Source organism: Flaviramulus multivorans (genome assembly GCF_021728415.1).
Taxonomy (GTDB): Bacteria; Bacteroidota; Bacteroidia; order Flavobacteriales; family Flavobacteriaceae; genus Sabulilitoribacter; species Sabulilitoribacter multivorans.
Genome location: NZ_JAKKDV010000002.1, coordinates 461,370 through 519,040 on the forward strand (window position 1 = coordinate 461,370; position 57,671 = coordinate 519,040).

The following is a 57,671-nucleotide window of genomic DNA, read 5'->3' on the forward strand; positions in this document are numbered from 1 at the left end:
GAAGATTACAAAGATTTTTATCGTGAGTTGTACCCCATGCAGTTTGAAGAGCCGTTATTCAACATTCATTTAAATGTTGATTACCCGTTCAACCTAACAGGAATTTTATACTTCCCGAAGCTGTCTAACGACATGCAAATTCAAAAAGATAGAATTCAATTATATCAAAATCAGGTTTTTGTAACTGATAATGTAGAAGGAATCGTGCCAGAATTTTTAACCATGCTTCGCGGTGTTATTGATTCTCCAGACATCCCTCTTAACGTATCGCGCAGTTACTTACAAGCTGATGGAGCCGTTAAAAAGATTTCATCTTACATAACGCGTAAAGTTGCCGATAAATTAAAATCGTTGTTCAACAATAATCGTGAAGATTTTGAAGCAAAATGGAACGATATCAAAATCGTGATTGAGTACGGAATGCTTTCTGAAGAAAAATTCTTCGAAAAAGCCGATGCTTTTGCACTTTACCCAACCGTTGATGGCACATATTATACATACGAAGAGTTGTATAACAAAATCAAGGCAAACCAAACGGATAAGGATGACAAATTAGTGATTCTGTATGCTTCAGACAAAGATGCACAACACAGCTATATTGAAGCTGCCAAAGCAAAAGGTTATGAGGTATTATTGTTAGACTCACCTATTGTTTCACATTTAATTCAGAAGTTAGAAACTACTAAAGAAAAAGTGTCTTTTGCACGTGTAGATGGCGATCATATTGACAATTTAATTAAGAAAGACGACACAGTAATTTCTAAATTGGATGACGACCAAAAGAAAACTTTAGAAGAGGTTTTAAAAGATGTTATTCCATCTGAAAAATTTATGGTTCAATTGGAAGCTATGGATAGCAATGCCAACCCATTTATTATCACCCAACCAGAATTTATGCGTCGTATGAAAGAGATGCAGCAAACTGGTGGTGGCGGTATGTTTGGTATGGGTAATATGCCAGAAATGTACAACTTGGTTGTAAACACCAACCACGAATTGGTAAGCGAAATTTTAAACACGAAAACTAAAAAGAAACAAGAGCGTTTAATAACCCAAAGTTTAGATTTAGCACGTTTATCTCAAGGGCTACTTAAAGGTGAAGAATTAACAAACTTTATCAAACGTAGTTATGAAATGATAAAATAACAACTTTGTCATTGCGAGGAGTCCCGGTAGCTATCGGGACGACGCGGCAATCTCTTTTTTGCAAACAGAAGACTTCAGAAAGTTGGCAGTCAATTCCTTGTGAAATGTAATAGATTAAATAAAAATTGATATAATTATGTCTTTGCAAGGCATTGTTCTTGTTTATTAGTTCAAAAAATAAATTTACTCAACCTTTGCTTCGTTTTTTAATCCTACAATTAGTCACTTGAATTAATTACTAATGTCCGAAAAAAATGATATATTCGTTGCTAATCTACTGACAAACAGAAAGATTAATACGCACTAAATAAAAACGATTTAATATTATTTTTAATAATGGACAAATCTACCAAATACTCCAGAAATGAGTCAAATGATAAAACCCTTCATAGGCAAAAAAACAGAAGACATTATACTGATATTAACCCCTATATTAGTGAATACTTAAGAAGTAATATGATCCAAGGAAATCTACTTGACTTGGGCTGTGGCATGGGTTACATGTCGAACGCTTTTGACAAAATTGGGTTTTGCGTCACTGGTTTAGATGGTGATAATCAACGTGTTTTAAAAGCAAAACTAAAATATCCCAGTATTAACTTTATTTGTTATAAAATCACAAGTTATCTTCCTTTTGAAGATAATTCTTTTGATGTTATTTTTTCTCGCAGTGTTTTTCAGTACATAGATCATGAACACATTATTAGAGAATGTAAAAGGGTTCTTAAAAAAGATGGCCACATTATAATGCTTGAAAATTTAAAAAACAACCCAATAACTAGATTTGGTAGAGCAACTCTTAAGCTTACAAATTATGATTTCCAATCATACCCTTGGAATCATTTTACTGTGTCAGAAATATTTGATATAAAAAATCAGTTTCAAAATCCATCTTTGCATTTTTTTCATTTTTTATCTCCATTGTGTTACTTGAAGGTTTTTAATAAGCTTTATCCTTTATTTTTTCGATTAGATCAAAAATTATTAGCCATAAAATTTATGAGGAATTTTGCATGGTTAGTTCTACTTATGGGAAAAAACAATCAATGACAATATCAGAAATATTTGGAAAAAAAATAACAGTTCAGAAGGCTCTTCAATTCATTTCTGATATATATTATTCCGGTAAATTAGTAGAACTTTCTTCATTTATTGTTTGGGAAATCAAATACCTTTTATTTTTTTATAGAAACAGTCAAATACTAAAGTTTAACGGTGCAAATCCATTAAGATTTTTTACACGCAAAGATAAGTTGCTCGAGATTAAATCCGAAAGCTTTGAAATTTCTAAGAGTGATATAGATTGGGTTTTGGTTTTTATTGATGATTCACAAAATCTATGGGGAAATATTATCAATAATGAATCTACACTATTTCAATTTTCGCCCGAAGGTATCTTAATAAATTCTTTTGAACTCAAAGATAAAATATCGGGTATATACATAAATAAAAAAAATAGTGTTTTTTGCTGCGCTGCTGGCATACTTTATAAGCTTTCTGAAAATAAAAAATTGCTAAGGGAAGTATTAAAACTTTCTACCTGTGATAGTTACTTTCTTCAGGACGCATTTACTGAAACTCCCAAGGGGGAGTTATTCATTGGTGAATATGCTAATATTTTTGAAAATAAGAAATGGAAATTTGTTGGCTATATTTATCACTCTATTGACAATGGAGACACATGGAATAAAATAGATTTTTTCAAAAAGACAGGAGTAAATAAGCACATTCATATACTAAAATGGAGCAATGTAGTTAATGGCCTTATAATGACAGATGGTGATAATCAAAAAAACATTTGGCTTAATAAATCCAATAAATATTTTAATCGGTTATCTTCAACACCAGAGTTAGGTTGGAAAAAACTAAATAAATATCACATCCAAAAAGGTGGTTATACGGGAATTGCCGAATTAAATAATAAAATATTATTTGGTACGGACTACAATGGAGGTACTAATTTTTTGATTTCAACAAAAGATATGATTTGTTTTGATAAAAAAGTGATACCAAACCCATATAGAAGATCGACTTTCAATAGGATTGCTATTAGGAGAAACAAACTAAATAAATTGGAAATTTGGTCAAATATAAGATTTAAACATAACAAAAAAATTAAAAGTTTGGTTATGTTATCGATTGACGATGGAGAAACTTGGAAAAAAATAATTGAGTATGATGGAACTCAATTTGAAATAGATATAATTAGTAATTCAAGAAAGGTTATAACAGAAATTTATTTATTAATAAAGGACAAAAAGGAAGAGTCATTTACAACATTGCTTATAAATTCATGACCCGAACCAACATGTTTTATTGTACACAGTGCAGTTAATCAGTCTTAAGGAATAGTTTCCAGTGATACAAAGTAGTATGCCCATCAAATTTTCTAAGGAGAATCCATTGCATGAGGCGGATAATGGTTATCGCACTTCCGTACAACTTGACGCTTCATTATCTTCCACTTTTTGCTATCTTAGTACTATGGCACTTACCATTTACAAACACATTAACAAACCATGAAAATCATCTCCACAAACATCGCAAAACCCGTTACTTTTATTTGGAATGGTAAAGAAGAAACCACAGGTATTTATAAAAAGCCTACCAACCAACCTATTTATCTCACTAAAAATGACATAAAAGGTGATGAAGTGACCGATAGAGTGCATCATGGTGGCGAGTTTAAAGCCTGCTATATGTTTTCAGCAGAAGAGTACCCATATTGGAAAAACCTTTACCCACATTTAGAGTGGACTTGGGGTATGTTTGGTGAAAACCTTACCGTTTCTGATTTTGATGAAACCAAAGTGTTTTTAGGCGACATCTATAAAGTTGGTGATGCTTTAGTAAGGATTTCGCAATACCGCGAACCTTGTTATAAACTTGGTCATAAATTTGGAACACAACACGTTATTAGGCAGTTTATTCAACATGGTTTTGGTGGCACCTATTTAACTATTTTAGAAGAAGGTAATGTTGCTGTTAACGATGCATTTAAATTGGTTGAAAGACCCGAAAGCAGTTTAACTGTTGCACAATTATTTCAATTAGTGCACGCCAAAGAAAAAGACCAAACTTTACTTAAAATAGCAGCAAAGAGTCTTGCCATTCCTCCTAAAAAAAGAGTTTTATTAAGTGGTTATATAAAAAATTAAGGTTGTGTAGGTTTGTTATATCTTTGCCTTAAAATTTACACATGTCGTTTAAAGACTTACAACTAAATAAACCTATTTTAAGAGCTGTTGCCGAAGCTGGATATGACAACCCAACTTTAGTACAAGAAAAAACAATTCCTTTTGTCCTAAATAAAAAGGATGTTATTGTTTCTGCTCAAACAGGAACTGGTAAAACAGCTGCTTTTGCCTTACCAATTTTACAATTGTTGTTTGATAATCAAGACGCACCCAAAAAAGGTAAAAAAATTAAAGCCTTAATTATAAGCCCAACCCGAGAACTTGCTGTTCAAATAGAAGAAAATTTTAAAACCTACAGTACTTATACAAACCTTCGCACTTCGGTTATTTACGGAGGCACCTCTATTGAACCGCAAAAAGATATTTTAAAAAAAGGCATTGATATTTTAATTGCAACTCCAGGGCGTTTGCTCGATTTACATAAACAAGACTTTGTTAATTTAGATTATGTAGAAACCTTGGTTTTAGATGAAGCCGATTTAATGCTCGATATGGGTTTTATTGATGACGTTAAAAAAATTGAGCGTTTATGTACTAAAGAAAAACAAGTGTTATTGTTTTCGGCTACTATACCTTATAAGGTTGAACAACTGGCCAACACTATTTTAACTAACCCAGAGCGTATTGAAGTTGCACCAAATTCTTCAACATCAAAAAATGTAAACCAAGTACTTTATTATGTTCCAAAACGTAATAAAATAGAACTGTGTTTACACTTATTAAGAAACACTATTAAGGGCAGTATCTTAATTTTTAGACGCACCAAATTTGGCGTTGATAAACTAGAACAAACACTTTTAAAAAATGGCTATAAAGTAGAAAGTATTCATGGTGATAAATCTCAAAATTTGCGTCAGGAAGCCTTAAATAAGTTTAAAAATGGCTACGTAAATATTTTAATTGCCACTGATGTTGCGGCGCGCGGTATTGATATAGATGAATTAGATGCTGTGATTAATTTTGATTTACCAAACGTTCCTGAAACCTATGTACACCGAATTGGTAGAACTGCTAGAGCTGGAAAAACAGGAATCTCCTATTCGTTTTGTTCTGCTGATGAAAAATCATATATAAAAACCATTCAGCAACTTATTCAATTACAAATTGATGTTATAGAAGACCATCCTTATCCTTTAGATCCTAAAGCTAAACCCATTGTTCATAAATCTAAAAAAACAGGTAGTAAGCACAAAAAAGGAAGAAAAAGTGAGGCTTCCAAAAAGAAAAAGAAACGTTGGTATTAAGCATGTTTTTATAGCTCAAAGCGTTTATCAAAATGGTTTTTAAGCAGTGGTACTTGAATACATATCATTAAACCAAATAAAACCACAGCATACATCAATGTTTTTGAAAGTTTAAAATCCGGTATAGTGTTCGAAATTTTATTATCAGAGAGTAAACTAAAGTCTAATTGACTTAACCAACTTGAACCCTCTGTAGGATTGCTAAAAAACAACACATATATTATTATTGCCAAAACTCCTATGGATATTAAAACCCATGTTGTTCTTGAAATTAATGGTTTATAAGCGATTGTTTGCTTTTTATTTAATATTTCAATTTGAGACATAACCAAATTAGTAAAATTAAAAGAGGGACTTTCAATATCACTGCCTTTAATCACTTTTTTTGATAAATCATCTAAATATTTATTGACGTTCTCGCTCATAATATTCAATTATTTCGGGTTCTAATCGCTGTTTTAAAATAGTGGCTAATTTTTTTCTACTTCTAAACAGTTTTACTTTTACATTATTGGGTGTTAAACCAATAGCTTCTGATATTTCTTCTAATGACAAGTCTTCAAAGTAATATAAAGTTAACAAAAAGCTATCATCGCTTGGTAATAAAGCAATACAATCTTGAATAGCTTGCTCTCGCTCGTTATTCTCTAACTTTTCTAAGGCATTATCCATGGTTTTTACTTGGTGTTCAGTAAATTCATTAATTGCCACATCATTAATATATTTTTTATTTTTTTTTATTCTATCTAAACTCGTGTTGTAAGCAATTTTATAAATCCACGTTGAAAATTTAGAATCACCTTTAAATCTACTTAACGATTTGTATGCTTTTATAAAAGTGTCTTGAGCCACTTCTTCAGCTTCTTCCCTATTTTTCAGCATTCTTAACGTTAAAGTATATACCAAATCCTTATAGCGATTCACCAATACAGAAAATGCATTCGTGTCTCCTTTAATTATAAGGTTGATATAGTGTTGATCGTTAGTGGTCATTTTAAAGGTAAGACGACACTTTTATATTTTAGGTTACAAGTTCATTAAAAATATTTTTTTGTAATAAAGTGTAACCAAAATGAATAGCATATCGTCATAAGCTATGAACACATTAAAAATAATCAATTAAAATCAAAGAATTATGGAAATTTTAATCCCAATAAGTATGTTTCTAGCTGTTTTTGGAATAGTCTATTTATACTTATCAACTAGAAACAAAGAGCGTTTAGCGCTAATAGAAAAAGGTGCTGATGCCAGTATTTTTATGAAAGGTAAAAGCCATACCGCTCCTATTTGGAAAGTACTCATTTTAAACCTTGCATTGTTACTAATGGGCATTGGTATTGGTGTATTTATTGCGATGCTTTTAACGGAGTACACAACTCTAGATGAAGATGCTGTTTATCCTGCAATTATCTTCTTTATGGCTGGTGCAAGTTTATTTCTTGGATTTAAAATGACAAAAGAATTAGATAAAGAATAATACAACCTATTCATCAATCAAAAACACTAAAACCTGTTTTCATACTTGAAGATAGGTTTTTTTTATTTAATAGGAAAATTAAAATAGGTATCAGGAAATGGCTCTCCTCTTAATGTGAAATGCCACCATTCTTTTGGGTAGTTTCTAAACCCGTATTTCATCATAACAGCTTGTAATAAATGCCTGTTGACCTTTTGCTTATCTGTAATGTGTTCATAATCAACCCAAGATTGTTCTCCAAAAAAATCGTAGATACTTCCCATATCTAAAGGCTTTCCGGTATTACCATCAATAATGGTTAAATCTACCGTACTGCCACGGCTATGTCCAGATTTTGATGCTATATAACCTTCCTTGAACAAGTCCCTTTTTTTAACTTTAGGATAAAAAATATGTTTATTAATGGTATCATTTAAATCACGTGCCCACTTTACAAAATGATTAACCGCTTGTTGCGGCCTGTAGCCATCATACACCTTTAAACATAAGTTTTGTTGCTGTAAATCTTGATGAACTAATTTTAGAGCTTTAGCCGTTTCAACAGTTAGAATAAGCCTCTTAGAATGATAGCCCGTAATAGGTTTTCCCACAAAATTGTTAGATGTATTATAACGTAATTCAACTTCTAAATCTGGAATAATATCCTTCACATACACAAAGCCTTCTGGCAGTTGTGCAAACGTGTTTAAATAAAGACACCCAAATAAAACTAAAGCTAAATATTTTATATTTATCATGATTGTGCTAATTTAGAAAATAAAAGAACATGCTATTAGGACGTGCTATAAATTTAGACATGATTGATGCGGATGTAATTTACTATCCAAATTTTTTTAGTACAAAAGATGCTGATACCTATTTTAATAGTTTACTTAAAAACCTACATTGGCAACAGGACAGTATTATTATTTACGGCAAAACACATTTGCAACCTCGTTTAACAGCTTTTTATGCTAGTAATAAAAATAGATACAAATACAGCAATATTGTAATGACACCAAACCCTTTTACAGGTGATTTACTAAAGATTAAAGATACTATAGAAAGTGAACTGAAAATAAATTTCACTAGTTGTTTGGCAAATTTATATCGTGATGGAAAAGATAGCAACGGTTGGCATGCGGATAATGAAAAAGAGTTAGGTGAAAACCCAGTAATTGCTTCAGTTTCTTTGGGAGCAGAACGCGTATTCCATTTTAAGCATAAGTTTAATAAAGAACAAAAGCGATCATTAACATTGCAACATGGTAGTTTATTATTGATGAAAGGTAAAACGCAAGCATACTGGTTGCATCAAATACCCAAAACAAAAAAAGACATTGAAAAACGGATAAATTTAACGTTTAGAATTATTGCATAAAAAAACCGAGTTCCCTCAAACTCGGTTTTTTCTCAATTTGCTTTTTTATATTATGAGGTTAGATTTGGGGAAACCATATCAACAACATAATGCAAATATTAATTAATTAATCCATTGAACTAAAAAGTATGTTATTTAGTACACTCCAAATATATAATTAATAAATATTGTTTAACGATAAAATACATTATAAATCGATGAAATACATATAATTTTAACATTTAGTCTCGATAAAGTGCAAATAATCGATGAAATGCATATTATATAGCTTAATTGTGAGTTGATTTTGCTGTTGAAAAATAAAAAAAGCACCTCTTTTAGAGATGCTTTTTTACTAACTAACTAACCAAAATATGAATTACAATCTTAAGTTTAAAGTAACCACTCAATAAACTTATTTTCTATGAATGTAACAAACATATAAAAGCAATACTCGTGCCAAAAATAATTTCATTTCGGCATTTTGTGATTTATTTAACAAAAGATACGTCAAAAAAATGAAAATCAAAAATTTTGAAACCCATTAGTATTTAAAAATTAATTATAAGATATTTGCTCATCAAAAAACCTAGATAACTTATGAAAAAAATATCATTTTTAATTTTCACACTTCTTATTGTAGCATGTGGTAAAAAAGAAAAAGATTTAATTGTAAAAGCTAACATTGAAGGATTAAAAAAAGGAGTCGTTTATCTTAAAAAGGTTGAAGATACTCTATTAGTAACGGTTGACTCATTAGTTATTAACGGTAACAACGCGAATATAGAACTCTACAGTGATATTGATTCACCAGAGGTGTTTTATTTGTATTTAGATAAAAACAGTAGTGAAGAAGATAGAATTACCTTTTTTGCTGATAAGGGTATTACCGAAATAAATACATCTCTTAAAAATTTTGCTTTTGACGCAAAAATAAAAGGTTCAGAGCAACAGAAAATTTTTGAATCATATAAAGAAATGATATCTAAAATGAATAATAGAAATCTTGATTTATTGAAAGAACAATTTGAAGCTCAAAAAAATGGAGATACCACTAAGTTAGATTCTCTTATAAAAGAATCAAATAATACGCTTAAGCGCAAATATTTATACACGGTTAATTTTGCATTAAATAACAAAGATAGTGAGGTAGCTCCTTATTTAGCGCTTACAGAAATATACAATGCGCAAGTAAAATTTTTAGATACTATTAATAACTCTTTAACTCCGAAAGTAAAAGCATCTAAATATGGTAAGAAGCTAGAAGAGTTTATTGAGAACATAAAGGAAACAGAATAAATCTTTATGTTTAGAAGTTAAAAAAATAAAAAAGCCCTTTCATATACTGAAAGGGCTTTTAATTTTAGAGCCGATGGAGGGACTCGAACCCACGACCTGCTGATTACAAATCAGCTGCTCTAGCCAGCTGAGCTACATCGGCGTCATTAACGGATGCAAATATAATTGCAAAAATTAAATTTGCAATATACCCGTTAAAATTTTATCCTAATTTATTAATCTTGTCAATTAATGCTTTTCCTTTAGTTTCTAACTCTTTATTTATTGCTTTAAAATGTGCTTTAGGATTTTCAACATTTTTAGCATTCACTTTAGCTATTAATTCGTCAAAAGTTGCAATTGCTTCATCAATGATTGCCTCACTTTTCTTAGTGTCTTTGTCTGTGTTTGAATATTCCCAAACATAAACTGCTTCTATAATATCGCCTAAAACATAATTAATATCTTTTTTTAGGTCTCTAACATTTGCCATAATACTTAAATTTAATTTGCCGCTAAATTAAACATTAACTCTTAATGTTTGCTGATTTATTAGGAATTTAATTTTAACTGAAATGTCTATTCTCCAGCATATGTTACAAAGTTTCTAGGAGTTTCATACAGTGTTATTTCCAGCTCTAAGTTGGAAATCAATTTAAGTTTTAATTTATTGTAAATAACTACTGCTATATTTTCAGCTGTTGGGTTTAAATCTTTAAATTCTGCAACTTCAAGGTTTAAGTTTTTATGATCAAAGGCATCTTCAACTTCTGTTTTAATCAGCTCTTTTAAAACCTTCATATCTATTACATACCCTGTTTCCTTATCAATATCTCCAGTAACACTTACAATTAATTCATAGTTGTGGCCATGGAAGTTTGGGTTATTACACTTACCAAAAACTTCGTCGTTTTTTTCATGACTCCAATCTTTTCTGTAAAGTCTATGTGCTGCATTAAAATGAGCTTTTCTACTTACTGTTACCTTCATGATTTTACATTTATGTGTTCATAGAATTTATCAAAAATCACTTTAAACCAAGCTGTATAGAGTTCAGGATGCAAAGAAATATCAACTTTAACCTCTTCAAGAGGCATCCATTTCCAACTTGCAACTTCATCCGTATTTATAACTGGTTCGGAAGTATAGTGTCCTAATAATACATGATCATACTCATGTTCGGTTAATCCGTTATCAAAAGGTGCCTTGTAAATAAAAGAAATAGACTCTTTTAAGTCAACAACAAAACCCATTTCTTCTTGTAAACGCCTTTTACCTGCTTCAATGTTAGATTCGCCTTCTCTTTGATGACTACAACAGGTATTAGTCCAAAGTCCTGGAGAATGGTATTTATCTAGAGCCCGTTGTTGAAGCATTAATTCATTTTTATCATTAAAAATAAATACTGAAAATGCCCTGTGAAGTAAGGCCTTTTCATGCGCTTCTAATTTTGGCATAAGCCCTATTTGCTCATCCTTTTCATTAACGAGAATTACTTTTTCTTCTTTCATATTAAAACAAAAATACCAAGTATATTTTTAAAAAACATGAATCTAATTAGAAAAATGAAAAGGGCCGCAATCTTCTATTATTATTGATATTATAAATATTATATTTGCAACCCATTTGCAAAACATTTATGAGTTTTTTAAAAGAAATACAACGCAGACGAACTTTTGGTATTATTTCACATCCAGATGCAGGTAAAACTACATTAACAGAAAAACTGTTACTATTTGGTGGTGCTATTCAAGAAGCTGGTGCCGTAAAAAGTAATAAAATAAAAAAAGGGGCTACGAGCGACTTTATGGAGATTGAGCGTCAGCGTGGTATTTCGGTAGCTACTTCTGTTTTGGCTTTTGAATATAATGGGATAAAAATTAATATTCTAGATACTCCTGGGCATAAAGATTTTGCAGAAGACACGTTTAGAACTCTAACAGCCGTTGATAGTGTTATTGTTGTAATTGATGTTGCAAAAGGTGTTGAGGAACAAACCGAAAAGCTGGTTGAAGTTTGTAGAATGCGTAACATTCCAATGATAGTTTTCATCAATAAAATGGATAGAGAAGGAAAAGACGCATTCGATTTATTAGATGAAATAGAACAAAAGCTCAGATTAAAAGTAGTACCCCTAAGTTTCCCAATTGGAATGGGTTACGATTTTAAAGGAATTTATAACATTTGGGAAAAAAACATCAACTTATTTAGTGGTGACAGCAGAAAAAATATTGAAGAAACTATAAAAATTTCTGATTTATCTTCGTCCAAACTTGATGAATTGGTTGGAGAAAAATCAGCTAATACGTTGCGTGAAGAAATTGAATTGGTTGAAGGTATTTATCCTAAATTTAATAAAGATGAGTATTTAAATAGCCAAATACAACCAGTGTTTTTTGGTTCGGCTTTGAATAATTTTGGAGTTAGAGAGTTACTTGATTGTTTTATTGAAATAGCCCCTAAACCTAGACCCAAACAAAGCGAAGAGCGTTTAATTGAACCTAGTGAAAATAAATTTACTGGCTTTGTATTTAAAATTCATGCCAATATGGATCCTAATCATCGCGACCGTTTGGCATTTGTAAAAATTGTATCAGGAAAATTTGAAAGAAACAAACCTTACTTACATGTAAGAAATAATAAAAAGATGAAATTTTCTAGTCCAAATGCCTTTTTTGCGGAGAAGAAAGAGATTGTAGATGTTTCTTATGCTGGTGATATTGTTGGTTTGCATGATACAGGGAATTTTAAAATAGGAGACACACTAACTGAAGGCGAAAACATAAATTATAAAGGTGTACCAAGTTTTTCTCCGGAGCATTTTAGATATATTAATAATGCCGACCCTTTAAAATCCAAACAACTATTTAAAGGTATTGACCAATTAATGGATGAAGGCGTTGCTCAATTATTTACCTTAGAACTTAACGGTAGAAAAGTGATTGGAACTGTTGGTGCTTTACAATATGAAGTTATACAATATAGATTGGAGCATGAATACGGTGCTAAATGTACTTATGAAAATTTAAATGTTTTTAAAGCTTGCTGGGTGGATCCTAAAAATTCCAAAACAGATGAATACAAAGAGTTCGTAAGAGTAAAGCAACGTTTTTTGGCGAAAGACAAACAAAATCAACTAGTATTTTTAGCAGATTCTGCGTTTTCTTTGCAGATGACTCAGCAAAAATATCCAAATATAAAGCTTCATTTCACTTCAGAGTTTGATTAATTCATACAAACTTTATTATGTAGTTCGTCGATAATTTTCAAAAAAATTAGTATTTCATCGATTTTATTGCGTTTTTTATCAAGTAATTTACAACTACAACGTTGTAGTTAGTTACATTTATTTCAGATTATAACCCCAAATAATGATCTACTTATGGAAACAACTGCTAACATTTTCAGTAATTCCGACATTACTGTAACCTACCAACCGTGTATTTGTATAAACGCCGAGCGTTGTGCAAGAGAGCTTTCAAACGTTTTTAGAAATTCTGTTATCCCTTGGATTGACCTTGATGGTGCTCCAGCTAAAAAAATAATTAAACAAATTAAAAAGTGCCCATCAGGTGCTTTACAATTTCATTTCAATAGAGAAGTTGCTTAAAATTAAAAGCCTTTGATTAAGTTCAAAGGCTTTTTTATATCAACGAAAAATTGTAATTTTCAATAAAATTGCAATGAAAACAAAACTATTTTTATTTTCACTCTTCGTCTATTTATCAAATATTAACTTAACAACTGCTCAAGAAACTATAGGATTATTAGGATATAATCAAAATACAGTTTCTGATGGGTACACTTTATTTTCTCCACTAACAAATTCTTTTGTCTATTTAATTGACAATTGTGGAAACCTTATTAACGAATGGACTTTTAATGGAACACCACGATCTGTTCCTTATTTACTTGAGAATGGTACCGTACTTAGATCAGGATCGCAAGGGCTTGAGATTAGAGATTGGGATAATACACTTCTATGGAGCTATAATTTAACTACAGAACTTGGTTTAAGGCAACATCATGATATTGAACCCATGCCCAACGGAAATATTTTAGCCATTATAAGAGAATTTATATCTGAAACAGATCAAATTAATGCAGGGAAAAATCCGTCACTTATAGATGATGAATTGAAATCAGAAAAAATTATCGAATTCCAGCCCATCGGCACTAATGATATTCAAATAATATGGGAATGGCGATTTTTTGATCATATAATTCAAGATTATGATTCATCGAAAGAAAATTATGGCGTAGTAATCGATCATCCTGAACTTGTTGACTTTAATTATTCAGACTACAATATGTTACATTCTGATTGGATACATATGAATAGTGTTGATTATAGCCCTGATTTAGACCAAATAATAATGTCATCTAAAAGCTTAGGAGAAATTTACATCATTGATCACAGTACTACTACAGCTGAAGCAGCAACACATTCGGGTGGCAATTATAACATGGGAGGAGATTTTTTGTGGCGTTGGGGAAATCCAGAAGTATATAGACAAGGTACGGTGTCCGATCGAAAATTATTCGAACAACATGATCCTAAATGGATTGCTAGCAGTTATACCAATGCTGGAAAAATATCTGTATTCAACAATGATGTTGGTTCAACCCAAACTCATAGTTCGATTAATATAATAGACATAGAACCAACTGTCTCCGGTTATGAAATATTAAACAACAAATTTAAGCCAGAAGATTTCTTTTGGAGTTGGGATGGTGACGTTTTAGACGAAACCGTTTATCAGCCCACTAGAAGTGGTGTTATAGCTTTACCAAATGGTAATATGTTATTTTGTGAAAGTTCGATAGGAAGGCTTACAGAAATAAATGCTGATGGAGAAATTGCATGGATTTATAGAAATCCATCAGGTCAAACTATTTTCAATCAATTTGCAACTGATGAAGAAACCACTTCAAACTCCTTGTTTAGAGCAGAAAAATATCCTACGGACTACCCTGGCCTGATTGGAAAGGATTTAACTCCTGGATTAATAATAGAAAACATTAATTCAAACTCGGATTCCTGTAATGAGAGTTTATCTATTTTAGAAAACAAAGAAAATAACAAGCTGAAAATTGTAAGTAACCCAGTAAAAAACCAAACTATTGCTTTTTCAAATAGCTTAGAGTTTTATTCAATTGATATTTATGATATATCTGGAAAAACCATAATTAAAGATATAACTACTAAAAGTAATAGTATAAGTTTACCTTCAATGAATACAGGTTTGTATTTTTTAAAGTTAACTAGTAATTTAAAAAAGAAAAGTCAGGTGTTAAAATTTCTTATTTTATAAGTAAGTACAGTTTCTAAATTAATTTTTTAAGCTTGTCCAGTCGGACCAAAATTCAGCGGTATTGGAGGTTGCTCATAATCTTTAATTTCTCCATGAGCGTTTTCAAATCTAGCCACATTATCTCCTAATGCTTTCAACAACCTTTTTGCATGTTGTGGAGTTAAAATAATTCTTGATTTAACTTTACTCTTTGGAATCCCTGGCATAATACTTACAAAATCAACAACAAACTCTGAAACTGAGTGATTAATAATAGCTAGGTTTGAATAGATTCCATCGGCTATCTTTTCATCTAATTCAATATTAATTTGACCTGGTTTAGGATTATCTTTCTCGTTAGCCATAATAAATACTTTATAAAAAAGCATTCCCGCTTTCGCGGGAATGACAATCAATTAGTTATAATTTAATTCTTGCTTTACTTGCATCATTTGGTCAAACTCTTCTTTAGAGCCTACAATAATATCATTGTAATGTCTCATTCCTGTACCTGCAGGAATTCTGTGACCAACAATAACATTTTCTTTCAGGCCTTCTAAAGTATCAACTTTACCAGCTACAGCAGCTTCATTAAGAACTTTTGTAGTTTCTTGGAAGGATGCTGCCGAAATAAATGACTTCGTTTGTAACGATGCTCTAGTAATACCTTGAAGTATTGGCGTTGCGGTTGCTGGTTTAGCATCTCTAGCCACTACAAGGTTCTTATCTTCTCTCCTTAAGATCGAATTCTCATCTCGTAACTGACGTGGAGAAATGATTTGTCCTGGTTTCATATTTGCAGAATCTCCAGCATCTTCAATAACCTTCATTCCAAAAATATCATCGTTTTCTTTAATGAAATCCGCTTTATGTACTAATTGGTCTTCTAAGAAAAGAGTGTCTCCTGAATCAATAATTTGTACTTTACGCATCATTTGTCTAACAACAACTTCGAAATGCTTATCATTAATTTTCACACCTTGTAAACGATATACTTCTTGTACTTCGTTAACTAGATATTGTTGAACTGCTGAAGGTCCTTTGATATTTAAAATATCATCAGGAGTTACAGATCCATCTGATAAAGGCATACCTGCTTTTACATAATCATTTTCTTGAACAAGAATTTGATTAGATAATTTTACCAAATATTTCTTTACTTCACCTAGTTTTGATTCTACAATAATTTCACGGTTACCACGCTTGATTTTACCAAAAGAAACCACACCATCTATTTCACTTACTACTGCAGGGTTAGAAGGGTTACGTGCTTCAAACAATTCTGTTACACGCGGTAAACCTCCTGTAATATCACCCGCTTTTGCAGATTTACGAGGTATTTTAACTAATATTTTACCAACATTAATTTTTTCTCCATCATCAATCATTAAATGAGCTCCAACTGGTAAGTTATAAGATCTGATTGTTTCACCTTTTCCATCTTCAATATGAAGGGTTGGTATAAGCTTTTTATTTCTAGATTCAGAAATCACTTTTTCCTGGAAACCAGTTTGCTCATCAATTTCAACTTGGTATGTAATACCCTGCTCGATGTTTTCATATTTTACTTTACCAGCAAATTCTGAAATAATAACACCGTTATATGGATCCCAAATACAAACTACATCTCCTTTACTTAATTGATCTCCACTCTTAATATTAATGGTTGAACCATAAGGAATATTATTTGTACTTAAAACGATTCCTGTTTTCTTATCTACCAATTTAAGTTCAGATGTTCTTGAAATAACAATATCAACATCATTACCTTCTCCATCTTTACCTTTAACAGTTTTTAAGTCTTCTATTTCAGCAATACCATCGAACTTAACAGCTAATTTGTTTTCTTCCGAAATGTTACCAGCAATACCTCCTACGTGGAACGTACGAAGTGTTAACTGCGTTCCTGGTTCTCCAATAGACTGAGCAGCTACAACACCTACAGCTTCACCACGTTGTACCATTTTACCAGTAGCTAAATTACGTCCGTAACATTTTGCACAAATACCTTGTAAGGCTTCACAAGTTAATGCTGAACGTACTTCTAAGCTTTCAATTGGAGATTCTTCTATAGTTTTTGCTATATCATCTTCAATTAATTGTCCTGAAGCTACTAATAATTCATCCGTTAAAGGATTGTATACATCATTTAATGAAACACGTCCAACGATTCTTTCTTCTAAAGTTTCAACAACTTCATCGTTTTTCTTTAATGGTTCAACTTCAACACCTCTTAACGTACCACAATCCTCTGTATTAATGATTACGTCTTGAGAAACATCAACTAAACGACGCGTTAAGTAACCTGCATCGGCCGTTTTTAATGCTGTATCCGCAAGACCCTTACGAGCACCGTGTGTTGATATAAAGTACTCAAGAATTGAAAGACCTTCCTTAAAGTTAGAAAGAATCGGGTTTTCAATAATCTCACCACCACCTGCATTAGATTTTTTAGGTTTTGCCATTAATCCACGCATTCCAGTTAACTGACGAATCTGTTCTTTAGATCCACGCGCTCCAGAATCAAGCATCATATATACCGAGTTAAACCCTTGTTGATCTTCACGAATACGTTTCATAGACAATTCTGTCAATTCAGCATTCGTTGAAGTCCAGATATCAATTACTTGGTTATAACGCTCATTGTTGGTAATAAGTCCCATATTATAGTTACCCATAATACCATCAACCAAAGAATTCGCTTTATCAATCATTCCTTGTTTTTCTGGTGGAATAATAATATCACCTAAACTAAATGATAATCCACCTTGGAATGCAAACTTAAATCCTAAATCTCTAATAGCATCTAGGAAATCAGCAGTTTCAGGAACTGACGTTACTTTAAGTATGTTTCCAATAATATCTCTTAAAGATTTTTTAGTAAGTACTTGATTGATATATCCAGCTGCTTGAGGTACGTGCTGATTAAATAATACACGACCTACAGTAGTTTCAACAATCATAGGTTGAAGCTTACCATCTTTATTAATATCAATAGTTCTTACTTTTATAACAGCATTTAAATCTACTTTCTTCTCATTAAAAGCAATTTCTACTTCTTCTGGAGAATAAAATACTAAGCCCTCACCTTTCACTTTTACCTCAGGAGTCGATTTACGCTCTTTAGTCATATAATAAAGACCTAAAACCATGTCTTGAGAAGGTACAGTAACTGGCGAACCATTTGCTGGATTTAAGATATTATGAGAAGCCAACATTAATAATTGACATTCTAAAATAGCTTCTGGACCAAGAGGTAAATGTACCGCCATCTGGTCACCATCAAAATCCGCATTAAATGCAGTACACACTAATGGATGCAATTGGATTGCTTTTCCTTCAATTAATTTTGGTTGAAAAGCTTGTATTCCTAATCTGTGTAATGTTGGAGCACGGTTTAGTAATACTGGATGTCCTTTTAGAACATTCTCCAAGATATCCCAAACCACTGGCTCTCTTTTATCTATAATTTTCTTTGCAGATTTTACAGTTTTAACAATACCTCTTTCTATTAATTTTCTAATAACAAAAGGTTTGTATAATTCTGCTGCCATATTTTTTGGCAATCCACATTCAAATAATTTTAATTCAGGTCCAACAACAATTACCGAACGAGCAGAATAATCTACACGTTTTCCTAAAAGGTTTTGACGAAAACGCCCTTGTTTACCTTTTAATGAATCTGATAATGATTTTAACGGACGATTAGAATCTGTTTTTACAGCTGATGCTTTACGTGTGTTATCAAATAATGAATCTACAGATTCTTGTAACATACGTTTTTCGTTACGCAAAATAACCTCAGGAGCTTTTATCTCAACCAATCTTTTAAGACGGTTGTTACGGATAATTACTCTTCTGTATAAATCATTCAAATCCGATGTAGCAAAACGACCACCATCTAACGGCACTAACGGACGTAATTCTGGCGGAATGATAGGAATAACCTTCATAATCATCCACTCTGGTCTGTTTTCTCTATTTTGATTTGATTCACGTAAAGATTCTACAACTTGTAAACGTTTTAAGGCTTCTGTTTTACGTTGTTTAGACGTTTCAGTATTAGCTTTATGACGTAATTCATAAGACAATGCTTCTAAATCAATTCTTGCCAATAATTCAATTAAACATTCAGCACCCATTTTAGCTAAAAACTTATTTGGGTCGTTGTCATCAAGATATTGGTTTTCTTGAGGAAGTGAATCCAAAATATTTAAATACTCTTCTTCTGTAAGGAAATCCATTTTTTGTAATGGCTCGCCTTCTTCATTTTTGGCATTACCTGGTTGAATTACTACATATCGTTCGTAGTAAATAATCATATCTAACTTCTTAGATGGTAACCCTAATAAATAACCAATTTTGTTTGGCAACGAACGGAAGTACCAAATATGAGCTACTGGAACCACCAAATTGATGTGTCCTACTCTATCACGACGTACTTTCTTTTCAGTTACTTCTACTCCACAACGGTCACATACAATACCTTTATAGCGAATTCTTTTATATTTACCACAAGCACACTCATAATCCTTTACAGGACCAAAAATACGCTCACAAAACAAACCATCACGTTCTGGTTTGTGTGTTCGATAATTGATAGTTTCTGGCTTTAAAACCTCACCTCTAGATTCTGCTAAAATAGACTCTGGCGATGCTAAACCAATTGAGATTTTATTAAACCTCTTTACTGTATTTTTATCTTGTTTTCTTGCCATAATATATGGTTGAAATGATTTTTTTAGTTATTACTCCTCTAATCTGATATCTAAACCTAAACCTTTCAGCTCGTGCATTAGTACGTTGAATGATTCTGGTAACCCTGGATCTGGCATTGGCTCACCTTTTACAATACTTTCGTATGTTTTAGCTCTACCAATAACATCATCAGATTTTACAGTTAATATCTCTCGTAAGGTACTTGATGCTCCATAAGCTTCAAGTGCCCAAACTTCCATCTCACCAAAACGCTGACCACCAAACTGTGCTTTACCACCAAGAGGTTGTTGTGTAATTAATGAGTAAGGTCCAATAGAACGTGCGTGCATTTTATCATCAACCATGTGTCCTAATTTTAACATGTAGATAACACCTACAGTTGCTGGTTGATCAAATCTTTCACCTGTTCCACCATCGTATAAATACGTATGTCCATATCTAGGTATTCCTGCTTCGTCAGTTAATTCATTAATCTGATCGATTGTAGCACCGTCGAAAATTGGAGTAGCAAATGTGCGTTCCAATTTTTGTCCAGCCCATCCTAGTACCGTTTCATAAATCTGTCCGATGTTCATACGAGATGGTACACCAAGTGGATTTAATACGATATCAACAGGTGTTCCGTCTTCCAAGAAAGGCATATCTTCAGCTCTAACTATACGAGCTACGATACCTTTATTACCATGACGACCCGCCATTTTATCTCCTACTTTAAGCTTACGCTTTTTAGCGATGTAAACTTTAGCTAGTTTAATAATACCAGCAGGTAATTCATCACCTACAGAAATAGTGAACTTTTCACGACGTAAAGAACCTTGTAAATCGTTTTCTTTAATCTTATAGTTATGAATTAAATCGGCTACAAGTTGATTAGTATGGTCATCAGTCGTCCATTTACCAGTTACCAAATGCGCATAATCATCAACAGCATTTAACATTTTTAAAGTGAATTTTTTACCTTTTGGTAAAACTTCTTCACCTAAATCGTTAAAAATACCTTGAGCTGTTTTACCATTAACGATATTGAATAATTTTTCGATTAAAATGCTTTTTAATTCGTCAAATTTTCTATCGTATTGAGCTTCTAATTCAATAATATCATCTTTATCTTGGGCTCTTTTACGCTTATCTTTAACAGCTCTTGAAAATAATTTCTTTTCAATTACAACACCGTTTAAAGATGGTGACGCTTTTAAAGATGCATCTTTTACATCACCTGCTTTATCACCAAAAATAGCACGAAGTAATTTTTCCTCAGGAGTTGGATCACTTTCTCCTTTAGGGGTAATTTTTCCAATTAAAATATCACCAGGTTTTACTTCTGCACCAATACGAATCATTCCGTGCTCATCTAAATCTTTAGTAGCTTCTTCTGAAACGTTTGGAATATCATTAGTTAATTCTTCGTTACCTAATTTGGTATCACGAACTTCCAATGAATATTCATCAATATGAATAGATGTGAAAATATCTTCGCGAACCACTTTTTCAGAAATTACAATCGCATCCTCAAAGTTATACCCTTTCCAAGGCATAAAGGCTACTTTCATGTTTCTACCTAAAGCTAATTCTCCTTTTTGCGTTGCGTATCCTTCACATAAAACTTGACCTTTGGTTACTTTATCTCCTTTAACCACAATTGGTTTTAAGTTGATAGATGTCCCTTGGTTTGTTTTTCTGAATTTTACTAACTCATAGGTTTTAATGTCGTTATCAAAACTTACTTTAGCTTCATCTTCAGTGCGTTCGTATTTTATTTGAATTTCATTCGCATCTACGTAAAGTACTTCTCCGTTCCCTTCTGCATTAATCAATACACGAGAATCAGAAGCTACTTGACGCTCTAATCCAGTACCTACTATTGGTGCTTGTGGCAACAATAAAGGAACTGCTTGACGCATCATGTTAGATCCCATTAACGCACGGTTAGCATCATCATGCTCCAAGAAAGGAATTAAAGATGCCGATATAGATGAAATTTGATTTGGTGCCACATCCGTGTAATGAAGTCCGTTAGGATCAATTACAGGGAAGTCACCTTCCATTCTTGCAATTACTTTGTCATGTAATATTTTACCCTTGTCATCAACTTTAACCGTTGCTTGAGCAATCAATTTTTCTTCTTCTTCCTCTGCACTCAAATAAACTGGTGCTCCTTTTATATCAACCACTCCATTCTCAACAGAACGGTATGGTGTTTCAATGAATCCCATAGAATTCACTTTAGCAAATACTGATAATGAAGAAATTAATCCAATATTTGGTCCCTCAGGAGTTTCAATCGGACATAAACGACCATAGTGGGTATAATGAACATCACGAACCTCGAACCCAGCTCTTTCACGAGAAAGACCTCCTGGTCCAAGTGCCGAAAGACGACGCTTATGAGTAATTTCAGCTAATGGATTGGTTTGATCCATAAACTGAGACAACTGGTTTGTACCAAAGAACGAGTTAATTACAGATGATAATGTTTTCGCATTAATCAAATCAATCGGTGTAAATACCTCGTTATCACGAACGTTCATACGCTCACGAATAGTACGAGCCATACGTGCTAAACCAACTCCAAATTGTTGAGATAATTGCTCACCAACAGTACGTACACGACGGTTTGATAAGTGATCAATATCATCAATCTCTGCTTTAGAATTGATAAGCTCAATTAAATATTTTATAATAGTAATGATATCTTCTTTAGTAAGCACTTGCTTATCCATTCCAATATCAAGACCTAACTTTTTGTTCATTCTGTAACGCCCAACTTCTCCTAAAGAGTAACGTTGGTCTGAAAAGAATAATTTATCAATTATTCCACGAGCAGTTTCTTCATCAGGCGGTTCTGCATTACGCAATTGTCTATAAATATGCTCAACAGCCTCTTTTTCAGAGTTTGTTGGATCTTTTTGAAGCGTATTATGAATGATAGCATAGTCACCTAATTCTGTGCCTTCTTTATGTAAAAGAACGGTTTTAACATCTGCTTCAAGAATTTCTTCAATATTGTCTTTATCTAAAACAGTATCACGATCAAGAATAATCTCGTTACGCTCGATTGATACCACCTCTCCTGTATCTTCATCAACAAAATCCTCATGCCAAGTGTTAAGTACACGAGCTGCTAATTTTCTTCCTGTATATTTTTTTAATCCAGTTTTAGATACTTTTATTTCTTCAGCTAGATCAAAAATTTCTAAGATATCTTTATCACGCTCAAAACCAATGGCTCTGAATAAAGTTGTTACAGGTAATTTTTTCTTTCTATCAATGTATGCATACATTACCTGATTGATATCTGTAGCAAATTCAATCCAAGATCCTTTAAATGGAATTACTCTTGCAGAATATAATTTAGTTCCATTTGCATGGTGAGATTGTCCGAAAAACACTCCAGGAGAACGGTGTAATTGAGATACAACTACACGCTCTGCACCATTAATAACAAATGTACCACTAGGAGTCATGTAAGGAATAGTTCCTAAGTAAACATCTTGAACAATGGTCTCGAAATCCTCATGTTCAGGATCTGTACAATATAACTTTAACCTAGCTTTTAGCGGAACGCTGTAAGTTAATCCTCTTTCAATACACTCTTCAATGGTATATCTTGGTGGATCTACAAAGTAATCTAAAAATTCTAAAACGAATTGATTACGAGAATCTGTGATTGGAAAATTTTCCATGAAGGTATTGTATAACCCTTCATCACCTCTTTCTTCAGATTTTGTTTCTAATTGGAAAAAATCCTGGAAGGATTTAATCTGAATATCTAGAAAATCTGGATATTCTGTTCTATTTACAATAGAGGAGAAATTTAATCTTTCAGCTTGTGTTGACAACATCAATAGACGGAATTTTGATTAAAAAAAAATTTAAATTGGTATATAATGATTATATACACAAAATGGTTTAGGTCTTAAAAGCAATGCTTCAGACCTAAACCTTTATGTTTTTGAGATACTAAGCTTACTTAAGCTCAACCTCAGCCCCAGCTTCTTCTAAAGATGCTTTTAAGCCTTCAGCTTCATCTTTAGAAACACCTTCTTTAATTGGGCTTGGTGCACCATCAACTAATTCTTTAGCTTCTTTTAAGCCAAGACCAGTTAATTCTTTAACTAATTTTACAACTGCTAATTTAGAACCACCTGCAGCTTTTAGTATAACATCAAATTCAGTTTGAGCTTCAGCGGCATCATCACCACCAGCAGCAGGACCAGCAGCAACAGCTACAGCTGCAGCAGCAGGCTCAATACCATACTCATCTTTTAATATAGTAGCTAACTCATTTACTTCTTTTACTGTAAGGTTAACTAATTGTTCTGCGAAATCTTTTAAATCTGCCATTTTTCTATCGTTTTAATAAATTTTAATAATAATATATTTGTAATAAAGTGCGTACTATTTAATACTATCCTTCTTTTTCAGATAGTGTTTTAATAATTCCAGCTAGTTTTCCTCCACTTGATTTAAGTGCAGAGACAACATTTTTAGCAGGAGATTGTAATAATCCAATGATTTCTCCTAATAATTCCTCTTTAGACTTGATATCAACTAACATGTCTAATTGGTTGTCGCCAATATAAACTGCTTCCTCAATAAATGCTCCCTTTAATAAAGGCTTATCTGATTTTTTACGGAAGGTTTTAATTAACTTAGCTGGTACATTACCTGTTTCAGAATACATCACTGATGTATTTCCTTTTAAAACTGTTGGAAGGTCTCCAAAATCTCTATCGGATGCTTCCATTGCTTTTGCCAGTAATGTGTTTTTAACAACTGCTAATTTTACGTTTGCTTTAAAAGCAGCACGACGTAAATCTGAGGTTGTTCCTGCGTTTAATCCAGAAATATCTGCTAAATAAATATTTGCATTGTTGGCTAATTCTGCAGTTAAGTCCTCAATTACTTGTGATTTTTCTTCTCTTGTCATAATAAAAGTTTTAACTTAATTAACCAATTTTAGGATCAACAGCAATACTTGGGCTCATGGTTGAAGACATAAATATGCTTTTTACGTAAACTCCCTTTGCAGTTGTCGGTTTTAGTTTTATTAATGTTGTTAATAATTCATTTGCGTTTCCAGCAATTTTATCAGCACTAAATGATGCCTTTCCTATAGCAGCGTGTACAATACCAGTCTTATCAACTTTAAAGTCAATTTTACCTGCTTTTACTTCTGTTACAGCTTTTGCAACATCCATAGTAACCGTACCAGTTTTTGGGTTTGGCATTAAACCACGAGGACCTAATACACGTCCTAAAGGACCTAATTTACCCATAACACTTGGCATGGTGATAATTACATCAACGTCGGTCCAACCACTCTTGATTTTATCAAGATACTCGTCTAAACCTACGTAATCTGCCCCAGCTTCTTTCGCTTCTGCTTCTTTATCTGGAGTTACTAATGCTAATACTTTCATGTCTTTACCAGTTCCGTGAGGAAGTGAAACCACTCCTCTTACCATTTGGTTAGCTTTACGAGGATCTACTCCTAAACGTACTGCTAAATCAACTGATGCGTCAAACTTGGTATTGGTAATTTCTTTTATTAATGCTGATGCTTCATCAACTGAATAAATTCTACCTTTTTCTATTTTCGCTAAAGCTTCTTTTTGCTTTTTTGTTAATCTTGCCATTTTATAATGTCTTTAATAGATTATGAAGGAAATTTTCCTGTTACAGTTATTCCCATCGATCTTGCTGTACCAGCAACCATTTTCATAGCAGACTCTGTCGTAAATGCATTTAAATCTACCATTTTGTCTTCTGCAATAGTTTTAACCTGATCCCAAGATACTTTAGCTACTTTTTTTCGGTTTGGCTCTCCAGAACCCTTCTTCACCTTAGCCGCTTCTAATAATTGAACTGCTGCTGGTGGAGTTTTGATTACAAAGTCGAATGATTTATCTTTGTAAACAGATATAACCACTGGTAATACTTTACCTGGCTTATCTTGTGTTCTGGCATTGAATTGCTTACAGAACTCCATGATGTTAACACCTGCAGCTCCTAAAGCGGGTCCAACCGGTGGCGATGGATTCGCAGCACCTCCCCGAACTTGTAACTTAACTACTTTACCTAATTCTTTTGCCATTTTTAAAAATTTAATTTTGATGATGTCAATCAATTGGAAGCGAAAGACACATCTATCTTAATGTAACACTAATTATACTTTTTCAACTTGCATATAACTTAACTCTAGGGGCGTCTTTCTTCCGAAAATTTTAACCATTACTTCAAGTTTACGCTTCTCTTCATTTATTTTTTCAATCGTACCATCAAATCCATTAAATGGCCCATCAATAACTTTAACTGTTTCACCTTTAGTAAAAGGTATAGCTACATTTGCGCTTTCTTCTACAGATAGCTCATCAACTTTACCTAACATTCTGTTAACTTCAGATTGTCTTAACGGTACTGGGTCACCTCCTTTAGTTTCTCCTAAAAATCCGATGACGTTTGTAACCGACCTTATAATATGAGGAACTTCTCCCGTTAAGTTGGCTTGAATCATTATATAGCCAGGAAAAAACACCTTTTCTTTGTGAATTTTTTTCCCATTTCTTATTTGAATAACTCGTTCAGTTGGAACTAATACTTGATCAACAAAATCTTGTAAACCTAATCGAGCAATCTCATTCTCTATATAAGTTTTTATTTTGTTTTCTTGCCCACTTACAGCTCGAACAACATACCATTTTTTTTCAGTAACCTCAGACATAATCTTTCTTTTTAACCTATAACCTTTTCAAAATAAAATGCTATGACTTTACTAAAAACTGTATCAACTCCCCATATAGCTAGAGAAAATATAATTGAAAAAACTGCAACTAAAACTGTTAAACTTTGAGCTTCAGCCCAAGTTGGCCAAGTCACGTTATTTTTTAGTTCTCCAAATGATTCTTTTATATAATTTACAATTCCAGCCATTTTGATATTTCTTAATTAAATATGAATTGAATAAAATTTCATTCAACATATAGGGTATAACCCTTTTTTGATTTTGCACGGGTTGAGAGACTCGAACTCCCGACACCTGGTTTTGGAGACCAGTGCTCTACCAACTGAGCTAAACCCGTAAACATAAGTCAAGGTATTCCGAGAAATCGGAATACCTTAAGCTTAATATTTATTTAAACGTATTAGTCTAAAATCTCAGTTACCTGACCAGCACCAACTGTTCTACCACCTTCACGGATTGCAAAACGTAAACCTACATTCATTGCAATTGGTTGAATTAATTCAACAGTAATAGTTAAGTTATCTCCTGGCATAACCATTTCAACTCCACTTGGAAGCGCAATGTTTCCAGTTACGTCAGTTGTACGTACGTAGAACTGTGGACGGTAGTTGTTATGGAATGGAGTATGACGTCCACCTTCTTCTTTTTTAAGGATATAAACCTCTGCTTTAAATTTAGCATGTGGTGTTACAGAACCTGGTTTAGTAATAACCATACCTCTAGAGATTTGAGTTTTCTCAATACCTCTTAATAAGATACCTGCGTTATCTCCAGCTTCACCTCTATCTAATATTTGACGGAACATTTCGATACCAGTAATTGTAGAAGTTAATTTCTCAGCACCCATACCGATAATTTCAACAGGATCACCAGTTTTAGCAACACCAGTTTCAATACGACCTGTAGCAACTGTACCACGACCTGTAATTGAGAATACATCTTCAATTGGCATTAAGAATGGCTTATCCATATCACGAACTGGCTCTTCAATCCATTTATCAACAGCTTCCATTAATTCCATTACTGTATCAACCCATTTTTGCTCTCCGTTAAGTGCTCCTAATGCAGAACCAGAAATTACAGGACCATTATCTCCATCATATTCATAGAATGATAATAAATCTCTGATTTCCATATCTACTAATTCAAGTAATTCTTCATCATCAACCATATCCACTTTATTCATGAATACAACGATACGAGGAATACCTACCTGACGTCCTAAAAGGATGTGCTCACGAGTTTGTGGCATTGGACCATCAGTAGCAGCAACTACTAAAATAGCACCATCCATCTGAGCAGCACCAGTTACCATGTTCTTTACGTAATCCGCGTGACCTGGACAGTCAACGTGCGCATAGTGACGGTTAGCTGTTTGATATTCTACGTGAGATGTATTAATTGTAATACCTCTTTCTTTTTCTTCTGGAGCATTATCAATTTGATCAAATGATCGTGCTTCAGAATAACCTGCATCAGCTAATACTTTAGTAATAGCAGCAGTTAAAGTTGTTTTACCGTGATCTACGTGTCCAATTGTACCTATATTTAAGTGTGGTTTTGAACGATCGAAAGTTGCCTTTGCCATGTTTTTTAAATAATTTAATCTTAGTTATATAATAATATTAGTGTATTCTAATTTTTTGTTCAATATAGAGCCAATGACGGGAATTGAACCCGTGACCTCTTCCTTACCAAGGAAACGCTCTACCCCTGAGCTACACCGGCTTAAATATTAGAGCGGGAGACCGGGTTCGAACCGGCGACATTCAGCTTGGAAGGCTGACGCTCTACCAACTGAGCTACTCCCGCAATATTTAATAATCCTGTGTTTAATGTGCTTTAAAAAAGCTCATATTTTGAACTTTAAAAAGTGGGGAGAGCAGGATTCGAACCTGCGAAGACGTAGTCAGCAGATTTACAGTCTGCCCTCGTTGGCCGCTTGAGTATCTCCCCAATTAAACTTATTTCACTCTTTTAAAGAACTTAATCTTTTTAAAAATTGATTAAAAAGATTTATTTTTGAGCCGATGGAGGGACTCGAACCCACGACCTGCTGATTACAAATCAGCTGCTCTAGCCAGCTGAGCTACATCGGCGTTTTTATACTTTTTGACGCATAAAAAAGCCCGTTATTTCTAACGGACTGCAAATGTATAGATTTATTTTTTTATTCAAAACATTTTTTAAGAAATTTTAATGCAAATTTGCTCTTAATTTTTCTTTTCGCTTTTTTAATTGTCTTTCTAAGGATGCAATTGCCATATCTGCACCTTCTTCAAAGGTTTTACATTGTTTTTTAACAACAAAACTATCTCCTGGTACACTAACTTTTGCTTCGAATATTTTATTTTCCTTATCGCTTGTGTTTTCAACTTTTAAATAAACGTCTGATTTAATTACTTTATCATAAAACATATCTAACTTATCCATACGTTTCTGGATAAATGAAATGAGTTTTCTGTCGGCATTAAAATTAACGGATTGTGTGTTTACTTTCATCTGCTTGCATTTAATTTAAAAAAGTCAGGTTTAATTGGCCTTAATAATAACTGAAGTACTTATTATATTAAAGCTCGTACCATACTACTCCTTTTTTGGTTAGACAATAACTTATACTATTTTTTACTTCTAGGATGTGCATTAACATGCACTTTTTTTAATTCTGCTATACTATTATGAGTATAAACTTGTGTAGCAGCTAAACTTGAATGTCCTAATAGTTCTTTAACAGCATTTAAACTTGCACCTTGGTTTAACAAATGTGTTGCAAAAGAGTGCCTTAGTATGTGTGGACTCTTTTTTACTTTTGATGATGCCAAACTAAAATAATCATTTATTATTCTGTAAACAAGTGTTTCGTATATTTTTAATCCTTTTTTCGTTAAAAATAAACTATCATCATTTGAAATACATTCAAGTTCGCTTCTCAATTTTAAATACTGTATTGTAGTTTGTACTACTGAATTTAATAACGGTACAATTCGTTCCTTATTTCTCTTACCTAATACTTTTAACGTTTTATTATGTAAATCGATACTTGACACTTTTAATTCTACTAGCTCGATCCTTCTAATACCTGTTGAATAAAATATTTCAATGATAAGCTTGTTGCGAACGCTTTCAAAATCATCACCAAAATTTAAATCATTTAAAACCGTTTCTACTTCGGCTTCTGAAAATGGCACTTGTATTTTTTTACTTGTTTTTAAAGCTTTGTGTTTAGATAAGGGATTGGAAGTAATATCTCCAACTTTTAATAGAAATTTATAATACGTATTGAGCGCTGAAATTTTTCTGTTGATACTTCGGTTTGATAATCCATTTTCAACTAGTGACACGATCCAACTTCTTATCTGTGAATAATTAACTTTGATTATTGAATTCGAATCGTATTCTGATTTGATAAACTCCGAGAAATTCTCTAAATCATTTTGATAAGCCTTTACGGTAAGTGCAGAGTAGTTTTTCTCTAAGAGCAAATAATCTGTAAATGATTTGAAAGGCAAGATTAAGCTTTTAAGTTGTTAAATTCATTTAGCTAAAAATACAACCTTTTAATTAATTATTGTGCAAAAAAAAAATCCCGCATACTGCGGGATTTTTATGTAATGATATCTTTATTATACTTCTTCAGCGTCTCTTAAACTTTGAATGTATTGCGCTTTTTGTATCTGCGCTCTACGCTCTACAGATGGTTTTGTAAACTGCTTACGCACTTGAAGCTGACGCTTAACACCCGTTTTATCAAACTTACGTTTAAAACGCTTTAGCGCTCTATCTATATTTTCTCCTTCTTTAATTGGTATTATTAACATAGTGTCTTAACCTCCTCTCTTTTAGAATTTTCAGTTTGCAAATATAAAATTAATTCTGAATTCTGAATTTAAAATTAAAAAATATTTTAAGTTGCTGGTTTATATTCCTTTTTATCGATGATGATTTTAGCAAGAATTTCTCTTAAAATCTCTGAAGTACCACCACCAATAGGTCCTAACCTGCTATCGCGCAGTAGTCGTGCCATAGGATAGTCTTCCATATAGCCATAACCACCCAAAAATTGTAAGCATTGGTATATAACCTCATCGGCCATTTTTGTAGACTTAAGCTTAGACATACTTGCCTCCTTTACCACATATTGACCTTTGTTGAGTCTATAGGCAACAGAATAATTGTATTCTTTACAAATTTCCATTTCGGTATATAAATCGGCTACTGTATGACGTAGTGCTTGAAATTTATCTATGGATTTACCAAAGGCTTGACGCTCACTCATATATTGTAGTGCATACTCTAAAGCAAATTCCGCACGAGCATGGGCATTTACTCCCATGATTAAACGCTCTAACGAAAAATGTTGCATAATGTATGAGAAGCCTTTACCTTCTTCACCCATTAAATTTTCAACAGGCACTTTAACATTATCAAAAGCTATTTCACCCGTATCGGATGCACGCCAACCCAATTTATCCAATTTTGTTGCCGAAACTCCTTTAGCTTCTCTATCTATAACAAACATGCTAATACCTTTATTCCCTAATTCTGGGTTTGTTTTTGCTGCAACCACTAAATAATCGCTGTAAACCCCGTTAGTTATAAATGTTTTTGAACCATTTAATATATAGTGGTCTCCTTGTTTTACTGCCGTACTTCGCATACCAGCCACATCACTACCTCCAAAAGGTTCGGTTATACAAAGGCATCCTATTTTATCGCCCGAAATACTGGGAGCTAAATAGTTTTGCTTTATGGTTTCATCGCCTTCCGCATTGAGGTGCGTCATGGCTAAATATACATGCGCCCAAATTGCTGCTGCAAAACCTCCTGAGTTTACTTTTTGAAGCTCTTCAAGAAGTATTACGGTGTAGAATAAATCTAAATTCATACCACCATAGGCTTCGGGATAGTTAATACCGAAGAATCCCATATCGCCAAATTTTTTCCAAATAAAACGATCTATTGTTCCGGTTTTTTCCCAATTTTCTATGTGTGGAACAACTTCTTTTTGTAAAAAATCTTGTAGGCTTTTCCTAAAAAGGTTATGCTCTTCTGTGAAGTACATGCTATTCATTTGTTTTCTTTTTCGAGATGCAAATATAATTTAATTATCTCGATTTTATTTACAGGAAAGCCTTTTACTTTTTTTAATTCGTCTAAAGATTTATAGCCCTCTCTAAGTATACGCTGTTCGATAATCTCGTTTGCTAAATCATAGTCAATATGTTGAACGGTAACCAAGTCATCTATTGTTGCAGAGTTTAAATTTAACTTTTTAATAACTCTAGGGGTTTTTACTGTAAAATCGTTCGTAATTCTTTCGATAACTTCAGGTGTTAATCCATATATGTCTTGTAATTGAACATCGGAGATAAAACCACCTTTAAATTTATTTCTGTATTCAACAATTCGTTTAGAGTAATAGTCACCAATACCATTTACCTTTTGTAATTGTTGTGCAGTTGCGGTATTTAAATCTTGCTTTTGCCCGTAAGATTTTGGTTGACTACTATATGAGTATGTAATATTTGATGGCTTTGGATTTGTTACCCATTCTGGAAATTTGAAATAAGGTGATATTGCATCTAATAAGGAATCGGAAACTTGGGTAACTTCTTGAAATTGCTCAGTGGAATTAATCCATTTATTTTGTTTTCTAAAATTAAGTAGTCTGTCAATTTCCTCATTAGTCATTCCCAAAGTAGCACCTCTATAATCCGTAATATAATTAGGGTTGAACGGAAATATTTTTGGTTTACTTTCTTCTAACTGGACTTGCTTGAGCGAATCTATTTCCCTTTCAAATTTTAATATAGTTTCTTTATCAACATCAATATTATCAGATGTGAAATCAACAAAAAAGTAAACACATTGCATGATAATAATGAGAAGTATTAATAAAAAAATCCCATTTCGTTGTTGTTTAGTAAACGTGAAATGGGATTTCATATGTAATAGTCTTAGTTAGTTTATTCTTCTATCGCTTCCTTTTTTAGATTAATAGCATCAAGGTAGCGTTTTAATTGTTTTTTAACTACTGGGAATAACAAGAACAGACCAACCATATTTGGGAAAATCATAGCGAAAATCATCGCATCTGAGAACGACCAAATTGATCCCATACTTGCAGCGGCTCCAATAACCACAAAAGTTAAGAATAATAATTTATAAACTAAATCAGCTGTTTTTCCTCTTCCAAATAAAAATTTCCAAGATTGCAACCCATAGTAAGACCATGATATCATAGTTGATACTGCAAATAATACAACAGCAACTGTTAAGAATACATTTGAATATGGTATATATTCTGCGAACGCTTTAGATGTAATTCCTGCACCCTCAAAAGGTAATCCATCAATATATACAACTCCAGAACCATCTCCTCCGTATTCAAAAAAGCCTCCGAAATTAAATATAATAATTACTAAAGCCGTCATGGTACAAATAACAACGGTATCAATGAAAGGCTCTAATAAGGCCACTAAGCCTTCACTGGCAGAATATTTTGTTCTTACAGCTGAATGCGCAATAGAGGCAGAACCTGCTCCCGCTTCATTTGAAAAAGCAGCACGTTGGAATCCAACCAGTAGTACACCTATAACAGAACCAACGCCAAATGCGGTTGGGTTAAACGCTTCTCTTACTATAAGAGCAATGGCATCATCAATTAAACCAAAATTACTGAAGATGATATAAATACATGCAACAATATACATTAACGCCATAAAAGGCACTACTTTTTCAGTCACTGAAGCAATACGTTTAATACCACCTATTATGATGATACCAACCAATACTGCTAAAACAAGACCAACAATGGCACCCGCTGCTGTACTTTCCCAATCAAATAATTCTTTTATTACAATCGTTGCCTGATTAGATTGAGCTGCATTACCCCCACCAAAAGAACCACCAATACAGAATACAGCAAAAATACCAGCTGCAATTTTCCCGATTGTTTTAAAGCCTTTTGCTTTAAGTCCTTTACTAATGTAATACATAGGACCTCCATACACAGTTCCATCCTCGCCTACATCCCTGTATTGCACTCCTAACGTACACTCAACAAATTTGGTAGACATTCCTAATAAACCACAAATAATCATCCAAAATGTAGCTCCTGGTCCACCAAGTGCAATTGCTAAGGCTACACCGGCAATATTACCATTTCCAACGGTACCGGAAACGGCAGTTGCTAGCGCTTGAAAGTGAGAAACCTCACCATCAGAACTTTCGTCCCTAATTGTATCTACTATATCTCCATCAACGGCTAAATCGTCTTGCACACTAACCAAATGCTCTTCTATATCGACCTTGGACAAATCCTGACCTTGTGCAATACCACCTTCACCATATAATTCTTTAGCTCCGTGTTTCTCAATATCCTCATATTTTCCTCTTACTGTGCTAATAGCTGTCCAGAAATATCTAATATTTGGAAACCCAAAATAAATAGTAAAAAATAAAGCACTACCCACCAACAACACTAAAACAAATGGTATGGTATAAACATCATCCTGATAAACTGGAAAGAATATTACATCTGTAAAAAACTGAGCTATGGGAGCAAATGCTTGATCTATTTTTTCATCAAGCCCTATTTCTTCCTCTTGAGCAAAAGTAATTACAGGAAATATTAATGTGATAATTGAAAGAAGATATTTCTTCATAAGAATTTAATATTAGTTAGTTTTTAGTGTTATTTTTTGAATTAAAGTTGGCAAGATGCTAAAAAAAATTCATTTTTTAAAAGAATGCTTGTTAAAATAGATGATTCTACTATTCGATATTATATTCAGAATTCAAAGCTTCAATTTGTTCCGGTCTTCCTAAAACTATAACTTTAGAATTGGGAACCAATTTTAGGTCTGCTTCAGGGTTAACAATGTACTCTCCATTTTCATCTTTATAACCAATAACGTTACAGCCAGTTTTTCGTCTTAAATCTAAATCTTTTATTGTCTTAATAGTATTTATATTGTACAGTTTTTCAACAGCCACTTCTTCAATGTTTATATTGGATTTTCCAACAATTGAAAGATTATCTATAAATTCCATTAAACCTGGAATAACTACTAAAGATGCCATATGATCGCCTCCTATTTTATCTGGCAATATAACGTTGTTGGCTCCTGCAAATTTTAGTTTATCGTAAGATGATTCTTGAGAAGCTCTACTTATAATATTTATAGTTTTACTAAGTTGTCTTGCAGACAATACCACAAACAAATTATCGGCATCATTTGGTAATGCTGAAATAAAACATGACGCACGATCGACTCCTGCATGTATTAAGGTTTCATCTTCATTGGCATTTCCAATTACATACAAAACATCATCCATTTGTAAGCGCTCTTCCATCTCTCTATCCCTTTCTACAACAACAAACTTTTTTTTGTAGGCCATCAATTTTTTAGCTGCCTGACGTCCATTTCTGCCATAACCACATATTACCACATGGTTTTTAAGGTTTTCAATCTTCTTTTGCATCCTTTTATGTTTTATCTGTTCAATAGTGCTTTTGCTTAAAATATACTCTGTAATTATAGACAATGCATAACCCACAATAATTATACTTCCCAGAATTAAAAATATGGTAAAAATTTTAGATTTTTCATCAAGAGGAATTACCTCACCATAACCCACCGTTGTCATGGTTATAACGGTCATATACAAAGCATCAATCCAGGAATATCCAGAAATCATTTTATAGCCTACTACTCCTATAAATAGAATTATAATGAGTAAAAAAATAGCTGTGTAAATTCTGGTTCTAAAAAATCGTATTATTGGGTTACTCATAATTATAAATCAAATACTGAAGAGCGCTTTGTGTAAACTAAATCTTTAATTCGCATCCAAAATGCCAAAAACAAATATAGGGCAAAACCAAAACCAACAGTAACAAAAGTTAGATACATAAAGGATGTGCGAACTACTTTTGCTCTTATACCCAACCTATCAGCAATACGTTGACAAACGTAATATCCACGTTTTTGAAAATATAGCAGAAGTTTATAAAAAAAATTCATGCTGCAATTTAGCATTTAGTTTATTTGTTTAAAAGTTTATTTACTTAAAAGTGAATTCCCAATAGCACATTGTAAGCACTTGTTTTTATCGCAATAAAATGCTTTGAGTTGAATGAGTGCTTGGGAGTCTAATGCTGAATTTGAAACATGCTTTAAATTATTAAATGCAGTAATAATATTATTTTTCTCAGAATGAATTTCAGTACCCAATTTTATTATTAAGTCATCAATATCGTTACCTTTTTGTTTTGCATAACAGAATTTAATTGGAATAATAGTATTTATAAGCAATAAGTCTATAAACGATTTCGTCAACAATTTTACTGATGCTTTTGACTCTTTTTGGAATGTGTAATGCGTTTTCCAGAAGCTGGAAGTTGTTACTTTAAACAGTTTATAAAATTTCTCTAATGTATTTGCTTCTATCACTTTTGAAAACAAATTTTGATTTTGGCTGTATAGACTTGCTAATTGTGATAACCTAATAGTTGGAAAATTAGGCGGTCGTAATCTAAAAAATTGAATTTGAGTAACTTGATTCTTCTCTAGTTTAAATTTTTGCTTTAAAAACTGATACTCTTTTGATAAACTTAAATAATATGGTTCTTCGATTTTCTCTTCTAGTAAACCAGATTGTCCAAGCAATAAAGCTTCTAAAGTTTGCTGGTTAGACTGTGTTTTCCTTATAATTGAAAAATCAATAGAGTTGGCAACACTTAAAAACGCTTCACCATTAACTTTTAGTCCAAAATTTTTAGCCAGCATTTTAAACAAAACTCCTTCCCAATCATTTTTCGATTCCTCTAAAAGTGTTTCAATAGTTTTAGATTTTTGTTCTAAGCGCTCAAAATACAAGCGTTCTAACCAATTCTTTAAAAGAAAATCATCAACAGATTTAAAATCATTCTCGCAGTTAATCCATTTGTTTTCTTTTGAAAACAGCTTTTTATAACTATTTAAAACAGAAGTCTCAACAAAATCTCTTATTTGTAGTGTTGGTACTGGCGTGTTATTGTTTCTAAATACATCCGTATCGTGCTCCCAAACCACATGCAAAATTACATTGTCATATGCCTTATCTTGTTCATGATTGTGTAAAAACCAATCAGACGATTTAATATGAATTTCAACATTTCCAGCCCAAAGTTGCTGATCTATTTTTATTTGTGCATTAAAAAAATCAGGGCCTGAGTTTAGGTTGTGTTGCCCAACATTATTTACAGAAACCGCTTCATTATTAGTAGTTTTTAAATGGGTAACTTGAAATTTTTTATGTTTCCAGATGTAATGTAGAAAATCTTCTTGCATCACACTAAAATAGCAAAAGAAATAAAACAGCAAGCTTGATTTTATGTAAAAAAAAGGATAACTTCGTTTACCTACCTATTATATATTATAACATGTTATTTTAAGCCATTATAATGCGTAATATCAACAAAACAATAAACATTTCAAAAAACCTCATCATATTTGGGGTGCCCTTGTTGATTATCGGGCTGATGGTACTAATTGTTAATTCATCTATTTTTAAAATCAATCCTACCGTATTATCAATTGGTGTAACGTTTGATTTGCTACTAACTGTTCCTTTGATGTATTTATTACTCATTAGAAAAACTAATATTCCAAAAACAACAGTGATTCCTTTATTAATTTTAAGTATCATCATTTGCACACTTATACTTCCTACAGAAAATCAATATTATCTTAATCTATTTAAAACTTGGGTATTGCCTATTGTTGAAATTTCCGTTCTATCCTACGTAATCTATAATGTTAGAAAAGGCATTAAACGTTATAAATTAAATAAAACGGATTCCTTTGATTTTTTTACGACCTTAAAACAAACTTGTTATGAATTGCTCCCAAAAGGAATTGTAATGCCCATTGTTACAGAAATAGCCGTTTTTTATTACGGGTTTATTTATTGGAAAAAAAGATACTTAAAAAACAATGAATTTTCCTATCACAAAAACAGCGGAACCATAGCACTGTTGCTTGCAATTATTTTAATAGTAGCTGTTGAAACTTTTGTGTTGCATATACTACTTATAAAGTGGAGCAGTATAGCTGCTTGGATTTTAACATTTTTAAGTATTTATTCTGGTATTCAAATTCTAGGATTCCTGAAATCCATTTTAAAAAGGCCCATATCAATTGAAAGGAACAAACTATATCTTCGATATGGAATTATGACTGAAACAACAATTGATTTAAGAGATATTGACACTATAGAAATTTCATCAAAAGATATAGAACTAAATAAAGACACCCGAAAATTATCAATTTTAGGTGCTTTGGAAAGTCATAATATTATAATTCACTTAAAAAAAGAAAATGAGTTGATTGGGCTTTATGGGATAAAAAGAAAGTATAAAAACATAGCACTATACATTGATGATAAAATCAAATTTGAAAATCAAATAACTCAGGGTTTACAACAGTTGGCTTAGAGTTTATTCCTTTCAAAAAATGTTTTACTAAAAAAAATGAATTCATAAAAATAATGAAAACTAATATCATCTACTTTTTTATAATCTCTGCTTTCATTGCTTGTAAACAAACAACACAAGACACATCAGAATCTGGTGAACAATCAAAAAACGTCATTGAGTATTCAGAAATTATTGATTTAAGTTATGAGTTTTCTGAAGAAACTATTTATTGGGTTACAGCAAAACAGTTTAAACTCGATACTGTTTTTAATGGACAAACAGATAAGGGTTTTTACTATTCTGCATACAATTTTACTACGGCAGAACATGGAGGCACTCATATTGATGCGCCTATTCATTTTTCTAAAAATAGTGAAACGGTTGACCAAATACCTTTAAAAAACCTAGTTGCACCAGCCATCAAAATTGATGTTTCAACTAAAGCCTTAAATAACCCTGATTATCAAATTACGGTTGAAGATTTAACACAATGGGAAGCAAAAGAAGATATGCAAATACCGAATGGGAGTATTGTGTTATTACATACTGGGTTTTCTAGCTTTTATCCTGATGTTGTAAAATATTTAGGTACTAATCAACGCGGTGAAGAGGCTGTAAAGCTTTTACATTTTCCAGGGCTATCACCAGAAGCTGCACAATGGTTGGTTACTAATAGAAACATTAACGCCATTGGAATTGACACTGCGAGTATTGATTATGGTCAATCTCAGCATTTTGGAAGTCATGTAAATTTGATGTCTAAAAATATTTCGGCGTTTGAAAACTTAACCAACCTTGACAAGCTACCTAATAAAGGATTTTACATTGTAGCGTTACCCATGAAAATCAAAGGAGGCTCTGGTGCACCTTTGCGTATTGTGGCTTTATTGAAATAACAAAAATATGGAACAACTAACCTTAACAACTCCAGCCTTATTGTTTTCGGCTATTTCATTAATTATGCTTGCGTATACCAATAGGTTCTTAGCTTATGCATCGGTAATACGGAGTTTGCACGACAAGTATAAAAAAGAAAAAGATTCTATTTTAATAGCTCAAATAAAAAATATAAAGCAACGCTTATATTTAACACGCTCCATGCAAATTTTTGGTATTAGTAGTTTACTATTATGTGTTTTAACAATGCTATTAATTTACATTCAACAACATATTATTGCAGTTTGGGTTTTTGGTTTAGCATTACTTTTATTAATAATTTCTTTAGGGTTATTAATTGTTGAAATACAAATTTCTGTAAAAGCATTAGAGCATCATATTAGTGATATTGAGAACAGTTAATATGTTTTTTAAATTTCTTTACTTGTTGAATTAACTGAATTATGGCATACAAAAAGTTGAAATATTGGTTTGACAAAAATCTAGCAGAATTAATATCACAAAAGCTAAAAGCAAATGGAACGAATTTCAACGAAGAAGATTTTATTAAAAGTATTGATAGAAATGTTGTTGATTTAGAGTTAAAAGACCGAGTTGAATTGATTGCGGATGAATTGTACTTAAGACTTGATAAAGACTACAAAAAGGGAATAGTAAAACTCATGGATATTTTAGGTCCAGAAAACGAAAAAGAAACAGGAATGTTTACTGAGTTTTATTGGATAATGCCAATAGCAAAATATGTTGAAAAATATGGGTTGAACGATTTTGAAATTTCCATGATTGCCATTGAAAAAATCACTAAGCGCAATACTGGTGAATACACTATTCGACCATTTATTGAAAAAGACCTTAAAAAAACCATGCAACAAATGATGATTTGGTCTGTTAACCCCAACAAACATGTTAGGAGATTATCCAGTGAAGGTGTTAGACCTAGGTTACCTTGGGCGAAGAAACTAGATATCTTCATTGAAAATCCTAAACCTATAATTCCAATTTTAAACAATTTAAAAGACGACCCGTCAAAATACATTCAAAAATCAGTCGCTAACTGCATCAATGATATTTTTAAGGATAATTATGATGTTGGAAAAGAATTGATTGAATCTTGGAATGGAAAACAAATAAGTAAAGAAAGAAAATGGATTATTAAACACGCCCTGCGAAATCTTTTAAAAGAAAATAATAATTGGGCTATTGAAATGACCAATTAAAAGTACCTATTAACTGACAGCTTTAAACCAGCAAAACCATATATCTTAAATTTACTTTTATTACAACGCACTGATAATATCGTACTTGGTAATTATCTGATAATTGTCATCATCAAGTTTTACTAAAACCGCATTATTATCTCTACTAAATAGCTTTGAAATATCATCAACCGACGTGTTTTTATTTACTATTGGAAACGGTTTATGCATCACATCTTTTATAGGTAAATCTGAAATATCTTTGTTTTCAATATACTTTCGTAATAAGTCTGCCTCATCAATTGCACCTACAAATCCCGTAGAATCTTCAACTGGTATTTGCGAAATTTTATAGGTTTTCATTCGCTCGATAGCATGCATCACCAATTCTTCAGTTTTCACCGTTATTAAATTTTGGTTGCCCGAAGCTTTTACTAAATGTTCAGCAGTTGTTTTTTCATCGTCAATAAATCCGCGTTCTCGCATCCACTCTTCATTAAACATTTTACCCACGTATCGGCTTCCGTGGTCGTGAAAAAGTACAACAACAACATCGTCCTTAGTAAATTGCTCTTTTAATTGTAAAACACCTTTTATTGCAGAACCTGCAGAGTTGCCTAGGAAAAAACCTTCTTCTTTGGCTAACTTTTGAGTATAAATAGCCGCATCTTTATCGGTTACTTTTGTAAAACCGTCTATAATACTAAAATCAACATTTTTTGGTAAAATATCTTCCCCAATACCTTCGGTGATGTATGGATAGATTTCGTTTTCATCAAAAATACCTGTTTCATGATATTTTTTAAATACACTACCATAGGTATCAACACCCCAAACTTTAATATTTGGGTTTTGCTCTTTTAAGTATTTTCCAACTCCCGAAATAGTTCCGCCTGTACCTACTCCAACAACAAAATGTGTCACTTTACCATCGGTTTGCTTCCAGATTTCAGGACCTGTAGTTTCATAATGAGCCGCAGCATTACTTGGATTATCGTATTGATTTACATACCATGAATTGGGCGTTTCTTCACTTAATCGTTTTGAAACAGAATAGTAACTTCTAGGATCAGTTGGCTCAACGTTGGTTGGACACACTACTACTTTAGCTCCTACTGCCCTAAGTATGTCCATTTTTTCTTTGGATTGTTTATCACTGATTACAAACACGCATTTGTAACCTTTTACAATAGCTGCTAGCGCTAAACCCATACCTGTATTGCCTGAAGTACCTTCGATGATGGTTCCTCCGGGTTTTAAACGTCCGTCGGCTTCAGCATCTTCAATCATTTTAAGCGCCATTCGGTCTTTTGTAGAGTTTCCAGGGTTAAAGGTTTCGTATTTTGCCAATACTAAACAGGGCAAATCTTTTGTAAGTTTATTGAGTTTTACTAAAGGAGTATTTCCGATAGTTTCAAGTATGTTTTTAGCGTAATTCATATCGTGCAAAAATACATAATTGATTTAAAAAACCTGTATTTGTTATGAATATTTAAGCAAAAACAGCCTTTTGTTATCGAATTTATTAATCACTTCATCGTTTGTCTCCCCCATTAATCTTCAAAAAGGTTCTTTTAGTCCAAAAAATTTAATATCCTTTTATAAACACTTTATGTTTGTCATGTAACCCAAATACTTTTATTATGAAAACAAAATCTTTTATTACAGGTCTAATAACCATAGGTTTAATTGCTAGTCTTTCCGCTTTCAAAGTAGATATTTGCCATAATGTAGATAACAATCCACATGTCATTAATGTCTCATTACCTGCAGCGGCAATGCATCTTATAAAACATGAAGGTGATAGATTAGGAAGTTGTGTTGTCTATGGTCGTTAACAAATTAAATATAACAAAAGCCGTAAATTCTTAATTTGCGGCTTTTTTTTTAATCGAAACGAATTGCTTTTACAGGAGAAATTTTTGTGATGATGTATGAAGGTATTAAAAGCATAAGAAGGCAAAGAATAAGGGTGCCTAAATTCAATGCCAAAATGTAACCGAAGCTTATATAAACCGGTGCCTCGGTAACGTAATATACACTGGGGTCTAATGGAAAAAGTTTAAAATACTTTTGCGCTAAAAGTAGGCTTAAACCTAACAAATTACCCCAAAACAGACCTAATAAAATAAGGTAGGACGCATTGTAAATAAAGAGTTTACGGATGCTCCAATTGTTACTACCAAGTGCTTTTAAAATCCCAATCATTTGCGTGCGCTCTAATATTAAAACTAAAAGCGCGGTTATCATATTTATGCCCGCTACCAGTATCATAATACCTATAATCCCATAAATGTTTTTATCGAAGATTTTTATCCATTCGAAAATGGAATAATACTTATCGGTAATAGTTTGTGTGTTTAATGTTGATGGCGTGTTTTGATAGATTTCAACGCCCTTTTTTTCTATTTCATTATAATCGTTTAAAAACACTTCAAAGCTTCCTATTTGATCGTCTTCCCAATTATTAATACGCTGAATATGCCTAATATCGCCTATTAAATAGCTAGCATCAAAATCTTGAAAACCTGAATTGTAAATGCCTACAATATTATACTTTATGATGTTTGGAAGTTTCTCGGGGTCGTCTTTTGCAAAAACCATTTGAAACGTATCCCCTAATTTAAAATGTAATCGGTTTGCTAAATATGAGGATATTAATACTTCTTCGTTTCGTTTTTTAGAGTAATCTGGTAAACGCCCTTCTTTTATAAACTCTTTGAAATAATCCCAGTTATAATCGGACCCAACACCTTTTAAATAAACTCCTTCAAAGTCAGTTTCGGTACGAATGACACCAAATTTAGAAGCAACGGCTTGAATATGACTAATCCCATCTACTGATTTGAACTCTGGGTAAAACTCTTGATTTTTTGAAATGGGTAATCCACTTTCTTGAGAACTGTTGCTATCGTATTTTGTAATAGTAACATGCCCATTAAACGCCACAACTTTATCGCGTATTTTTTGTTGCAAACCAATGCCTGTTGCAATAGCAACCATCATAACTATCATACCAATAGCAATAGCAGTAATACCAATTTTTATTATTGGTGCTGATATACTACTTTTATACGCCTTACTACCAATTATGCGTTTAGCTATAAAAAACTCGAAATTCAAATTATCAAAATGAGGTTTATTGTTTTCAAAAATACAGTTTTATTATTTGTTTTAGTAATGATTTCTTGTGCTTCTAAAGTGAAAGATGATTCATATAAAAAAAATGAGATCCTGAAGCAAGTTCAGGATGACAAAGCTATTATTGTTGGTGCAAACCAAGTTGAAAAATATTTACCCCTTTTAAACGAAAAACGTGTTGGTATTGTTGCGAATCAGACATCAGTTATATTTAAAAATGACAGCGCAAACACCCATTTGGTTGATTCTTTGATTGCTCTAAATATTGATGTAAAAAAAGTATTTGCTCCAGAACATGGTTTCAGAGGAACTGCTGATGCTGGTGAGTTGATTAAAGATGGATTTGATACCAAAACAGGATTGCCAATAATTTCTCTTCACGGAAAGAACAAAAAACCTTCTGCTGAGCAACTTGAAGGACTAGATATTGTTGTTTTTGATATTCAAGATGTAGGTGTTAGATTTTACACATACATTTCAACATTACATTATCTTATGGAAGCTTGTGCAGAAAATAATATTCCTGTTTTAATATTCGATAGACCTAACCCTAATGGACACTATATAGATGGTCCCACTTTAGAAATTGAAAACAAAAGCTTTTTAGGCATGCATCCTATACCTTTAGTACACGGTATGACTATTGGTGAATACGCACAAATGATTAACGGTGAAAACTGGTTAGAAAATGGGCTCCAATGTGATATTACTATTATCCCTGTAAAAAATTACACTCATATGACTTCTTATAGCCTACCTATTAGACCCTCACCAAATTTACCAAACGATAAGTCTATTGAATTATACCCGAGTCTAGGTCTTTTTGAAGGCACAAACATAAATGCTGGTCGTGGTACAGAATTTCAGTTTCAACGCTATGGCGCGCCTTTTTTAAATAAAGAAATCTTTAGTTTTAGTTATACCCCTATTGAAAATTTTGGAGCCAAATATCCCAAGCATAAAAGGAAATTATGTTATGGCGAAGATTTAAGCAATACTAAAGTTAAAAATGAAATGACTTTGCAATGGATTATTAAAGCTTATGAAAATTCAACTGATAAATCTTTGTTTTTTAATACTGAAAATTTCACCAAACATGCTGGAACGGACAAGCTTCAAAAACAAATTGAAGCGGGATTAAGCGAAGAAGATATTAAAGCTACTTGGAAAACTGATTTAGAAGCTTTTAAATTAGTTCGTAAAAAGTATTTGATTTATGAGTAAAGTTATGTCATTACGAGGAGCAAAGCGACGTGGTAATCTCATGAAGTGATATATAATACTTTTAAAAGCTTGCCACATCACGTAAAAACGTGATTCGCAATGACACTTTTATTTTAGAATTTCTACTAATCTATCCGGGTAATCGGTTATAATGCCATCTACATTAAAATCTATCATTTGTTGCATATCATCAACATCATTAACAGTCCATGGAATTATTTGATAGTGTTCCTTTTGATATTGAGCCACTATTTCTTTGGAAAGCAATTTAAAATACGGACTTATAATTTCAGGTTTAAAACTAAGTTTAGCCAATTTATCATCAATCGTTTCATCTTCGTCAACCAATAAAGCGACTTTCATTTTTGATTCTTGCCTTTTGATTTCTTCTAAAATGCGAACATCAAAGCTTTGTAAGTTTGTTTCAATAAATGCATTATTTTGATTTATCACATCCAAAACTAACTTAACAAACTCCCTTGGCTTCGGTGTAAAAATTCCATCATATTTAGGTTCTGCTTTAATCTCAATATTAAATTTGATATTGGGGTTTAATGATTTTGAGGCTTTAATAACCTCCTCCAATGAAGGTTTATAAGCTTTGAATTTTTCTTGTCCCGGAAATCTTGGATGAAACTTTGTACCGCAATCATACTGCTTAATACTATCAAATATCATTTGATATAAATTGTGATTTTTTTCATCTGACTTCAATATTTCATTACCGTTTGCATCCCAACAAATTACGCTATTCATGTAGGGTTCATGAGATACTACAACCACATTATCTTTAGATACCACCAAATCCAATTCCAAAGTATGTACACCTAATTCTAAGGCTTTTTTAAATGCTTGGAGTGTGTTTTCGGGCATCAACCCTCGGCAACCACGGTGTCCTTGAATATCTATCGTATTTGGAGTATTACAACTCATATTTAAAATAAGTATTATTTTGATGAGATTCTTCACTTTGTTCTGAATGACATTTAATTGTCTTTTGACATTACTGTTGGCTTTTGATATTTTTGAAACGGCTGTATTAGTAAATCTTTGATGTTGCTGTTCTTCTTTTCGTCTGGAAACACATCTACGCCATAAACAATTTTATCGGTATCAAGTTCCATGTAGGTTCCAAAAAACCTATCCCATACCGAAAAAATGTTTCCGTAGTTAGAATCTGTGTATGGCATCTTATAATGGTGATGCACTTTATGCATATCTGGCGAAACTAAAACATAACTTATTAATTTATCAACCTTTTTTGGCAATCTTATATTTGAATGACTAAACTGTGTTGCAACAATAGACAAGGACTGATATAACATAACAATTCCAATTGGAGCTCCTATTGCAATAACTCCAATTAAAGTAAATGTATATCGAATTATACTTTCTATAGGGTGATGCCTGTTAGCTGTTGTAGCATCAACTTTATGATCGGAATGATGTACTAAATGAACCATCCACAAAGGCGGTACTTTGTGCTCAATTAAGTGCGGTAAATAGGCTCCGAAAAAGTCCATTAAAAATACACCTAAAACAATGCAAAGTGTTAAAGACATTTCTGGTAGCCAGTTTAAAATCCCAAAATCATTTGCAATTGCCCAATCTGATGACATTAATAAAAGAAATGCCATTGGTAAATTAACAAGTATTGTTGTTATGGTAAAAAATATATTTGGGATAGCGTGTTTCCATTTTTTATAATTAAAATTAAACAATGGTAATGCGCCTTCTAAAATCCAGAAAAATGTTAAACCTCCAACAATAATAAGCCCGCGATGCAACGGTGGAATGGTTTCAAAATAATTTAATAGTGTTTCCAAAATTTTTTGATTTAAATATACTTATTTTATTATTTGCTTCATAGCCTCAACAATGTTAAAAGCTGCTGGACAGATAGCAACATTTTTTAAAGTTAAATTGGATATTTGCTGAAACTTTTTTCTATCCGTATGCGGAAATTCTTTGCAAGCTTTTGGTCGCACTTCATAAATAGAGCAATAATTATTGGCCCCTAAAAACGTACAGGGTACACTTTGCAGCACATAATCGTTTTCTTCATCAATCCTTAAATATTGACTAATAAACTGGTGCGATTTCATTTTAAAATGCTTAGCAATGCGTTCCACATCCTTATCAGTAAAAAGTGGTCCTGTAGTTTTACAGCAGTTGGCACATTTTAAACAATCTGTTTTTTTAAATTCATTATCATGTAAATCTTGCATTACATAATCTAAATTCTTAGGCGGTTTCTTTTTTAACTTCGCAAAAAACTTTTTATTCTCGATATGTTTATCTTTGGCGAGCTCTGGAAGATTATCTATAAGGTCTTGCATGGTGTAAAAATAACTAAAGTTCTCGATACATCCCGATATAAAATCGGGACATACGAGCTGACAATTAATTGCAATGAAAGACCTTTTTGGAAAAGCATTATTAGATTATCAAAACGGACATTATACGGAAGATATAATAACATCTACAAGTATATCTGATGAAGATATGTTACCGCTTCCTTATTTATTTAGAAGCTTTGATGAAATGCCAAAAATTGAAAAAAAAGCATTAAAATTATGTAAGGGTTTGGTTTTAGATGTTGGTTGTGGCAGTGGAAGTCATAGTTTGTATTTACAAGAAAAAGGGTTTACTGTTAAAGCTATTGATATCTCAAAAGGCGCTATTAAAGTTGCTAAACAACGTGGTGTTTTAAATGCTGAAGTGATGCATGTTTTAGAAGAAACTAAAACTTTTGATACTGTTTTATTACTGATGAATGGCACTGGTATTTTTCAGGAAATGATTCAAGTTTCTAAATATTTAACTCATTTAAAAAGTCTGTTGAAACCAAACGGTCAAATTCTAATCGATTCATCCGATATTAAATATATGTATGAAGATGAAGATGGTGGACTTTGGATAGACACCAATGCTAATTACTACGGAGAATTAGACTATTTTTTAAGTTATAAAGGCGAAAACGAATTGCCTATGAAGTGGTTGTATTTAGATTTTAATACTTTAAGGCTAGCTTGTGAAACTGTTGGGCTTAAATGTGAATTAGTTTTAGAAGGTGGCCATTTTGATTATTTAGCACGATTAAGTGTTTAGTTTTTGTCTCGTATAAAGATATGCTTTGAATCTCCAATCCCGTAAATAAAACTCTCCTTATTCAGCACATTAATTGGTTCTGAAACATCACCATACAAATAGATTAAATCTATATAAAACAAACCTTTATCATATTTAATCTTAACTAAGGTATGATCGTCATTAACCAAACCATTGACATCCTTATTTTCTGCTTTTGGAGGTAAATTTAACTCTTCAAGCACTTCTACATACCCATTTTTGTTACCGAAAGTAAACCTGTAAATTACATTTTCAGTGTCCCCTTTCAACTTCCAATCGCCCGTTATAGCTTGTTCTACTTCTTGAATCGTTTTACAACATTCAAGGTTTTGTGAAAAACAAATGCTTACATATAAAATTGATATACAAACAAGTAATTTCTTCATTTAAAACATTATTGTGCTATTCCATCAACAAACGTATTTATCACCTTAATATTGGGTATCTCAGTTATTTCAATTGTCATAATATCTTTATCTAAAATGATAAAATCAGCAAACTTGCCAACTTCAATGCTTCCTTTTTCTTCTTCTTCAAAATTTGAATAAGCTGCCCAAATTGTCATCCCTTTCAGAGTTTCTTCTCTACTTAAAGCATTCTCCATTTGAAAACCACCATCAGGAAATTGCTCTAAATCTTGACGTGCTACAGCAGCGTAAAAGGTTAAAAACGGACTCACCTGTTCCACTGGAAAATCGGTACCTAAAGCTACTTTACCATAAGCTTTTAATAAATCCTTATAAGCATAACCTCCTTTTATACGCTGTGGTCCTACCCTATCTTCAGCCCAATACATATCGCTGGTTGCATGCGTAGGTTGAATAGACGGTATAATATCTGTAAACTGCTCAAAATCTTCTGGAGAAACTATTTGAGCATGTTCCACTCTCCAGCGTCGATTTGCTTTATTCTGCAATACTTTTTTATAAGTATTCAATACTGCATGATTTGCAGAATCTCCTATCGCGTGAGTATTCATTTGATATTCGGAATTCGCAATGCGTTCTGCAGTTTCGTTTAGGGTTTCAATGCTATTCACTAACAATCCTAAATGACCTGGTTTATCTGAATAAGGTTCACGTAACATGGCGCCTCTAGAGCCTAAAGCACCATCGGCATAAAACTTAAAGGAGCGTACATTTAATTTATCGGTTTTAATAACACCTTTATTTAAATAGTAGTCTAGATTTTTTTTAGAGGCGGAAACCATGGCATAAACTCGCATGGATAAATCCCCTGTTTTATGTAAACTATCAATAATCTCAATAGCATCTTGATTTAATCCAGCGTCATCAACCGTTGTCAACCCTAAGTCAAAACAAATTTTTTGAGCCGACAATAAGGCTTTTACTTTTTCATCCCTTGATGGTTTTGGCCAATAATCCATAACTAAATTTTCGGCATTATCAATTAAAACTCCTGTTGGTTTCCCATCTTTAAGCACCACTTCACCGCCATCAATTTTACTTTTCACAGTCACGTTACCTAAGCGTAGAGCAGCATCATTACAAATTATAGCGTGACCATCAATTCTTGTTAATGCAATTGGTGTATCTGGAAATAGTTGATTTAATAAGGTGTTATCTGGAAATTCTTTTACGTCCCAATCATTTTGATCCCAACCGCGTCCTGTTATTAAACTAAGCTGATTGGTTTTCTGAAAATCTACTACACGTTGTACTACCTCATCAAAACTTTTAGTTCCTACTAAATCTACAGCAATTTGATTGAAGCCTAAGCCTAAAAAGTGGCAATGCGCATCAATAAATCCGGGTACAATAGTATTCCCTTTGACATCTATAATAGTATCTGCAACATATTTATCTTGAAGGTCTTTACTGTTACCAATTTCTACAAATTTGCCATCCTTAATCGCAAAAGCTTCAGCTTTTTCGAAAACATTATTTACCGTATAGATGTTTCCATTGATTATAATTGAATCAACGGTTTCCTTGGATTGACATGAAATTAAGCTTATTAAAATACCAAATAGCAGAAAGTTTTTCATTTTTTATAAAATTGATTTAGGTAAAAATAGAAAAAGCGTTCTTAATTGAACGCTTTTTAGGTTTTATCTTAAAAGTGGATTAGTACAAAATTCTGAATTGAAAAGTAAATTCCTATTCTAAATTAGTTTTTGCTTCATCATTAATTGAAACAAACTTTATTTTCTTTAAATCATCAAATTCCATAACCCTAAACTTATAAGTGATTTCGAAAGGACAGCTACAAAAACAATACATTCCATAATTAATGAATATAAGATTAAGTGTATTATCATTTTTTACTTCAACATCAGCTAGAAAATCTTGACAACAATTAGTATACACAATAGCTTTAATACCCCATTCTTCTTTACTTCTGTCTATTTCAACTATTTTATTAGGTTTTGGCTCATCCTGACTTTCTGAACAATCTTTAACACCAAATTCCTCAAAAAACAATCCATACGATTTAGTTAATTGCTGATTACTTGTTTGTGGTAAAATAACGTTACCAATTAAAATATTTCTTGCGTTTGGTGTATCAAAAACTATTGTATCTGTTTTATAAACTGGTTTATCTGAAAAAGGCTCAATATTTTTCCTTATAAAAATTGAATCATTTTGCCCATAACAAAAATTAAAACTCACAAATAATACTAAGAATAATAAACTTTTCATATTAACAGATTCCTGTTTTCACAGGAAATTAGAAATCAAACTTGAAGGTAGCTCCAGCCAAAAATTGAATACTTTGTACAGGGAAATTTTGCCATTTTTGATATGCTTTATTTGCTATGTTATTAGCCTTAGCAAACACTGAAATTTGGTCGTTTATATGATATCCTAAATGTGCGTTGGCATCAAAATAACTATCCAAAATCACATTAGTAATTAAATCTTCAGGTTGTAAAGCACCTTCTAATTCTATTTGGTCTTTTCGTTCGCCAATGTAAAACAAATTAGCCCCAGCAAACCAGTGCTCGTTTATTTGATAATCTAAAAACAATGAGCCTTTTACATCTGGTAAATTCCAAGCTTCAGCTTCGTTATCCGTGTTATATGTATAATACTCTGCTTTTAATCCTAATTTAAAATTTCGATTTACATCTACATTTATTTCACCAGCAACACTAAACGTATCTAAATTATCATAAACAATTCCAAAAGAGTTTCCGTAATCATAACTTTTTTCGGGTGATACATTTTTAACAACATTGGTTTTATATAGGGCTTTGTTTCTATCTGATAAATAACTCCCACTAATGTTATAACTCATATTACTTGAGAGTTTTCCTTTTAAACCAATAAAGGCATTGTATAATTGATCTGTTGGCATGATAAACAAGGTTGGAGAAACAAACGGGTTTTCTGTTGCCAAATCATAATAAGAATTTTGAATTAAATCGCCTTTTATGCCACCATAAGCAATTAAAACATCATTAACTAAACGGTACGTAGCTGATACATTAGGATACAAATAAAACTTGCTATCGCCACTTTCTTTATCATTCAAGAAATAGGCCGATACTCCTAAATTCACCGTCAAATCGTCTTGCTTAAGTTCGTATGTAGGTGTCACACCTATTTGAAAATTACCGTATCGTAATTCTTCGTTGGTAAAATAATTTCTATCGAACGTTCCATTAATGTAATCAAACTTAAAATCGGTAGATATTTCCACATCATTTACTGGAATATCTACTTTAGCTTTTACAATAAACCTGTTTTCACCAGATCCTTGGTTATCTCCAAAACGTCTGAAAAAGAAACTACCTGAATTTATGTAAGTATCTTCAAAAGAAATATCACCTCCAAAATGAGCATTAAAAAAAGAATGACCTACATCAATATTATCAGCTTGTGCTTGTGCAACTTGAGAATCAGGAACACCATACCAATTATACATTTGATGTTGAAAACCGCCTTCTACATTCCATGCTAAATCACGTAAACGACTACTATAATTAACGTTAATTTTTGAATTTGAAAAACCATCGTCAAACTGTACGCCTTCAATCCCGCCTTGTGATGAATGATGACTTACATATCCACCTACACTTTCGGTTCTACTAATGGCATGGTTTAAGTAGATCTCTCCTAAGATAGAGGTATAAGTACCTACGCCTAAAGTGGCATAATTATCAAATAATTTTGCTGGTGGTCTTTTTTCAACTACTGCAGCCTTACCCTTAGCAGGTGTAAATGTAGATGCTACTCGAAACGAGAAGATATTGTATTTAATTACTTTTTTAGTTTCTGTAGTTTCATCATCTAAAGTGGGTGTTTCTTTCACTTTAAAAGCATCAGAGATAGTTGGTGTATATGGTTTTACAACATCAATTACCCCAGTATTTATTGTATCATTTTTTCTATCTTGAGAGAATGCTATAGTAGCACTGAACATTACTGCTACTAATAATATATTTTTAATGTGCTTTCGCATATGTTTTTGATTTATGATTGATGATTATTAATCTTCAGGTTGAATAGATGAATTTGTTTTAGCTTCTTCAGTTTTTATTTTGCTTAATTCTGCTTTAGCTTCGGAAACAACCTCATCAAATTCAACAAAATTTTGAATTACACTTTCAAGTATATAAGTGGCTTGAAATGCATCTTTTAAAGCATAATAATTTTTAGCCATAAGCACCAAACCTTTGGCACTGTAATATTTATATCCTGAAAAGTCTTTAGCCAATTTTTGTACTGTATTGTTAGACGCTTCGTACTTCCCTTCTTTATTTTTAAAATAGGCGTTATAATACAATGCTTCAGCTGCTGTTTCGCCTGTAGCTACTTTTTCAACTTGTACATAGGCAGCTTTAGCCTTAGCTTCATCATTAGTTTTTATTGCAGATCGAGCAATTATAACATGCGCATCACTCTTTATCTTATTATCAATTTTCGAACTTGCTAATACTTTATCTGCATAGGTAAAGGCATCTTCGTAATTATTTAATTGGTAATATGCTTTCATTAAATTTGATTGTGCAAATACCACATTTTGAGGAAAGTTTGCTTCATTTTCAAGTCTGAGCAATAATGGAATCGATTGATTCCAGTTTTTCTTCTCTAAATAAAACTGCGATAATCGGGTAAGCGCTTCCTCGGTATATTCGCTTTGTGAAGCCTCAATGATATACTTATAATGAGGTGCTGCATTCTCCAACAAATCTTTTTTGTAATACAGTTGCGCCACATAGAAATGTGCTTGTAGCGCATGTAAACCTCTAGGGAATTGACTTAAATACCCATTAAATTGTTTTATAGCCTTATCTGTATTACCATCTAAGTATTGCTTTTCGGCTGCTTCATATGTTGCATTATCTAACTCTACATCGGTCACTTCAACAAAATTTAACGTTCTTACCCACGAAGCATACTCATCTACACGTCCTAAATCAATATAAATTAATTTTGCAGTGGCTACTGATTGAACCGCTTCTGGCGAACCAGGATAATCTCTAGCAACGGTTTTAAATTTTGCTAAGGCACTTTCGTTTTCACTTGAATTATAATAAACCAATCCTTGACGAAGCAAAGCTTTTGGCACAAACGAGCTCATTTTATACTCACTATTTAGTCGATTGTAAATAGCCATTGCCTTATCGGTTTCGTTTGCTTTTACATAGGTATTACCAAGTTCGTACATCGCATCATCACGTAGTTTTGAACTTGGATAATCTGAAATAAAGTTTTCCAATTCTTTTATCTTTTTTGAAGATTGCCCCGTATATCCAACACTAATAGCCTTTTGAAATGCTGGATAATCAGAGTCTATTTCGTTTATTTTAATCGCATTTTCATAAGCATTTATAGCACTTTGGTATTCACTAGAAACAAAATGTCCGTCGCCCAATCGCAAATATGCATCGTTCAGTCTAACCTTATCGCCCCTTTTATTTGAAATATATTGATTGAAGTATTGCGTAGCTTGTCCGTAGTTTTTCAATTTAAAGTAGGTATAAGCTAAGTTGTAATTAATATTTTCGTATTCAGGTGTTGAAGACGATTCGGTTTGTTGCTGAAATTGTTTGAAACCAATTAATGCTTCGTCATAATTTGTTAAATTATAATCGGCTTCGGCTTTCCAAAATGTTGCTCTGGCGGTAAATTTTGGATCTCTCGGCTCTTTTAAAGAAGCATCAAACAAGGTTTCTGCTTCTAAATAATTACCCTCATTATAAAGTTCTAATCCTCTATAAAATGCCACTTTTTGGTAAGCTACTTTATTTTCAAAACTCTTTTTACCTTCTAATAATTTAAGCGCCTCTTTATAATTTTTGGACGTAATATAAGAATCGATTAAAAGTGTTTCTATTTCTTCTTTATAACTTGTATTCGGATATTTCTTTAAATATCCTGCCAGTACTTGAGGAGCAGATTGATACGGATTTCCTATTTCGTAACTAATCTTAGCGTAGTTTAACCAAGCATCTTCTTGAATTTTCAAATCGAAATCCATCTCAGAGGCATTTTTAAAAGCGTTTAAAGCTTCTTGCTTCTTGTTTAAATGAATATAGCTTTCTCCTAAATGATAGTAGGCGTTTTGAGCAATAGAATTATTACCTCCTACGATTTTATTAAATTCAGAAATAGCATTTTCATAATCCTTTTGTTTATAATAGGCATAACCCAATTGGTAATAATCAGTATTGTTCCATTTAGCTGTTCGGTCTCTATTACCCTTTTTACCTTGATAAGCTTTTAAATAGGTGATAGATGCTTCATACTTTTCCAAATTAAAATAGCTTTCACCAATTATTTTGGAAAGTTCAGAGACTTCATTCTCATCACTAGAGCTCAACCTAGCTTTTGCTAGCTCAATAGCTTTTTCAAAATTTCCAAGTTTGAAGTTTAAATCGGCTTGATAATAAGAAAGCTTTTCTTTATATCGTTCTTGGTCGCTAACTTGCTCAAAATACTCATTGGCTTGGTCGTAGTCGTCTCCTTCATAAGCCATAAAACCCATATAATATTTAGCCTGAGAACCAAACTCTTGGGAATTCTCTACTCTACTTAAATACTTCTTTGCTTCTTTGTATTGCTTCACAGAAAAAGCAGAATACCCGTTATTAAAGTTGAATTTTTCTTTCTCCTTTCTTCCTAAGGCATTCTCATCAACTTTATCATACCATTTTCGAGCATAGGCATATTTAGAGTTTTCAAAATAATAATCTGCAACATCCACAAAGGCTGTATTTCGTTTTGTGCTCGTTGGGTATTCTTTCACAAAATCTTCTACTAATTGATCTGCATTTTGTTGGTTAAGTCTAACCGCACAATTCGCAATGTAATATGTACAATCAGATTGTAAAATCTCTTCTTTAGCCGTTTTTTTTACACTACTAAATAAAGATTGAGCCGCAAGGTATTGTTGATTATTGTAAAGCGATAAAGCCTTTTGGTAATCAACTAAATTACTCGTATAAGTGGCAGATTGCTGTGCTAGAATATGAAAGCAAAAACATATGGCCACCAAAAAGGAAACAATATTTTTATTACTCATTAATGATTCGTTTTTTAATTTGATGTTCAAAGATAATTTAATATAATCCCTATAACGCAACAATCGTGCTATAATTATAAACCTAGTTATTAAATGTTAAATTACTATTGAAAATAAAGCAAACTTTTAATCGTTACCTTTTAAGATTTAACTTTTTAGTAATACATTTACAACTCTTAAAAAACTCATTTTCTTTATGTCGAACCCCATTTTGCAATTAAAAGATGCTGCTATTTATCAAGGTGATAGCCTTGTACTTTCAAATGTTAATGTAGAAGTAAATAAAGGCGATTTTGTATACCTAATTGGTAAAACTGGTACTGGTAAAAGTAGTTTTATGAAAACACTTTATGGTGATTTACCTTTAGTTGAAGGTGAAGGACACATTGTGGATTTCAACTTAAAATCGCTTACAGATAATGAAATACCTTTTTTAAGAAGAAAATTAGGTGTTGTATTTCAAGATTTTAAATTGTTAACCGATAGAACCATTAACGATAACTTACTATTTGTTTTAAAGGCTACAGGTTGGAAAGATAAAACCGAGATGGATAAACGGGTTGAGGAAGTTTTGGCAAAGGTTGATATGAAAACCAAAGGTTTTAAATATCCGCATGAGCTTTCCGGTGGTGAACAACAACGTGTGGCCATTGCACGAGCTTTACTAAATAACCCAGAACTTATACTAGCCGATGAACCCACTGGTAATTTAGACCCTCAAACCAGTGTAGAAGTTATGGAGGTTTTACAGGAAATAAACAAGAATGGTAACACCATTTTAATGGCTACTCATGATTATGCCCTTTTGCTTAAATACCCTAGCAAAACATTAAAGTGTGACGAAAATCAGGTGTATGAAGTGGTGCAGCGAAAGGGTTAAAGATGCTTTCAATTTTAATTCCAACATATAAATATAACGCTTACCCTCTTGCGCAAGAATTAAATAAACAGTGTAATGAATGCGACATTACATTTGAAATTCTTGTTTATGACGATGGATCTAAGTCATCCATAAATACATCGAACAAAAACATTAACCTTTTAAAAGATTGCTTTTATAAAGAATTACCAAATAATATTGGGCGAAGTGCTATTAGAAATTTGTTAGCTAAAAATGCTCAATTCGACAATCTATTGTTTATAGATGCTGGAACATTTCCAGAAAATGCTGATTTTATTAAATCCTATTTATTACACATTGATAAAAAGGTAATAAATGGAGGCATGACATACAGGAAGGAGATTCCAAAGAAACCTTATAAACTTAGATGGTTGATAACTAAAAAAAGGGAATCTAAGAGTTTGTGTTCGTCAAACTTCTTAATTAAGAAATTTATTTTCTATAACAATCCTTTTGATGAATCTATTTTAAAATACGGCTATGAAGACGTTACTTTTTTTAAGAATTTAATTAAAAATAACATTGAAATCACTACTATTAAAAATAGCGTAATTCATGATTCCGAAGATTCAGCAAACACATTTATTGAAAAAACAGAATTAGCAATGCAAAACCTAGCTATCTTAGCAAATAGAGGAATATTAGATAAATACGATTCAAAAATATATAAGTACTACCTATTTATATTAAACTTTCGTTTAACAATGTTAATCAATTCAACATTTAAGCTATTTAAAAATTTACTAAAGCTTAATTTTAACTCATCATATCCCCTTTTGTTCTTATACGATTTTTACCGTTTGGGTTATTTTTGTACAATAAATAAAAACTAATGGCCATTTTTTCCGTTATCATACCATTATATAACAAAGAAAGTTACATCGAGGCAACTCTTAATAGTATCCTAAATCAAACATTTGATGATTTTGAAATAATTATTGTTGACGATGGAAGTACAGATAACAGCTTAAACGTGGTTAAATCCATAAAAAGTTCGAAAATCACCATTTTTGAACAAAAAAATCAAGGTGCTTCTGTCGCTAGAAATTTTGGTGTGAAACAAGCCAAGTCAAAATATATTGCACTGATAGATGCAGATGATATTTGGTATCCTAATCATTTGTTTGAATTAAAGAAACAAATAGATTTATTTCCTAATGTTGGACTTTACTGTAATAATTATGTGGTTTTTCACGATGAAAATTTTTGTAAAAAGGCAACTTTCAATTTTAGATATAATACCGAATGTTTAGTAATAGAAGATTATTTTAAAGCGAGCTTAATAAATTCTGTCGCATGGACATCGGCAATTGGTTTTTCAAAAGAAGCATTTAAAACTTTAGGAGGCTTCAATACAAATTATAAAACAGCACAAGATTTAGATTTATGGATTCGGTTTGCATTAAATTATGAGGTGAGCTTCAATCCAACAGTAACTATGAGATACAATTTTTATGTTGACAATAGCTTATCAAAAAAAGAGAAAGACTATAATTATATAAGATACGATTTTATAAACAGTTATAATAAAGAAGAATTAAGTAATCCTTCATTAAAAAAATACTTAGATATTAATAGATATGCGCTTGTTTTACGTTGCAAAATGACCAATGATAAGGAATTATATAAAAAATTACAAAAGGAAATAGATTATAGTAATTTAAATGTAAAACAGAAACTTTTAATAAGGTTTCCAAAGATGCTACTTAAATATATTAAGAAGTTTCAGGACTTTTTAAAAATAAGAAAAATTTACCTTACAGCATATTCTTAGCTTACCAAT

General features: G+C 32.3%; 56 protein-coding genes and 6 tRNA genes (1 of these 62 only partly in view). 21 read left to right on the forward strand and 41 right to left on the reverse strand.

The window, feature by feature from the left end; all coding sequences use genetic code 11:
• From htpG to L3X39_RS06925, 5 genes are all read left to right on the forward strand, one after another.
• A protein-coding gene (gene htpG / locus L3X39_RS06905) for a molecular chaperone HtpG (protein ID WP_237231043.1) crosses the window boundary here: on the forward strand, positions 1 to 1,146 show its 3' portion. The gene continues 765 nt to the left of window position 1, outside the view; 1,146 of the gene's 1,911 nt are visible here — the last part of the coding sequence; the start codon falls outside the window, past its left edge; the stop codon is at positions 1,144 to 1,146.
• 336 nt (positions 1,147 to 1,482) lie between these two features.
• Entirely contained in the window at positions 1,483 to 2,196 is a 714-nt protein-coding gene (locus L3X39_RS06910) for a class I SAM-dependent methyltransferase (protein WP_237231044.1), read from the forward strand.
• Complete coding sequence (locus L3X39_RS06915; protein ID WP_237231045.1) at positions 2,193 to 3,443, forward strand: hypothetical protein; 1,251 nt, start codon at positions 2,193 to 2,195, stop codon at positions 3,441 to 3,443. Before L3X39_RS06910 ends, L3X39_RS06915 begins: the two co-directional genes overlap by 4 nt.
• Positions 3,444 to 3,665: 222 nt before the next feature.
• The gene (locus L3X39_RS06920) at positions 3,666 to 4,304 is read left to right on the forward strand and encodes an MOSC domain-containing protein (RefSeq protein WP_237231046.1); all 639 of its coding nucleotides are present in this window, start codon (positions 3,666 to 3,668) and stop codon (positions 4,302 to 4,304) included.
• 41 nt (positions 4,305 to 4,345) lie between these two features.
• The gene (locus L3X39_RS06925; RefSeq protein WP_237231047.1) at positions 4,346 to 5,587 is read left to right on the forward strand and encodes a DEAD/DEAH box helicase; all 1,242 of its coding nucleotides are present in this window, start codon (positions 4,346 to 4,348) and stop codon (positions 5,585 to 5,587) included.
• 8 nt (positions 5,588 to 5,595) lie between these two features.
• On the opposite strand, the gene L3X39_RS06930 is transcribed toward L3X39_RS06925, so the two are convergent.
• Together L3X39_RS06930 and L3X39_RS06935 are read right to left on the reverse strand one after the other, a co-directional pair.
• On the reverse strand, positions 5,596 to 6,012 hold the full coding sequence (locus L3X39_RS06930; RefSeq protein ID WP_237231048.1) for a hypothetical protein: 417 nt from the start codon (positions 6,010 to 6,012) through the stop codon (positions 5,596 to 5,598).
• A complete protein-coding gene (locus tag L3X39_RS06935; RefSeq protein WP_237231049.1) occupies positions 5,993 to 6,580 on the reverse strand; it encodes an RNA polymerase sigma factor in 588 nt (195 codons plus the stop codon). The genes L3X39_RS06930 and L3X39_RS06935 overlap by 20 nt, the downstream gene beginning before the upstream one ends.
• A 142-nt stretch (positions 6,581 to 6,722) precedes the next feature.
• Here L3X39_RS06935 and L3X39_RS06940 point away from each other — a divergent pair, with 142 nt between their 5' ends.
• Positions 6,723 to 7,064 (forward strand): DUF6249 domain-containing protein, encoded by a 342-nt coding sequence (locus L3X39_RS06940; RefSeq protein ID WP_237231050.1) that lies wholly within the window; start codon positions 6,723 to 6,725, stop codon positions 7,062 to 7,064.
• A gap of 62 nt (positions 7,065 to 7,126) precedes the next feature.
• Here the strand turns inward: L3X39_RS06940 and L3X39_RS06945 are convergent, their stop codons facing one another.
• Complete coding sequence (locus L3X39_RS06945; RefSeq protein WP_237231051.1) at positions 7,127 to 7,801, reverse strand: M15 family metallopeptidase; 675 nt, start codon at positions 7,799 to 7,801, stop codon at positions 7,127 to 7,129.
• Positions 7,802 to 7,830: 29 nt separating this feature from the next.
• On the opposite strand from L3X39_RS06945, the gene L3X39_RS06950 reads away from it, so the two are divergent.
• Together L3X39_RS06950 and L3X39_RS06955 are read left to right on the forward strand one after the other, a co-directional pair.
• Positions 7,831 to 8,424 (forward strand): alpha-ketoglutarate-dependent dioxygenase AlkB family protein, encoded by a 594-nt coding sequence (locus tag L3X39_RS06950; RefSeq protein ID WP_237231052.1) that lies wholly within the window; start codon positions 7,831 to 7,833, stop codon positions 8,422 to 8,424.
• Between the two features lie 579 nt (positions 8,425 to 9,003).
• Positions 9,004 to 9,702 (forward strand): DUF4369 domain-containing protein, encoded by a 699-nt coding sequence (locus L3X39_RS06955; RefSeq protein WP_237231053.1) that lies wholly within the window; start codon positions 9,004 to 9,006, stop codon positions 9,700 to 9,702.
• A gap of 68 nt (positions 9,703 to 9,770) precedes the next feature.
• Here the strand turns inward: L3X39_RS06955 and L3X39_RS06960 are convergent.
• The 4 genes from L3X39_RS06960 to idi all read right to left on the reverse strand — a co-directional run bounded on the left by L3X39_RS06960 (position 9,771) and on the right by idi (position 11,192).
• A tRNA-Thr gene (locus L3X39_RS06960) sits at positions 9,771 to 9,844 on the reverse strand.
• 60 nt (positions 9,845 to 9,904) lie between these two features.
• Positions 9,905 to 10,174, reverse strand: a complete 270-nt coding sequence (locus L3X39_RS06965; RefSeq protein WP_237231054.1) for a hypothetical protein — start codon at positions 10,172 to 10,174, stop codon at positions 9,905 to 9,907.
• Positions 10,175 to 10,260: 86 nt separating this feature from the next.
• Positions 10,261 to 10,671, reverse strand: a complete 411-nt coding sequence (locus L3X39_RS06970; protein WP_237231055.1) for a 6-pyruvoyl trahydropterin synthase family protein — start codon at positions 10,669 to 10,671, stop codon at positions 10,261 to 10,263.
• The gene (gene idi, locus L3X39_RS06975; protein WP_237231056.1) at positions 10,668 to 11,192 is read right to left on the reverse strand and encodes an isopentenyl-diphosphate Delta-isomerase; all 525 of its coding nucleotides are present in this window, start codon (positions 11,190 to 11,192) and stop codon (positions 10,668 to 10,670) included. Before idi ends, L3X39_RS06970 begins: the two co-directional genes overlap by 4 nt.
• A gap of 128 nt (positions 11,193 to 11,320) precedes the next feature.
• Between idi and L3X39_RS06980 the strand changes: the two genes are divergently transcribed.
• The 3 genes from L3X39_RS06980 to L3X39_RS06990 all read left to right on the forward strand — a co-directional run bounded on the left by L3X39_RS06980 (position 11,321) and on the right by L3X39_RS06990 (position 14,996).
• Positions 11,321 to 12,910: a peptide chain release factor 3 gene (locus L3X39_RS06980; RefSeq protein ID WP_237231057.1), complete on the forward strand. Its 1,590-nt coding sequence runs from the start codon at positions 11,321 to 11,323 to the stop codon at positions 12,908 to 12,910.
• A gap of 153 nt (positions 12,911 to 13,063) precedes the next feature.
• Positions 13,064 to 13,291, forward strand: a complete 228-nt coding sequence (locus L3X39_RS06985; protein ID WP_237231058.1) for a (4Fe-4S)-binding protein — start codon at positions 13,064 to 13,066, stop codon at positions 13,289 to 13,291.
• Between the two features lie 73 nt (positions 13,292 to 13,364).
• Positions 13,365 to 14,996, forward strand: a complete 1,632-nt coding sequence (locus L3X39_RS06990) for an aryl-sulfate sulfotransferase (protein ID WP_237231059.1) — start codon at positions 13,365 to 13,367, stop codon at positions 14,994 to 14,996.
• Positions 14,997 to 15,022: 26 nt separating this feature from the next.
• Here L3X39_RS06990 and L3X39_RS06995 read toward each other — a convergent pair whose 3' ends face one another.
• The 24 genes from L3X39_RS06995 to L3X39_RS07110 form a co-directional block, all read right to left on the reverse strand.
• Positions 15,023 to 15,340 carry a DUF3467 domain-containing protein gene (locus L3X39_RS06995; protein ID WP_237231060.1) on the reverse strand — a complete coding sequence of 106 codons (318 nt, stop codon included), beginning with the start codon at positions 15,338 to 15,340 and terminating at the stop codon, positions 15,023 to 15,025.
• Positions 15,341 to 15,391: 51 nt separating this feature from the next.
• Positions 15,392 to 19,693 carry a DNA-directed RNA polymerase subunit beta' gene (gene rpoC, locus L3X39_RS07000; RefSeq protein ID WP_237231061.1) on the reverse strand — a complete coding sequence of 1,434 codons (4,302 nt, stop codon included), beginning with the start codon at positions 19,691 to 19,693 and terminating at the stop codon, positions 15,392 to 15,394.
• Positions 19,694 to 19,723: 30 nt separating this feature from the next.
• Positions 19,724 to 23,536, reverse strand: coding sequence for a DNA-directed RNA polymerase subunit beta (gene rpoB / locus L3X39_RS07005; protein WP_237231062.1), 3,813 nt, complete (start codon positions 23,534 to 23,536; stop codon positions 19,724 to 19,726).
• 124 nt (positions 23,537 to 23,660) lie between these two features.
• Positions 23,661 to 24,038 (reverse strand): 50S ribosomal protein L7/L12, encoded by a 378-nt coding sequence (rplL, locus tag L3X39_RS07010; protein ID WP_237231063.1) that lies wholly within the window; start codon positions 24,036 to 24,038, stop codon positions 23,661 to 23,663.
• A 64-nt stretch (positions 24,039 to 24,102) separates the two neighbouring features.
• Positions 24,103 to 24,624, reverse strand: coding sequence for a 50S ribosomal protein L10 (gene rplJ / locus L3X39_RS07015; RefSeq protein ID WP_237231064.1), 522 nt, complete (start codon positions 24,622 to 24,624; stop codon positions 24,103 to 24,105).
• 19 nt (positions 24,625 to 24,643) lie between these two features.
• Positions 24,644 to 25,333, reverse strand: coding sequence for a 50S ribosomal protein L1 (gene rplA / locus L3X39_RS07020; RefSeq protein ID WP_237231065.1), 690 nt, complete (start codon positions 25,331 to 25,333; stop codon positions 24,644 to 24,646).
• Positions 25,334 to 25,353: 20 nt separating this feature from the next.
• Entirely contained in the window at positions 25,354 to 25,791 is a 438-nt protein-coding gene (gene rplK, locus L3X39_RS07025; RefSeq protein ID WP_237231066.1) for a 50S ribosomal protein L11, read from the reverse strand.
• 72 nt (positions 25,792 to 25,863) lie between these two features.
• Positions 25,864 to 26,418 (reverse strand): transcription termination/antitermination protein NusG, encoded by a 555-nt coding sequence (gene nusG / locus L3X39_RS07030; RefSeq protein WP_237231067.1) that lies wholly within the window; start codon positions 26,416 to 26,418, stop codon positions 25,864 to 25,866.
• 11 nt (positions 26,419 to 26,429) lie between these two features.
• A complete protein-coding gene (secE, locus tag L3X39_RS07035) occupies positions 26,430 to 26,627 on the reverse strand; it encodes a preprotein translocase subunit SecE (RefSeq protein WP_237231068.1) in 198 nt (65 codons plus the stop codon).
• A gap of 76 nt (positions 26,628 to 26,703) precedes the next feature.
• Positions 26,704 to 26,776, reverse strand: a tRNA-Trp gene (locus tag L3X39_RS07040).
• A 63-nt stretch (positions 26,777 to 26,839) separates the two neighbouring features.
• Entirely contained in the window at positions 26,840 to 28,027 is a 1,188-nt protein-coding gene (gene tuf, locus L3X39_RS07045) for an elongation factor Tu (protein ID WP_237231069.1), read from the reverse strand.
• Between the two features lie 68 nt (positions 28,028 to 28,095).
• Positions 28,096 to 28,167, reverse strand: a tRNA-Thr gene (locus L3X39_RS07050).
• A gap of 11 nt (positions 28,168 to 28,178) precedes the next feature.
• Positions 28,179 to 28,251 (reverse strand) — tRNA-Gly (locus L3X39_RS07055).
• Between the two features lie 62 nt (positions 28,252 to 28,313).
• A tRNA-Tyr gene (locus tag L3X39_RS07060) sits at positions 28,314 to 28,395 on the reverse strand.
• Positions 28,396 to 28,464: 69 nt separating this feature from the next.
• Positions 28,465 to 28,538: transfer RNA gene (locus tag L3X39_RS07065), tRNA-Thr, on the reverse strand.
• A gap of 97 nt (positions 28,539 to 28,635) precedes the next feature.
• Complete coding sequence (hpf, locus tag L3X39_RS07070) at positions 28,636 to 28,941, reverse strand: ribosome hibernation-promoting factor, HPF/YfiA family (RefSeq protein ID WP_237231070.1); 306 nt, start codon at positions 28,939 to 28,941, stop codon at positions 28,636 to 28,638.
• Between the two features lie 116 nt (positions 28,942 to 29,057).
• Positions 29,058 to 29,948 carry a tyrosine-type recombinase/integrase gene (locus L3X39_RS07075; protein WP_237231071.1) on the reverse strand — a complete coding sequence of 297 codons (891 nt, stop codon included), beginning with the start codon at positions 29,946 to 29,948 and terminating at the stop codon, positions 29,058 to 29,060.
• A 114-nt stretch (positions 29,949 to 30,062) separates the two neighbouring features.
• Entirely contained in the window at positions 30,063 to 30,257 is a 195-nt protein-coding gene (gene rpsU / locus L3X39_RS07080) for a 30S ribosomal protein S21 (protein ID WP_237231072.1), read from the reverse strand.
• Positions 30,258 to 30,343: 86 nt separating this feature from the next.
• The gene (locus tag L3X39_RS07085; RefSeq protein ID WP_237231073.1) at positions 30,344 to 31,510 is read right to left on the reverse strand and encodes an acyl-CoA dehydrogenase family protein; all 1,167 of its coding nucleotides are present in this window, start codon (positions 31,508 to 31,510) and stop codon (positions 30,344 to 30,346) included.
• The gene (locus L3X39_RS07090) at positions 31,507 to 32,385 is read right to left on the reverse strand and encodes a ComEA family DNA-binding protein (protein WP_237231074.1); all 879 of its coding nucleotides are present in this window, start codon (positions 32,383 to 32,385) and stop codon (positions 31,507 to 31,509) included. Before L3X39_RS07090 ends, L3X39_RS07085 begins: the two co-directional genes overlap by 4 nt.
• A 20-nt stretch (positions 32,386 to 32,405) precedes the next feature.
• Positions 32,406 to 34,106, reverse strand: coding sequence for an alanine/glycine:cation symporter family protein (locus L3X39_RS07095; protein ID WP_237231075.1), 1,701 nt, complete (start codon positions 34,104 to 34,106; stop codon positions 32,406 to 32,408).
• Positions 34,107 to 34,215: 109 nt separating this feature from the next.
• Entirely contained in the window at positions 34,216 to 35,238 is a 1,023-nt protein-coding gene (locus tag L3X39_RS07100) for a potassium channel family protein (protein ID WP_237231076.1), read from the reverse strand.
• Positions 35,239 to 35,240: 2 nt separating this feature from the next.
• Entirely contained in the window at positions 35,241 to 35,468 is a 228-nt protein-coding gene (locus L3X39_RS07105) for a PspC domain-containing protein (RefSeq protein WP_237231077.1), read from the reverse strand.
• Between the two features lie 36 nt (positions 35,469 to 35,504).
• Positions 35,505 to 36,776: a DUF2851 family protein gene (locus L3X39_RS07110; protein WP_237231078.1), complete on the reverse strand. Its 1,272-nt coding sequence runs from the start codon at positions 36,774 to 36,776 to the stop codon at positions 35,505 to 35,507.
• A gap of 113 nt (positions 36,777 to 36,889) precedes the next feature.
• Here L3X39_RS07110 and L3X39_RS07115 point away from each other — a divergent pair, with 113 nt between their 5' ends.
• Genes L3X39_RS07115 through L3X39_RS07130 form a run of 4 tightly spaced genes read left to right on the forward strand, consistent with a single transcriptional unit; the run spans position 36,890 to position 40,017 of the window.
• Positions 36,890 to 37,921 carry a hypothetical protein gene (locus tag L3X39_RS07115; RefSeq protein WP_237231079.1) on the forward strand — a complete coding sequence of 344 codons (1,032 nt, stop codon included), beginning with the start codon at positions 36,890 to 36,892 and terminating at the stop codon, positions 37,919 to 37,921.
• Positions 37,922 to 37,974: 53 nt separating this feature from the next.
• Complete coding sequence (locus L3X39_RS07120; protein WP_237231080.1) at positions 37,975 to 38,799, forward strand: cyclase family protein; 825 nt, start codon at positions 37,975 to 37,977, stop codon at positions 38,797 to 38,799.
• Positions 38,800 to 38,806: 7 nt separating this feature from the next.
• Complete coding sequence (locus tag L3X39_RS07125) at positions 38,807 to 39,202, forward strand: DUF2721 domain-containing protein (RefSeq protein WP_237231081.1); 396 nt, start codon at positions 38,807 to 38,809, stop codon at positions 39,200 to 39,202.
• Positions 39,203 to 39,243: 41 nt separating this feature from the next.
• The gene (locus tag L3X39_RS07130) at positions 39,244 to 40,017 is read left to right on the forward strand and encodes a 3-methyladenine DNA glycosylase (protein WP_237231082.1); all 774 of its coding nucleotides are present in this window, start codon (positions 39,244 to 39,246) and stop codon (positions 40,015 to 40,017) included.
• Positions 40,018 to 40,077: 60 nt separating this feature from the next.
• On the opposite strand, the gene L3X39_RS07135 is transcribed toward L3X39_RS07130, so the two are convergent.
• Positions 40,078 to 41,436: a pyridoxal-phosphate dependent enzyme gene (locus L3X39_RS07135; RefSeq protein ID WP_237231083.1), complete on the reverse strand. Its 1,359-nt coding sequence runs from the start codon at positions 41,434 to 41,436 to the stop codon at positions 40,078 to 40,080.
• A 176-nt stretch (positions 41,437 to 41,612) separates the two neighbouring features.
• Between L3X39_RS07135 and L3X39_RS07140 the strand changes: the two genes are divergently transcribed.
• On the forward strand, positions 41,613 to 41,834 hold the full coding sequence (locus L3X39_RS07140; RefSeq protein WP_237231084.1) for a hypothetical protein: 222 nt from the start codon (positions 41,613 to 41,615) through the stop codon (positions 41,832 to 41,834).
• 49 nt (positions 41,835 to 41,883) lie between these two features.
• On the opposite strand, the gene L3X39_RS07145 is transcribed toward L3X39_RS07140, so the two are convergent.
• A complete protein-coding gene (locus tag L3X39_RS07145; RefSeq protein ID WP_237231085.1) occupies positions 41,884 to 43,119 on the reverse strand; it encodes an ABC transporter permease in 1,236 nt (411 codons plus the stop codon).
• 9 nt (positions 43,120 to 43,128) lie between these two features.
• Between L3X39_RS07145 and L3X39_RS07150 the strand changes: the two genes are divergently transcribed.
• The gene (locus L3X39_RS07150) at positions 43,129 to 44,361 is read left to right on the forward strand and encodes an exo-beta-N-acetylmuramidase NamZ family protein (RefSeq protein ID WP_237231086.1); all 1,233 of its coding nucleotides are present in this window, start codon (positions 43,129 to 43,131) and stop codon (positions 44,359 to 44,361) included.
• 108 nt (positions 44,362 to 44,469) lie between these two features.
• On the opposite strand, the gene L3X39_RS07155 is transcribed toward L3X39_RS07150, so the two are convergent.
• From L3X39_RS07155 to L3X39_RS07165, 3 genes are read right to left on the reverse strand one after another with little or no spacing between them, the layout of a single operon-like run.
• On the reverse strand, positions 44,470 to 45,294 hold the full coding sequence (locus tag L3X39_RS07155) for a glycerophosphodiester phosphodiesterase family protein (protein WP_237231087.1): 825 nt from the start codon (positions 45,292 to 45,294) through the stop codon (positions 44,470 to 44,472).
• 53 nt (positions 45,295 to 45,347) lie between these two features.
• Positions 45,348 to 46,187, reverse strand: coding sequence for a sterol desaturase family protein (locus L3X39_RS07160; protein WP_237231088.1), 840 nt, complete (start codon positions 46,185 to 46,187; stop codon positions 45,348 to 45,350).
• 21 nt (positions 46,188 to 46,208) lie between these two features.
• Entirely contained in the window at positions 46,209 to 46,700 is a 492-nt protein-coding gene (locus L3X39_RS07165) for a YkgJ family cysteine cluster protein (RefSeq protein WP_237231089.1), read from the reverse strand.
• 73 nt (positions 46,701 to 46,773) lie between these two features.
• Here L3X39_RS07165 and L3X39_RS07170 point away from each other — a divergent pair, with 73 nt between their 5' ends.
• Positions 46,774 to 47,472, forward strand: a complete 699-nt coding sequence (locus tag L3X39_RS07170) for a class I SAM-dependent methyltransferase (RefSeq protein WP_237231090.1) — start codon at positions 46,774 to 46,776, stop codon at positions 47,470 to 47,472.
• Here the strand turns inward: L3X39_RS07170 and L3X39_RS07175 are convergent.
• The 5 genes from L3X39_RS07175 to L3X39_RS07195 all read right to left on the reverse strand — a co-directional run bounded on the left by L3X39_RS07175 (position 47,469) and on the right by L3X39_RS07195 (position 54,987).
• On the reverse strand, positions 47,469 to 47,879 hold the full coding sequence (locus L3X39_RS07175) for a hypothetical protein (protein ID WP_237231091.1): 411 nt from the start codon (positions 47,877 to 47,879) through the stop codon (positions 47,469 to 47,471). The genes L3X39_RS07170 and L3X39_RS07175 overlap by 4 nt on opposite strands.
• An 8-nt stretch (positions 47,880 to 47,887) precedes the next feature.
• Positions 47,888 to 49,501: an amidohydrolase gene (locus L3X39_RS07180; protein ID WP_237231092.1), complete on the reverse strand. Its 1,614-nt coding sequence runs from the start codon at positions 49,499 to 49,501 to the stop codon at positions 47,888 to 47,890.
• 112 nt (positions 49,502 to 49,613) lie between these two features.
• Positions 49,614 to 50,156, reverse strand: a complete 543-nt coding sequence (locus tag L3X39_RS07185) for a hypothetical protein (protein ID WP_237231093.1) — start codon at positions 50,154 to 50,156, stop codon at positions 49,614 to 49,616.
• A 28-nt stretch (positions 50,157 to 50,184) separates the two neighbouring features.
• A complete protein-coding gene (locus L3X39_RS07190) occupies positions 50,185 to 51,921 on the reverse strand; it encodes a porin family protein (protein ID WP_237231094.1) in 1,737 nt (578 codons plus the stop codon).
• Between the two features lie 27 nt (positions 51,922 to 51,948).
• The gene (locus tag L3X39_RS07195) at positions 51,949 to 54,987 is read right to left on the reverse strand and encodes a tetratricopeptide repeat protein (protein ID WP_237231095.1); all 3,039 of its coding nucleotides are present in this window, start codon (positions 54,985 to 54,987) and stop codon (positions 51,949 to 51,951) included.
• A 196-nt stretch (positions 54,988 to 55,183) separates the two neighbouring features.
• On the opposite strand from L3X39_RS07195, the gene L3X39_RS07200 reads away from it, so the two are divergent.
• The 3 genes from L3X39_RS07200 to L3X39_RS07210 are packed head-to-tail and all read left to right on the forward strand — an operon-like array spanning position 55,184 to position 57,662.
• Positions 55,184 to 55,867: a cell division ATP-binding protein FtsE gene (locus tag L3X39_RS07200; protein ID WP_237231096.1), complete on the forward strand. Its 684-nt coding sequence runs from the start codon at positions 55,184 to 55,186 to the stop codon at positions 55,865 to 55,867.
• Positions 55,868 to 55,869: 2 nt separating this feature from the next.
• A complete protein-coding gene (locus tag L3X39_RS07205) occupies positions 55,870 to 56,721 on the forward strand; it encodes a glycosyltransferase (protein ID WP_237231097.1) in 852 nt (283 codons plus the stop codon).
• The gene (locus tag L3X39_RS07210; RefSeq protein WP_237231098.1) at positions 56,721 to 57,662 is read left to right on the forward strand and encodes a glycosyltransferase family 2 protein; all 942 of its coding nucleotides are present in this window, start codon (positions 56,721 to 56,723) and stop codon (positions 57,660 to 57,662) included. Before L3X39_RS07205 ends, L3X39_RS07210 begins: the two co-directional genes overlap by 1 nt.
• Positions 57,663 to 57,671 lie beyond the last annotated feature (9 nt).

Bases quoted from the DNA above. Each gene is read 5' to 3' on its own strand.
- L3X39_RS06910 (WP_237231044.1), top strand. From the start codon at position 1,483: ATGGACAAATCTACCAAATACTCCAGAAATGAGTCAAATGATAAAACC.
- L3X39_RS06915 (WP_237231045.1), top strand. From the start codon at position 2,193: ATGACAATATCAGAAATATTTGGAAAAAAAATAACAGTTCAGAAGGCT.
- L3X39_RS06920 (WP_237231046.1), top strand. From the start codon at position 3,666: ATGAAAATCATCTCCACAAACATCGCAAAACCCGTTACTTTTATTTGG.
- L3X39_RS06925 (WP_237231047.1), top strand. From the start codon at position 4,346: ATGTCGTTTAAAGACTTACAACTAAATAAACCTATTTTAAGAGCTGTT.
- L3X39_RS06930 (WP_237231048.1), bottom strand. From the start codon at position 6,012: ATGAGCGAGAACGTCAATAAATATTTAGATGATTTATCAAAAAAAGTG.
- L3X39_RS06935 (WP_237231049.1), bottom strand. From the start codon at position 6,580: ATGACCACTAACGATCAACACTATATCAACCTTATAATTAAAGGAGAC.
- L3X39_RS06940 (WP_237231050.1), top strand. From the start codon at position 6,723: ATGGAAATTTTAATCCCAATAAGTATGTTTCTAGCTGTTTTTGGAATA.
- L3X39_RS06945 (WP_237231051.1), bottom strand. From the start codon at position 7,801: ATGATAAATATAAAATATTTAGCTTTAGTTTTATTTGGGTGTCTTTAT.
- L3X39_RS06950 (WP_237231052.1), top strand. From the start codon at position 7,831: ATGCTATTAGGACGTGCTATAAATTTAGACATGATTGATGCGGATGTA.
- L3X39_RS06955 (WP_237231053.1), top strand. From the start codon at position 9,004: ATGAAAAAAATATCATTTTTAATTTTCACACTTCTTATTGTAGCATGT.
- L3X39_RS06965 (WP_237231054.1), bottom strand. From the start codon at position 10,174: ATGGCAAATGTTAGAGACCTAAAAAAAGATATTAATTATGTTTTAGGC.
- L3X39_RS06970 (WP_237231055.1), bottom strand. From the start codon at position 10,671: ATGAAGGTAACAGTAAGTAGAAAAGCTCATTTTAATGCAGCACATAGA.
- idi (WP_237231056.1), bottom strand. From the start codon at position 11,192: ATGAAAGAAGAAAAAGTAATTCTCGTTAATGAAAAGGATGAGCAAATA.
- L3X39_RS06980 (WP_237231057.1), top strand. From the start codon at position 11,321: ATGAGTTTTTTAAAAGAAATACAACGCAGACGAACTTTTGGTATTATT.
- L3X39_RS06985 (WP_237231058.1), top strand. From the start codon at position 13,064: ATGGAAACAACTGCTAACATTTTCAGTAATTCCGACATTACTGTAACC.
- L3X39_RS06990 (WP_237231059.1), top strand. From the start codon at position 13,365: ATGAAAACAAAACTATTTTTATTTTCACTCTTCGTCTATTTATCAAAT.
- L3X39_RS06995 (WP_237231060.1), bottom strand. From the start codon at position 15,340: ATGGCTAACGAGAAAGATAATCCTAAACCAGGTCAAATTAATATTGAA.
- rpoC (WP_237231061.1), bottom strand. From the start codon at position 19,693: ATGGCAAGAAAACAAGATAAAAATACAGTAAAGAGGTTTAATAAAATC.
- rpoB (WP_237231062.1), bottom strand. From the start codon at position 23,536: ATGTTGTCAACACAAGCTGAAAGATTAAATTTCTCCTCTATTGTAAAT.
- rplL (WP_237231063.1), bottom strand. From the start codon at position 24,038: ATGGCAGATTTAAAAGATTTCGCAGAACAATTAGTTAACCTTACAGTA.
- rplJ (WP_237231064.1), bottom strand. From the start codon at position 24,624: ATGACAAGAGAAGAAAAATCACAAGTAATTGAGGACTTAACTGCAGAA.
- rplA (WP_237231065.1), bottom strand. From the start codon at position 25,333: ATGGCAAGATTAACAAAAAAGCAAAAAGAAGCTTTAGCGAAAATAGAA.
- rplK (WP_237231066.1), bottom strand. From the start codon at position 25,791: ATGGCAAAAGAATTAGGTAAAGTAGTTAAGTTACAAGTTCGGGGAGGT.
- nusG (WP_237231067.1), bottom strand. From the start codon at position 26,418: ATGTCTGAGGTTACTGAAAAAAAATGGTATGTTGTTCGAGCTGTAAGT.
- secE (WP_237231068.1), bottom strand. From the start codon at position 26,627: ATGGCTGGAATTGTAAATTATATAAAAGAATCATTTGGAGAACTAAAA.
- tuf (WP_237231069.1), bottom strand. From the start codon at position 28,027: ATGGCAAAGGCAACTTTCGATCGTTCAAAACCACACTTAAATATAGGT.
- hpf (WP_237231070.1), bottom strand. From the start codon at position 28,941: ATGAAAGTAAACACACAATCCGTTAATTTTAATGCCGACAGAAAACTC.
- rpsU (WP_237231072.1), bottom strand. From the start codon at position 30,257: ATGTTAATAATACCAATTAAAGAAGGAGAAAATATAGATAGAGCGCTA.
- L3X39_RS07085 (WP_237231073.1), bottom strand. From the start codon at position 31,510: ATGAATAGCATGTACTTCACAGAAGAGCATAACCTTTTTAGGAAAAGC.
- L3X39_RS07090 (WP_237231074.1), bottom strand. From the start codon at position 32,385: ATGAAATCCCATTTCACGTTTACTAAACAACAACGAAATGGGATTTTT.
- L3X39_RS07095 (WP_237231075.1), bottom strand. From the start codon at position 34,106: ATGAAGAAATATCTTCTTTCAATTATCACATTAATATTTCCTGTAATT.
- L3X39_RS07100 (WP_237231076.1), bottom strand. From the start codon at position 35,238: ATGAGTAACCCAATAATACGATTTTTTAGAACCAGAATTTACACAGCT.
- L3X39_RS07105 (WP_237231077.1), bottom strand. From the start codon at position 35,468: ATGAATTTTTTTTATAAACTTCTGCTATATTTTCAAAAACGTGGATAT.
- L3X39_RS07110 (WP_237231078.1), bottom strand. From the start codon at position 36,776: ATGCAAGAAGATTTTCTACATTACATCTGGAAACATAAAAAATTTCAA.
- L3X39_RS07115 (WP_237231079.1), top strand. From the start codon at position 36,890: ATGCGTAATATCAACAAAACAATAAACATTTCAAAAAACCTCATCATA.
- L3X39_RS07120 (WP_237231080.1), top strand. From the start codon at position 37,975: ATGAAAACTAATATCATCTACTTTTTTATAATCTCTGCTTTCATTGCT.
- L3X39_RS07125 (WP_237231081.1), top strand. From the start codon at position 38,807: ATGGAACAACTAACCTTAACAACTCCAGCCTTATTGTTTTCGGCTATT.
- L3X39_RS07130 (WP_237231082.1), top strand. From the start codon at position 39,244: ATGGCATACAAAAAGTTGAAATATTGGTTTGACAAAAATCTAGCAGAA.
- L3X39_RS07135 (WP_237231083.1), bottom strand. From the start codon at position 41,436: ATGAATTACGCTAAAAACATACTTGAAACTATCGGAAATACTCCTTTA.
- L3X39_RS07150 (WP_237231086.1), top strand. From the start codon at position 43,129: ATGAGGTTTATTGTTTTCAAAAATACAGTTTTATTATTTGTTTTAGTA.
- L3X39_RS07155 (WP_237231087.1), bottom strand. From the start codon at position 45,294: ATGAGTTGTAATACTCCAAATACGATAGATATTCAAGGACACCGTGGT.
- L3X39_RS07165 (WP_237231089.1), bottom strand. From the start codon at position 46,700: ATGCAAGACCTTATAGATAATCTTCCAGAGCTCGCCAAAGATAAACAT.
- L3X39_RS07170 (WP_237231090.1), top strand. From the start codon at position 46,774: ATGAAAGACCTTTTTGGAAAAGCATTATTAGATTATCAAAACGGACAT.
- L3X39_RS07175 (WP_237231091.1), bottom strand. From the start codon at position 47,879: ATGAAGAAATTACTTGTTTGTATATCAATTTTATATGTAAGCATTTGT.
- L3X39_RS07180 (WP_237231092.1), bottom strand. From the start codon at position 49,501: ATGAAAAACTTTCTGCTATTTGGTATTTTAATAAGCTTAATTTCATGT.
- L3X39_RS07185 (WP_237231093.1), bottom strand. From the start codon at position 50,156: ATGAAAAGTTTATTATTCTTAGTATTATTTGTGAGTTTTAATTTTTGT.
- L3X39_RS07190 (WP_237231094.1), bottom strand. From the start codon at position 51,921: ATGCGAAAGCACATTAAAAATATATTATTAGTAGCAGTAATGTTCAGT.
- L3X39_RS07195 (WP_237231095.1), bottom strand. From the start codon at position 54,987: ATGAGTAATAAAAATATTGTTTCCTTTTTGGTGGCCATATGTTTTTGC.
- L3X39_RS07200 (WP_237231096.1), top strand. From the start codon at position 55,184: ATGTCGAACCCCATTTTGCAATTAAAAGATGCTGCTATTTATCAAGGT.
- L3X39_RS07205 (WP_237231097.1), top strand. From the start codon at position 55,870: ATGCTTTCAATTTTAATTCCAACATATAAATATAACGCTTACCCTCTT.
- L3X39_RS07210 (WP_237231098.1), top strand. From the start codon at position 56,721: ATGGCCATTTTTTCCGTTATCATACCATTATATAACAAAGAAAGTTAC.